The following is a 57,671-nucleotide window of genomic DNA, read 5'->3' on the forward strand; positions in this document are numbered from 1 at the left end:
TCGTTTTAATAAACATATTGTGAACGATCTGCGTGTTACTGACCATCATGGCTTATTGATTACCGATAGAATTCCATCGGCTCTGGATCCAAAGGAAAATGCAGTTTATAATTTAATCGCCTTTCGACTGCTCGAAGCCATTTCAGCGGACTGTATCAAAGAGCTGACCGATATCGAATTGCAGGTCCTGCATTATGATTTTACCATAAAGGGCTGTAAGATTAAAGAAGCCGGGTGGCGCTCTATTAAAGGCAGTTTCTCTGATGATGCAGAACCATTATTGGATGTGCCCGAACTTAAAAAAGGTGATGATCTTAAAATAAAACAAGCTTTGGTTTTGGAAAAGAAAACCAAACCGCCTGTTCTTTACACTGAAGCAGGCCTCTTATCGGCTATGGAAAGCGCGGGTAATGATATCGCAGATGAAGATCAGCGCAAAGTTTTACAAAATATAGGAATCGGCACTTCGGCTACAAGGGCAGCAATTATCGAAACATTGTTTACCCGCAATTATGTAATAAGGGAAAAAAAATCTCTGGTACCAACCCAAAAGGGATTATTGGTATATGAACTGGTCAAAGATCAAAAAATTGCAGATGCAGCGATGACCGCCCAGTGGGAACTTTCATTGCAGAAAATCGAACACAACCAGTCAGATGCCCGAACATTTCAAAGGGAAATAGAAAACTACGCAGCATCTATTACGAGTGAATTGCTGCAGACTCCCATTGCCAAAAACAACCTGCCCGAACTCATCTGTCCCAAATGTAAAAGCCGGCAGCTCATCATACGAGATAAAATAGTGAAGTGTCCTCACGAAGCTTGCAGCTGGGTACAGTTCCGCAATGTCTGCGGGGTACAAATTGCATTAGGTGATATTGAAAGCCTTTTGCGCAAGGGCAAGACTTCGCTCATCAAAGGAATGAAAAGCAGGTCAGGAAAGATTTTCGATGCATACATCGTACTTAACGATAATGCTGAAACTTCCTTTGAATTTGCCCAAAAAATCTTGAAAAGTAATGGAAAATAAACCTACCCATAGCAATATTGAAATCAGAAATCAGATTTATTCCATACGCGGAAAGCAGGTGATGCTGGACAGCAGCCTGGCTTCCTTGTATCAGGTGGAAACAAAGAATCTCAACAAAGCCGTAAAAAGAAATACGGAAAGATTTCCTTTATCATTTTGTTTTCAACTCAATGAAGAGGAAGCGGAAATCTTGAGGTTCCAAATTGGAACCTCAAAATTGAGTTACGGGGGAAGACGTTATCTCCCTTATGTTTTTACCGAACAGGGTATTGCTATGGCATCTGCTGTACTTCGCTCCGATATTGCAATTAAAATCAGTGTGGAAATTATGGAAGCCTTTGTAGAAATGCGCAGAGTGCTTATAAGCAATGCGTCGCTTTTTCATCGATTGGATAATATTGAACTGAAACAATTAAAAGCTGACCAAAAATTTGAAGAAATCTTCAAGGCTATGGAAACCGATAAGCTGTACAGCGAAAAAGGGATTTTCTATAACGGGCAGGTTTTTGATGCCTATGTCTTTGTTTCCGATATTATCCGAACTGCCAAAAGCTCCATTATACTTCTGGATAATTATGTAGATGACACTGTACTAACTTTATTGGGTAAACGAAGCAATGATGTTACTGCAACTATCTACACCAAAAATATCAGCAGTCAGCTACGGCTGGATTTACAGCGATACAACAGCCAGTATCCACACATTGAAATTGAAATATTCTCTGATGCTCACGACCGTTTTTTGATAATCGACGATGTGGAACTTTATCATATTGGAGCCTCGCTCAAAGACCTGGGCAAAAAATGGTTTGCCTTTTCACGAATGGATATTGAGGCTGGAAGGATGCTGCAAATTTTAAATAATCAATAAATATTTAAGTTAAGAAAGCAGTTTCAGGTTTTATAATCAGTCTACTTATCCAAATTTAATACCTGAAAGATATGTCCAAACAATAAATAGAATCTGTAATGGTAATCTAAACCATAGGTATGTTAAATCGTTTCCATCAAAAGTTCCTTTCTGGTAGTCAATATGCTTTACAGCTGCAAAAATATTTGCAGGAAATACAAGTATGAAAAATGCGATTAAAAGCAACGCTGAAATTAACCTTAAATTCGGAAGAAAAAGTCCGATAGCAAAAACAATTTCAATAATGCCTGTCAAATAAACGGCTTCTTTTTTAAATGGAATAAATTCCGGTAGCATCATCGTCATACCTTTTGTAAAAACAAAGTGTCCGACTGCCGTAAAAACTAGCATTCCAGACATTGCTACTCTTCCTGAGAAGGAAAAATCATAAATACCACGAAAAATTTTGGTGCCAAAAAGGGCAAACACAAATACCAAAAGCAACACTATTAAAGGTTTCATATATATTATTTTATTGCAAAAATCGACTTATTTACAAAATGAAACAATGAACCCAAGTTAAGAAATGCAAAACATTCACAAATACCAACGAAAAATTTATGAGTAAATACGTTTCCGTATTCTGCTCAGTGCTTGAGGGGTAATACCTATATATGAAGCAATATATTTTAGCGGAATTTCTTTCATTAATTGCGGCTGTTCGCTAAATAAATTCAGATAACGCTGTTCGGCAGTTTCGTTCAGAAGAGAAAGCTCTCTTTTGGATTTATCGAGAAATAAATTTTCACTTGCTTGTCGTCCAATGGCATTACCAATTTCAGTTTCTGCATAAATATTCTGCAGATCACTATATGTTAATCTCCAAAGTGTTGTTTTTGTCAGTGTTTCTATGTTGTAAATAGATGGTGTTTGGGTTAGAAACGAATTATACCCACTTACAAAGTTATGCCTAAAAACAAAAGCAAAGGTCAGGTCATTTTCTTCTTTTGGAATATAGAAACGCATAATCCCTGTTTCAATAAATGAAAGGTATTTTTCTGTTTGCCCTACTGTCAAAAGATGATGATTTTTAGGAAATTCCTGCTTTATGAGCTTTGAAGAGAAAAATTCCCAGTCTTTGTCTGTTAGTTTAACTGCCTTTTCAAAATATTGTCGTATTTGTTCCATTATTCATTATTCCAATTTTCGGTTAGCCTAAACATTAGATTCCTATTGATTAGAGCTTATTTTGTATTGGCACAAAATTACAAATTAATTCTTTCGACACTTAGGCTTTATGCCAAATTCTACCTCTCAAAGCCATAGCCAGACACTTATGCAAAGGGTTTTATGTACCGCTGTAATTTTAGCATTTAAGTAGAATTCTAAACAAAATATAGTATGGATTTACAGCAAAAAGAGATATCGTATTTCAAATTACGACTGCAAGAATTATTAAATGCCAGTTTCCCTGAAAAAGCTAACGACCAAAAGTTTATTGAACAGCGTTCCTCAAGGGCGGCCAACGCTTATGAAGCCGCATTCAATTCAGGAAACAGTATTGCACAATGCATTGAAATAGCAAATTACATCCTGTTTGAAAACCTATATTTCTCAAGGTTTGACACTATTTTTCAAGTTGTGTGCAATGAATTTGACACCATAATGGCAGACGAGGAATTACGTCCATTTGCTTTTAAAATGCTTCCAATCTGTGCGCCTGTGTTTTTCAGCTATGAGCTGACTGACGACTTCGCATACGGTTATGAGTTTACTCTGCTCTATACCGAACTAACGGGAACTATCGCTATATGGATACAAGAAAATGGGCTTCAGTAAAAAGCAGCATCTCCAGCAGAACATCGATGCCCTGCGAATTGCTTTTAAACTGGAGAACGAGAACAGACAAGCCTCCGAAGGAGAAAGACTGCTAATGATGCAATACAGCGGATTTGGCGGTCTTAAATTCGTATTGAATCCCATAGCGGACGAAAATGACATCAATAATTGGAAAAAAAGCGAACAAGAACTTTTTCCAATGACCCTGCAACTATACCAGCTGCTTAAAGAAAATTCCCAAGACCAAAAGCAATACCGCAGGTATGTGGATAGCATGAAAAGCTCAGTTCTGACTGCTTTTTATACACCGTCTGAGGTCATAAATGCGATTTCCGCCGTCTTACTTGAAAGCGGCCTGAACATAGATAAATTCCTAGAACCCTCCGCTGGTATCGGCTCATTTGTAAAGTCTTTTTCAGAAAATCAAAAAGCCTATATCACCGCTTACGAAAAGGATCTGCTCACCGGCAAGATTTTAAAGCAGCTTTATCCCAAAAACAATATCCGTATTGCCGGTTTTGAAGAAATCCCCGAAAGGGAACAAAGCAGCTACGATGTAGTAGCCAGTAATATTCCTTTTGGGGATACATCCGTTTTTGATCTTTCTTATTCCAGAAGCAGAGACAATTCAAAAGTACAGGCAGCCCGAAGCCTTCACAATTACTTTTTTCTGAAAGGTTCGGACATGCTCCGCGAAGGCGGTCTTCTGGCTTATATTACATCGCAGGGTGTTCTCAACAGCCCGAAAAATGAGCCTATACGCAGGAAGCTCGTGCAGGACAACAATCTTATTTCGGTTGTTCGCCTGCCTAATAACCTGTTTACTGATTACGCTGGAACAGCAGTAGGAAGTGATCTGATTATCCTGCAGAAGGACACCGCAAAGCAGGGTCTGACCCCAAGAGAAAGTCTGTTTTGCCAAAGCACTCAGACAGAATACAATACACCGGGCAATGCACTCTTTCAGAACAATACAAGGATTATTCATACCGAACATAAATTAGGTACTGACCCCTATGGGCAGCCTGCATTAATTTACATGCACAAAGACGGCCTTGAGGGGATTGCCAAAGACTTGAAAGAAATGCTTTCCGATGATTTTGGAAAGTATCTGGATGCAGATTTATATAAAGGACAGCGCAGCGAAAAACCTATGATACAAATTCCGACTGAAACAACTGCTGTGCCTGCTGTTTTCAAACCAATCAGCAGTATACAAAATTCTCTATCTACAGCCCCTGTAACCACTATCGAAAGGCAGCAGTATTCAAAACAGTTAAGCATTTTTGACCTTTTTGAAAATGTGGATAAACCTGTAAATTTAACTGACACACCCAAAGCAGCTCCCAAAACAAAAAGGCAAAACGTTAAAAAAAGCAGCAGTGCTATAGGCTGGCAAACCGACCTTTTCAGTGCGATGCCGCCACACTATACTCCTGTGGCTAATAATGCACACACAACAACCGATGATAAACAGAAAGCTATCGGCGGACTTTTTTCGAGCACTACTGGAAACAGCCTTTCCTCTACCCTGGTTATTCCAGAACCTGCCCCTTATAGCGGCGAACTGCAATCGTTCCATCGCAGCGACTGTCTTGTTGAAGATAATGGCTGGGTGGGTTATCTGAGAGATTTAGATGCATCGGGAGGCATGCCTCTTTTTTACCCTTTGCAGCTGCCGGCTTTGCAGAAATCAAGAGCTGAAGCTTATATCGCTTTACGTGATGTTTACCAAAAGCTATACAGCAAAGAGGCAGCGCTTCAGATTGAACAAAAAGAAGAAAGGGAAAACCTAAATCTTCTTTATGATGCTTTTGTCCACAAATACGGCAGCCTAAATAATGCAGATAATATAAAGCTTATCAAGACTGATAGCTCTGGCAGGGAAATCCCCTATCTGGAACGTGTAGTTGGAGGCGTTGTACACAAAGCCGATATATTCAGTCGTCCTGTAAGTTTCTCCACATTAACAATAGCTGCAGACAATCCTGAGGAAGCGCTGTCAGCATCGCTAAACAAATATGGAATTGTCGATTTAGGCTATATGTCTGAAATTAGCGGCATAGCTGATGATGTTTTGAAAGATGCATTACAAGGTCGTGTTTACTACAATCCCCTACAAAAGCAATACGAAATATCTGAGCGCTGGATTGCAGGCAACGTAGTGGAAAAAGCCCGAGAGCTCAAAGCTTATCTCCAAATTAATCCCGAAGATACCCAAGCCCAGACAAGCCTTGACGCTTTGGATAAAGCGCGACCGCGACAAATAGAATTTGAGGAACTCGATTTTAATTTGGGGGAGCGTTGGATACCCACAGACCTTTATGCACGTTTTGCTTCACATCTTTTCGATGCAGATGTAAATGTAAATTACTCGGAAAGCTCCGATGACTTTTCGGTAAAGTGTCATCAGGGGAATTTACATATACGGGAAAAATATGCTGTCAAAGCTGAAAGCCGGACATTTGATGGTATTGCCCTTCTCAAACATGCCCTTGTCAATACCACTCCCGACATTACAAAAAAAATAATGGTTGGCAATCACGAGGTCAAAGTACGGGACATGGATTCCATACAAATGGCCAATACCAAGATCGATGAAATCCGTACCGCTTTTACCGATTGGCTGCACTCCCAAAACGATGAGTTTAAAGACAGGCTGACGGGCCAGTACAATGACACTTTTAACTGTTTTGTCCGACCAGGTTATGACGGAAGCCATCAGGATTTTCCAGGATTGGACCGTAAAGCATTAGGGATTGAAGACCTTTATTCAAGTCAAAAGGACACAGTTTGGATGATAAAGCTCAATAACGGTGCTATCTGCGACCACGAAGTAGGTGCAGGAAAAACACTCGTAATGTGCACAGCTGCCCAAGAAATGAAGCGGTTGGGATTATCCAACAAGCCTATGATTATCGGACTTAAAAGCAATGTTCACGAAATTGCAGAAGCTTACCGTACTGGCTATCCGCATGCCAAAATTCTGTTTCCGGGAAAAGAAGACTTTACACCGCAAAAACGGATGCGGATTTTCGGGAATATTAAAAACAATGATTGGGATTGTGTTATCCTGACTCATGACCAATTCGGTATGATACCGCAGTCGCCCGAAATACAAAAGGAAATTCTACAAATAGAATTGGACAGCGTGGAGCGTAATCTCGACACGCTCCAAGCACAGGGCAAGGAAGTTACCAGAGGCATGCTTGCCGGAGTAATTAAACGGAAAGAAAATCTTGAAGTAAAACTAAAAACCCTGCAGCACGATATTGAAACCCGCAAAGATGATGTGGTGGACTTTAAGATGATGGGCATCGACCATTTATTCATTGATGAAAGCCACCAATTCAAAAACCTGATGTTTAATACAAGACACACAAGGGTTGCCGGATTGGGTAACGTGGACGGAAGCCAAAAGGCAGTAAACCTTTTGTTTGCTATCCGTACTATTCAGGAACGCATCAATGCTGATATGGGGGCAACCTTTCTTTCAGGCACAACTATCAGCAATTCATTAACTGAGCTGTACCTGCTGTTCAAATACCTGAGGCCTCGGGCGATGGAAAAACAAGGCATCCACTCTTTTGATGCGTGGGCGGCTATCTATGCAAGGAAAACGACCGATTATGAGCTTTCTGTGGCCAACAATATCGTAGCAAAAGAACGTTTCCGATACTTTATCAAAGTGCCGGAACTGGCTCAATTTTACTCGGAAATCACGGATTACAGGACAGCAAAAGATATAGGCATTGACCGTCCTGATAAGAATGAGGTCTTGTATAATATACCGCCAACTCCAGATCAGGAAGATTTTATCAAAAAACTGATGGAGTTTGCCAAAACAGGAAATGCCGAACTGTTGGGCAGAGCTCCGCTAAATCAAAGAGAAGAAAAAGCAAAAATGCTCATCGCTACAGACTATGCCCGCAAGATGTCGCTGGATATGCGTATGGTAAGCGGCAGGTATGAAGACCACCCTGACAGCAAGGCTTCACATTGCGCGGCAAACATTGCCAAGTATTATAACTTATACAACGCACAGAAAGGAACCCAGTTTGTATTCTCCGATCTGGGTACCTACAAGCCTGGCGAATGGAATGTATATTCCGAAATCAAACGCAAACTGGTGGAAGACCACGGCATGCGTCCAAACGAAGTGCGGTTTATACAGGAAGCCAAAACCGATAAACAGCGTAAGGATATTATCAAGGGGATGAACGAGGGAAAAATCCGGGTGCTTTTTGGTTCAACAAGCATGCTGGGAACGGGAGTCAACGCGCAGAAAAGAGCTGTTGCCGTTCATCATCTGGATACGCCTTGGCGGCCAAGCGACCTTGCCCAAAGGGACGGTCGTGCAGTGCGAAAAGGCAATGATATTGCTAAGTTCTTTGCCGATAACAAAGTAGATGTTATCATCTATGCAGTAGAGAAATCTCTGGACAGCTATAAATTTAACCTGTTATACAATAAACAGCTATTTATAGACCAGCTAAAAAACAATAAACTCGGCAAACGGACGATTGACGAAGGGAGTATGGATGAAAAATCAGGAATGAACTTTTCGGAATACGTGGCCATTCTTTCGGGAAATACAGACCTTCTGGATAAAGCTAAACTGGAAAAACAGATAGGAGGGCTAGAAAGCGAGAAACAGGCCTTCAGCCGTTCTAAGTTCACTGCTAAATACAAGCTGCAGGATTATACAGAATTACTTGAAAATGCTCAATCCCGTTTTAACCGAATGAATCTTGACTGGGAAAACTTGCAGCGGCGCATACAAAAATGTTCGGATGGCACTATGGAAAATCCTCTGCGATTGGAGGGGCTGAATTCCAATGCAGATAGCAGACAAATCGGTTTAAAGCTCAACGAGATTGCAGAGAAAGCCCGTACCGCAGGTCAGTATGAAGAAATTGGCAGCTTGTACGGATTTACGCTATTGGTCAAAACAGAAATATCCGAAAAAGAAGGTGTTGATATGCGTATAAACCGATTTTTAGTGCAAGGTGAAGGCAATATTAAATATACCTATAACAATGGTATAATAGCTAAAGATGAAAAGCTGGCTGCCGCGAACTTTCTTAATGCACTGGAAAAATTGCCAAGTTATATCGAACAGGAAAAAAAGAAGATTACTGAAATACAAAAAGACCTGCCTGTTCTTCAGCAAGTGATAAACGGCCACTGGTCTAAAGAAAACCGGTTAAGTGAACTCAAAACGGAGCTTGCTGCCATTGAACGAAAAATACAGTTGTCCATCACTCCGGAAACCAAACAAGAACCCGCAGAACAGACAGAAAATCAGCATGAGACACCACAGATTTCCCAGGATATTGTTCATACAAACGCTATCCATACCTCTAGAGGGTTATTGTAGTATTTAAAATTAGACATGCCTAATTTTAAATACTTTTTAATGCTGTTATTACGCTTTTAGAATTAGTCAAAAAAGAGCTGTGATATATTTGCAAACTTAACTTATACTGTCATTCACTCACTCTTCTTGCCACTGTCCTTTTGCAGCAGATGCTTTAAATTGGGATCATTCTTTATGCGCTCCAATTCGCTTTCGATAACCATTACAATATCTGTTTTTATCTGTCTGTAATTGCCGTCAATTGCCTTCTTCATATTATCTTTCCCGTTTTTATTAATAAAAGATAAGATTTCTGGTATTTTTTTATATGCTTTGGTTTCCGAAGCAACCTTTTTATTATCCACGACAATTTCAGCGTGAAATATTTTCTGTTCGATGCGTTCTTCAAAATTGTCCGATACAGCACCAACAAAAAAACCTTGTGTTAAGGTGGATATTTTGGAAGCAGGTATAAGGCTGTCCAATTGTGTAGATATCGAAGTTGATGTGTCGTTGCGGTTGATGCTCATACTCTGTCTTTTCTGCAACACTTTTCCGAACCGCTCGGAAAGGCTTTTGGCAGTTTCTCCTACCACCTGACCGCTAAAAATATTACCTACAGTATTCTGGATTACCTTACTCTCTTTATCGCCGTAATCCCTTGCCAGCTGAGAATAATCCTGAAACCCTAAACATACTGCCACCTTGTTGCTTCTTGCAGTTGCAATAAGGTTATCCAATCCTCGAAAATAGATGGTGGGAAGCTCATCAATGATGACCGAACTTTTCAACTGTCCCTTCTTATTAATCAGCTTTATTATGCGGGAATTGTACAATCCCAGTGCGGCTGAGTAAATATTTTGGCGGTCAGGATTATTACCTACGCATAAAATCTTAGGCGCTTTAGGATTATTGATGTCCAATGAAAAATCATTGCCTGTCATAACCCAATAAAGCTGCGGTGAAATCATTCTTGACAGAGGAATTTTTGCAGAAGCTATTTGTCCTTGTAATTGGTCTTGTGCCCCGCCCTGCCATGCATCCATAAATGGCGACAGATAGTTTTCCAAATCGGGATAGGAGGTTAAAATAGTAAATACGTCTGAATATTTTTTATTCAAGAGTTCAATAGCGTGAGGGAAAGTACAATACTTACCGCCGTCATAGATTTTTAGATACCAAATAATGGCAGCCAGAAGAATGATGGGACTTTCCACAAAAAAGTCTCCCTGCTTTTGTATCCATGACCTGTTCAGGTTCAGCATTATGGTATACGCAGCCTCATAGGCATCGGATATATCTGTCATAAAATCAGGATTAAGAGGATTACATCTGTGGCTCCTGCGCGGATCGTCAAAGTTGATAACGTAGAATTTAGGCTGCACTTCGTATTTATCCCGATGCTTCAATAAATGATTGTAGGCAATGGTAGAAAGGTCATCAAATTTAAAATCGTAAATGTACATACTAAAACCTTTCTCAATCTGCTGCTTGATGTAATTGTTTACGATTGCATACGACTTTCCCGAACCCGGAGTTCCTAACACAATTGAGGCTCGAAAGGGATTTACAATATTTATCCAGCCATTGTTCCATTTTCCCTTGTAATAAAACTTTGTGGGAAGATTGACAGAATATTCGTTTTCCATCAATGCAGTTTCCTGCATGAAACTTTCGTTCTCGTTGTTGAAAACATCCTCCATGAGATTGCTGCGAAGCAAGCGGCTCATCCATACACCGGCTACCATTAAAGCAATATAACCTAAACCGGTTGTAAGCATATAAAAAAGTGCCGCAGTAGTTATTGACAGCTTTAATAAAGGGGTGTTCAGAAAAAACAGAACAAAACCAATTGTCAAAGCAGTATAAATTTTAGACCATGTTATCTTTTGGTTCTTAACTCCCTTTGAACCCAAACAGCTTAAAGCCAATAAAATTAAGGCATATAGTTTGGTATTTAAAGTATGCGAAAACAATCCCGCCGTACGCTGAAAATTGTCTAATATTTTGTTGATTATCTCTATAGTCCAGCCGTGCTCTATAAAGTAACCGCAGCAATACCAATAAAGGTGCATCAGTACCAGAAGGATACTAACTGCCCGCATAAAAGCCATAATTTTAGCAAGTCCTCTTAAATCATCCTCTCCCTGCATTATTTTATTTTTTTAATGTTCGGGCTTGAATTTAAAGGGTATGCCGCTTGGCTTTAAGAATGTGGCAGTAAATCACTGTGAGTGGCAATATTTAGCGTTTTGTTTCCTGCTAAGACATCATATTGAACCAAGAACACTTTTTTGTATATTTACTTTTTAATATGTAAGATGAAATTTGACAAATATTTCCCGACTGAACAGCTAACTCCCTACATCAAATATTTTGTAGTGTCGGAGAATGAATTTGAAAATGAGTATAAAGTTTTTCCTTCATCAGGACTTGTTATTGGATTTCAATATAAAGGAGTGCTTGCCGCTATAAAAAACAACAGTGAAAGCAAGCTGGCAGCAGCAGGAATAACAGGACTTACTGACAGCTGCAAAATCTTCAAAAATTCGTCAAATACAGGGACTGTATTAGTTTACTTCACTGAAATCGGCTTTACTCATTTTGCTTCACATCCTGCCAACGAACTCTTTAACTTAAGCCTTTCACTTGATGATGTTTTTGATAAAAACAGCATAACTGAAGTAGAAGAGAAATTAGCAGCGGCCGATACGGACAAACTTCGAATAAAAATAGTTGAGCAGTTTTTAGCCTCTCAGCTCAAAGACGTTCAAACAGATAAATTAATTGTTGAAGCCGTGAAACTTATTTATCAAAGTAATGGAACTATACGCATAAAAGAGTTGAACGAAAAGTTATGTATCAGCCAAAGTCCATTTGAAAAACGGTTTAGAAAAGTGGTTGGAACAACAGCTAAAAAATTTGCTTCCATTGTTCGTTTTAATACTGTTCTTGACAATCTGAGCCAAACTAAAACATTAACTGAAATCTGCTACCAGAATAATTTTTTCGACCAAGCTCACTTTACAAAAGATTTCAAACAATTTACAGGCGACACTCCCGAAAATTTCAAACGCTTCTTATAAAAAAACGATTTTTTACAATTACAGGTTATTTGATCATCACATCTTTGCATTGCAATCGTAATGTAAGGACAATGATAAAATCAATTCTAAAACCGGCAGTCGTATTCTCCAGTTTAAGCATTATGGTCACATGTAATTCAGTAAATAGTTTAATAATTAAAAAGCAAGAAAAAATGTTTACAGCAGAACAAATCAAAACAGCCCACAGCAAAGTAAAATCAGGTGCAGACTTTCCTTCATACATCAAGGAAATTAAGTTATTCGGAGTTACTCACTATGAAGCTTATGTAAGCGATGGTCATATTGACTATCACAGCGGAAGCGATTATACAGAAACCGTTGCGGCAAAGTATGAAGCATTAAAAATTGCTGACACGCCAAAAACAGAAGAATTTAAAGCAGAATTACTTGCTCATCAGCAAGGCAGAACAGACTATCTGACTTTCATAAAAATGTGCGCAGACACAGGAATTGAAAAATGGGAAATCTGTATGGACAAAATGACCTGCACATATTTCGACAAGTGTGGAAACGAAATTCTGGTTGAAGAAATTCCGCAAAATTAGAACTGTGAAAGATTTACTTTCAAAAGAATGGAATGATGACTCTGTCATCGTTCCATCACATAAAAATGAGCAATTTCAAAGCCAGGGAAATAAACTTAAAGTAATTGTTCCAACCACTTTAACAAACAATCAATTTGGGTTATATGAAATAGAAATGGAAGCAAATGCAAGAGGCCCGAAATTGCATTATCATAAACATATAGACGAAACATTTATAATTCATCAAGGAATTTTGACTGTTCTGACAGCCAAAGGCGAAGTAACAGCGGAAGCAGGAACTGTAATACATATACCAAAATTTTCAGTTCACGGTTATAACAATAATTCTGATGGAATTGTGAAAATGACAATGATTTTTAATCCAGGATTTGACAGGGAAGATTTTTTCAGAAATATGTATCAAATGCTTGACAAAGCTCCACACGATCTATCGGCTTTTCAAAGATTGTATCTCCAAAATGACAGTTATTCTCTGAACTGCGATGATTTGATACCTTTATTAAAATAGATTTAAATAGGCTGACTTTCTTTATTAATACAAAAAGATTAAACGCAGATCTGAAACAAAACTGCTTCAGTTTAATTCTTTTTCCTGCGTTTATTCTTTTTTTTCATTTTATTGGCAAAATTCTGTTCTTCATAATCTTCTCCCTGCCCTTCGGGCAATAATCCGCCCAAAACTTCAATCAAACCATCTTCACATCTGTCCGCAGCTAAGAAGTCAAACAAATGATGTGGTTCTTCCACAGGAAAATCAGCATTATTTGATGTGGATATTTTAGATTGCACCTTAACGGTTCCTTTAATTTCAGCGGAGAAATTATTGTTCCAATAATCATTAAAATTATTGGCAGAAAGCTCTTTACCTAATCGTGAGCCGTTCCACACTGTTTTAGAATTTTGGTCTATAAAGGTGATTCCATAAAGACGTCCTGTGCCATTTCTGCGTATCACAACGTTAATGCCTTGTTCGCTTAACCGTTTTTTAAAAGCCTGCTCGTCACCTGCTGATTTTAGGGCAATGTTAATAGCAGATTTAACAGCCGGCTTTGCCGGGTGGTCTTTTAAAGATTCTCTGCATTTCGCATAATGTAATTCCAAAGCCGCCAGTCCAGCATTTTTTCCGAATAAAGAAGCCTTGATTGGATGTCCTGCTCTTTCGCCTTTTGCATTTAAAGGAATATATAATAAACCCTGTTGCATTTTTCCCTTCAGCTCGCCCTGCACTTTTTCGGTGGCAACATTAAAAAGAGAAAGCAGGGCATTATATTCTCCCAAAGTTTGGTACTGATAATAGTTCGGCAGATAACGCACTATTGAAGCTATCTGACTCTTGACATCACCTGCCCTATAATCTACCGGGCAGAAAACCTTGTGGTTTTGCTTGTGTTCTTTATCTGTTGCAGGTATTAATCCATATTTGCTTTCCAATTTACGGCACACATTCATGGAGCGTATTTTTTCAAACTTATCCGAAATTTTTTTGCCTTCTTCATCAATGCAGACAGAAACTATATGAATATGGCTGCGGTCAATATCAGTATGCTTGAACACCACATAAGGCTGCAGTCCGTAACCCATCTCCTGCATATATGCTTCTGCCATTTGCCTGTATCTGCTGTCGCTTACCTTATCTTTCGGATCGGGATTGAGTGAGATATGCAGGGTATGTTTCTGTGTATTTCGGTTGGCAATGAGATAAGGAGCAAAAGATTGGGCTAATAGCGCGGCGGAGAAGTGACCGTTTGCCGTTTCAATCATCTTATTGCAAAACAGAATCTGACCTTTTTCATTCTCTACTTTCAGCTGATTGTATGCCAGTACGCGGTATAAATTTGCGCTTCTTTCGATTTTTGCTATCATTTCTATGGCTTTTTTTTAAGGTATTTTGATTCAAATTCGTTGGTTATCTGAATGATTTTCTGACATAGCGCCGCCATTTCAGCGGTCTGTCTTTCTAATTTATAGAGAAAAGCGGCTGCCTTTTTCTCGGAAAAATGACGGTACAACAATTTTACGATTTGATTATAGTTCACCCCTACCGACCGGAACTGACTATGAAACGAAGTCAGCCGCATATAAAAATCAACTGTTCCTTTGTCAATTTTAACCGATTTCATCTCTTTATTGAACAGCAGCGAAATGATAAATTTTGCTTTATTGGGCATTCCCGACTCTTCATACAGCGATAACAGCTCAGCATTTTCCTTTTCATTCAGACGAAAAATATGCCTGTATATGCTCGGATCAATTTTGGGATTTCTACCCCCTCTGCCTCTTGTAATTTTATTTCTTTCTTTCATCTCAAATCTATTTAAATTCTGCAAAAAAAACTGACTTCGGAAGTTTTTTCCAGCCCCCGGCAGGGCAAGTTGTTTTGAGGCGCTATTCGAATTTCGAGTGCCTCAAAACACAACTTGCCGTGTTCTGGTGAACACAAAAATCCGCCCTACGGGACAGATTAAAGCCAACAGGGAAAACGGCATTATGCCGTTACAGTTATCAACCCTCTTTGCAAAAGTCCGTTCATAAAAATTCATCTTACAAAGTAAAGTCTTGTTTATAAAAGGGCTGTCATATAGTCAAGTGCCAAACACTTCATTTGAGCACCAAGCAGTGCCACATCCATAAATTGCAGTCAAATAGATTAGTTCTTTGTCTCTGAATGCCGGCAGGAAGACTGTCAGATGGCAATTCAAGAGAAATGTTTGGAGTCCATCTTAGAATTCATTTCATCCTGCTTTCCTGCTTTCCAGACTTCAGGAATGCAAGAATGCAAGAATGCATGAGCGCTGCAATGACGGAAAGCTGGATGGCTGCATGGCATGCTGTAAGAATGTATTGTCCTATTAGCGGCATGATTTGCTGGCAGCATGATCGGAAGAACGACGATAATTCTGATTTATTATAAACAAGACTGAATGCAGAAATGCTTTACTTAAAAAAAGCAGGCAGTCAGATATGCCTGAAAGACATCAAGCTCGAATGTAAACTTTAAATTAAAAAAATATGAGCACAAAGAAACCTCTGTTTATCGCCTTTTCATCTCAAAAAGGAGGTGTCGGCAAAAGTACATTTACAACACTTGTGGCAAGCGTGATGCACTACCGACTGGGCTACAACATAGCCGTATTTGATGCGGATTTTCCACAGCACAGCCTTGTAAAAATGAAGGCAAGGGATTTGGCAATGGTAATGGAGAACGAAGCTTTGAAAAAGCAGGCGTATAAACAGTTTACTGCCATCAACAAAAAAGCTTATCCCATTACGCCGTGTAAAGCAGACAACGTATTGGAAGCAGCCCACACGTTTGTAAATGATTCCCCTATTGCTGTTGATATGGTATTTTTTGACCTTCCGGGAACCGTAAACACACCAGGTATTCTGAAGGCGCTGGCGGGAATGCACCATATTTTTACCCCGATCACGGCGGATCGTGTGGTAATGGAAAGCACATTGATTTTCACACAGCTTCTGCAGGATGTGATTATGAAAAAAGGTGAAACTTCCATAAAAACTATTAACCTGTTCTGGAACCAGGTAGACGGCAGGGAAAGCACACCCTTATATCAGGTGTACAACCAGCTGATTAAAAAATTAGGGTTAAGTCTGATGCAAAGCCAAATTAAGAACGGCACACGTTTTCGAAAAGAAAGTGAAGCGGACAGCAAAACCGTTTTCCGTTCCACTGTAATGCCTGCAGATGAACGGTTGATGAAAGCCTGCCGGCTGGATCTGTTTATAAATGAATTTTTAAAAATTATCCAATTATAGTGGTATGAAAAAAGAAAGTATAAGAAAACCCACACCGGACATTAATGAAGAGATGATGATGGATCTCATGGTCGACGGCGTAAAAAAAGAAGGGATAAAGTTTCCGCCCAAACCAATCCAGGTGCAGGAAAAGCAAGATATGCAGCAGGAGAAACTACTGCCTGCTAAACCTTTGCAAAAGGAAAAGAACCGAACAAAAAAAAGTCTTGAGGGAAATTATGGCGACCATTTTTTGAAAACCCATTCAATGACCAAGCGCGGAGATAAGGGCATTTACATCCGTCAGGAATATCACGAGCGTTTATCACGCATTGTGCAGGTGATAGGCAGAGATCAGATACCGCTGTACGCCTATCTCGACAATATTCTAGAACATCATTTTGAAGTATTTGAAAAGGCAATTACTGAAGATTTTAATGAGAAATTTAAACCCATTTTTTAAAATGTATGATTATGAAAAATTTATTTAAGAAAACCAAGCAGCCTGTTCAAATCAGGCAATACAAAGACATTTTTTTACAGCCTACAGAATTTTTGGCTAGAAATGGCAAGTCGGTTTATATCAGTGAGGAGTTCCACAATAACATATTGCGTATTGTTTTTATTCTCGGTGATGGAAAAATCACAATTTCCGATTACCTGTACAATGTGCTTAAGCAGCATTTTCAGGAATTTGGAGAGGATATAAAAACACTGCATATTGAAAAACAAAAACCAATCCTGTGATTATGGAAACAGTAATTGTGGTATGCCTGGCAATAGTTATTCTACTTCTTATACATGAGAAGATTGTTATTAATAAAAGTTCAAGACAGCAGGAGCTTAAACAGAAAAAAGTTAACCAAAACCTGCCGGATATCATGGGGCAGCCAAAGCCTGTAAGAAGCCGTTCAGGTCCAAAGAATGCCAAGAAGCGACAAATCTTGAAAACAGGGATAAATCACGATAATTTAGACATTGAATACTACGAAAATGGAAACGCAGATATTCAAATTCCTCAGAACCGGTTCAAGGATGCTGTGATAAATGCACCTGATTTAGAGCAGGAAGAAGAAGAATGGAACAGTTATGGAATATACGGCACTGATGACGGTTTTGCCCAAGGGGTTACCTTCGAAGAATTAAGCTCCGTGGGGATGATGCTTCAAAAAGACAAATTGGAGCCGTCTCAGCAGGAAACAGCGATAGCTTTAGTTCAGAAAATACAAGGAACCGAATTATTCAGTCTGCTTGAAAATTCCATTGAAAGTGCCTCCCGTAAAATAGCAGAGCTGCTGGACGGGAGCCTTTCTTCTGAAAAACAATACGTCCCTTTCGATTTGCGGAAGGATGATTTAAATGATTTTAATATTGGGGATTTTGTCTAAGGATAACAATCCCCTTTATTATGTAATAAACAATGCATCATGGAAAAGATACTGCCCAAAATAAACATAGAAGGAACCGAATTTATCATTGACGTGCTGAAAGAAGAATTGATAGAAAAAGCGAATTCTCAAAATCGCATCAATATTAATGACATGCTTTATGTAGGATCAGGTTACAATTTTCAATATGATACGAACACTAAGAACTTGGCCGGTTTGGAATCATTTAACGATTTAACAAATAATGGACACATAAAAGACATCAGTATCCCTAACCTTACACAGCTTGATCCTATATCAATGGCTAAAAAATACAATACAGCAATAGAACATGTCAGGGGTAAAACGGATTTTGAGCTTACCATCAAACCGGGAAGCATGCTCGATTTGAGATGGAACAAAAAAACACTGCCTACATTAGAAATTGCTGGACATCCTTTTTCTGTTGACATGGAAATGAACTTACTGCGTCCAAAAGATGACTTCAAATCCAAGGGTATCAGACTTGAGCAGATCAGGGAGTATTACGACCGCTCTTCACAAGCCTATATTATTCCATACAATCCGAAAACACATGAATTCCAGGAAATAGACCATCTTACGATCAGCGCGCTGCCTAAAGAAATTATAGTGGTAAAGTTCCCGCATCTTCAAGAACTGGACAGGGTTGGATGGAACACAAAATATGGGTTTGGACCCGCCCACTGTATAAAAGAAAAGGATTTTAAACTTCATTTTAAAGCCCTTACCCTGCCTTGGGAGCAAACAAATATTCCAAACAGCATTAAGCTCAACCTGGAGCAGAAGAAGCTTAAGGAAAATAATAAACCAATAGTTCAGGAATTGCCTAATGCAGAATTAAAAGCAAAAAAGAGAAGAAAATTTTAGCATCTTCACTTCAAAACACGAACGCCGTAACCAAAAAGTTACGGCGTTTTTTATGTCTGGACTTCTTGTTGCAGTGCCGCTCAATGCCAAGTAATCCTCCTGGATTCCAACTTATTACAACATGCCTCTTTTCATAACACTTTTGCTGCTGAACCCCGCGTACTGCGGGAAAACAGTAACAGCTAAAGTGTTTAAATCATGGAAAAGCAAAGAAAAAAAATCCTGCCGGCAGCATTCATAGCGCTGTCATTTTTAAAGTTATCTGCCCAGGGAAACGGCACAGCCGGAATCACCGAAGCCACCCAGATGGTTACCTCTTATTTTGATCCCGCCACCCAGCTCATCTATGCCATAGGCGCAGTGGTCGGCCTGATAGGCGGAGTTAAAGTGTACAACAAATTCAGCAGCGGGGACCCAGACACGAGCAAGACCGCCGCCAGCTGGTTTGGCGCCTGTATCTTCCTTATTGTAGCAGCCACTATCCTGCGTTCTTTCTTCCTTTAATCCAATGTTTTATGATCAATTACAACATCAACAAAGGCATCGGAAGAACCGTTGAGTTCAGGGGACTCAAGTCGCAGTACCTGTTCATTTTTGCCGGAGGACTCCTTGGAAACCTTATTCTGGTTATGATACTCTACATGGCCGGGACCAGTTCTTACATCTGTCTTTTTCTTGCCGTGGGCGGTGCCTCATTGATAGTATGGCAGACCTTCTCAATGAACAGAAAGTATGGAGAGCACGGACTGATGAAAATCGGTGCAAAAAAAAGACATCCCCGCTATATTATCTCGCGCAGAACCGTAAGAAGACTCCTGAAGTTCAATGCTAAAACAGCCTCAGTATGAGAAATAAAGCAAAAACTGCAACACTGGAAAGCAGGTTTCCCCTGCTGGCGGTTGAGAATAACTGCATTCTTTCCAAGGATGCGGATATAACCGCCTGCTTTGAAGTGCGGCTTCCGGAACTCTTCACTGTGGCTTCCTCCGATTATGAAGCGATTCATTCCGCCTGGCATAAGGCCGTTAAGACCCTGCCCGATTTTACGGTCGTCCACAAGCAGGACTGGTACATAAGGGAAAATTACGATCCTGAAATGGATAAGGAGGAACAGAGTTTTCTCTCCAGGTCCTATCAGCGCCATTTCAATGAGCGTCCGTTCCTGAACCATTACTGCTACCTGTTTCTGACCAAGACCAGTAAAGAGCGCATGCGGATGCAGAGCAATTTCTCATCGCTCTGCAGAGCTTCACTGATACCAAAAGAAATAAGGGATAAAGAAACAGTCCATCGTTTTATGGAAGCCGCAGCTCAGTTTGAACGCATTATAAACGATTGCGGGTTTGTCAAAATAAGCCGCATGAATGAAGCTGATATTATTGGATCCGAAGATACACAGGGGCTTTTGGAACAGTACCTGACCCTGTCACGGGAAGCCGGAACACCGCTTGAGGATATTGCACTGGGAAGCGAAGAGGTGCGAATAGGAAGCAAAAGGCTCTGCCTGCACACGCTTTCCGATACCGACGACCTGCCTTCATCTGTGTCAGCCGATACGCGATACGAAAAACTGTCCACAGACAGAAGTGACTGCAGGCTGTCCTTTGCCGCGCCTGCAGGGCTGCTGCTGAACTGCAACCACATCTATAACCAGTATCTGTTTTTGGACAACAGCGAGCAGAACCTGCAGAAGTTTGAAAAATCCGCTAAAAACATGCACTCCCTGGCACGTTACAGCCGGGCCAACCAGATCAACAAAGAGTGGATAGAGCGCTATCTGAACGAAGCCCATTCCTTCGGGCTCTCGTCAATCCGCGCTCACTTCAATATCATGGCATGGTCTGAGGACCCGTCCGAACTCAAACAGCTCAAAAACGACTGCGGCAGTTCGCTTGCTCTTATGGAATGCAAGCCAAGGCACAATACTACAGATACCGCCGCACTGTATTGGTCTGGCATGCCTGGAAATGCGGGAGATTTTCCAAGTGAGGAAAGTTTTTACACATTCATTGAACCTGCTTTGTGTTTCTTCACAGAGGAAACCAACTACCGTAATTCACCCTCTCCGTTCGGAATCAAAATGGCGGACAGGCTGACCGGGAAACCGATCCATCTGGACATTTCGGATCTGCCGATGAAACGCGGTATTATTACCAACCGCAACAAGTTTATACTCGGTCCCTCGGGAAGCGGAAAGTCATTTTTTACCAACCATATGGTAAGGCAGTATTATGAGCAGGGTGCGCACGTGCTGCTGGTGGATACTGGTAACTCCTATCAGGGTCTGTGCGAACTTATCAAAGGAAAAACCAAAGGAGAAGACGGCGTATACTTTACTTATACAGAGGATAATCCCATAGCCTTTAACCCTTTCTATACCGATGACGGAGTATTTGACATTGAAAAAAGAGAAAGCGTAAAGACCCTTATACTTACCCTCTGGAAACGTGATGACGAGCCTCCCACCCGATCGGAGGAAGTAGCATTATCCAATGCCGTGAGCGGTTATATCGAAAAGATCAAGCACAATGAATCCTGTCCATCTTTTAACGGCTTTTATGACTATGTACAGGGTGATTACCGAAAGGTGCTGATCGAAAAACAGGTCAGGGAAAAAGACTTTGATATTGCTAATTTTCTGAACGTTCTGGAGCCCTATTACAAAGGAGGCGAGTACGATTACCTGCTGAATTCCGACAGGCAGCTTGACCTGCTTTCCAAACGTTTTATAGTCTTCGAAATTGATGCTATCAAGGACCATAAAATCCTGTTTCCAATTGTGACAATCATCATCATGGAAGTATTCATCAATAAGATGAGAAGGCTTAAAGGCATACGAAAAATGATCCTTATTGAAGAGGCCTGGAAGGCTATTGCCAAGGAAGGTATGGCAGATTATCTCAAGTATCTTTTCAAGACTGTCCGTAAGTTCTTCGGCGAGGCTATTGTGGTAACCCAGGAAGTTGATGACATCATCAGGTCCCCTATTGTCAAGGAAAGCATCATCAACAATTCGGACTGCAAGATCCTCCTGGATCAGCGAAAATACATGAACAAGTTTGATGACATCCAGGCCATGCTGGGACTTACCGATAAGGAAAAAGCGCAGGTACTCTCCATCAATATGAACAATGACCCCTCACGTCTTTACAAGGAGGTATGGATCGGACTTGGAGGGATGCACTCAGCTGTTTATGCAACCGAAGTAAGCCTCGAAGAGTATATGTGCTACACAACTGAAGAAACCGAAAAAATGGAAGTAATGCAGCTTGCCATGGAACTTGGCGGCAATGTAGAGCTTGCCATTAAGCAGAACGCCATAAGGCGGCGCGGACAGGAAAAGCAATAGCAATAATCATTAATAATTTAAAAACAAAAAGATGAAAAAAATAGTATTTATGGTATCGGCGGCAATTATGTTTGCCGTCTCTCCCGCAGCAAAAGCACAGTTTGTAGTGACCGACCCGGCCAATCTTGCCTCGGGAATTCTCAACAGTGCCAATGAAATCATACAGACTTCCTCCACAGTGAGCAATGTGGTTAAAAATTTCAAGGAAGTCGAAAAGGTTTACAAGCAGGGCAAAGAGTATTACGACAAACTGCAGGCCATCAACAATCTGGTTAAAGATGCCCGCAAGGTACAGCAGACCGTACTTCTGGTGGGAGATGTATCGGAAATTTATGTACAGAATTTCGGCAGGATGCTCAGCGACCCTAATTTCTCTGCCAGGGAACTCACTGCCATTGCCAAGGGATATTCTGCCCTTCTGGGAGAAAGCACCGAGCTTTTGAAAGAACTCAAGCAGATTGTAACATCATCTAGCCTCTCGCTGAGCGACAAGGAACGCATGGACATTATCGACCGCGTATACAAAGAGGTAAAAGAGTACCACAGCCTTGTGCGCTATTATACCAATAAGAATATTTCAGTCAGCATCCTCAGGGCTAAGAAGCAGAACAGCACTAAAAGGGTGATGGAGCTCTACGGCACCCCAAACCAAAAATACTGGTAGAGATGGAATTCAATAATCTTCACCAGGTGCTGCGCTCTCTGTATGATGAAATGCTGCCGCTCTCCGCTGATATGGCGGCAGTAGCCAAAGGGCTGGCGGGGCTTGGGGCGCTGTTTTTTGTGGCCTTGAAAGTCTGGCAGGCGCTCAGCCGAGCAGAGCCTATCGATGCCTACCCGCTTCTGAGACCTTTTGCGCTTGGTCTCTGCATTATGTTTTTCCCCACTATTGTACTGGGCACAATAAACGCTGTTTTAAGCCCCATAGTACAGGGAACGCACAGCATTCTGGAAGATCAGGTATTGGACCTGAACGATCTGCAGGCAAAAAAGGACCTGCTGGAACATGAAGCGATGATCCGAAATCCTGAGACGGCCTATATGATATCGGACGCGGAATTCGACAAGAAACTCGACGAACTGGGCTGGTCGCCCTCAGACATAGGGACTATGGCCACGATGTATATGGACAGACATACCTATCAGATAGAGAAATTAATAAAGGAATGGTTTCGAAACCTGCTCGAAATCCTGTTTCAGGCGGCGGCGCTGGTTATCGATACCATACGGACGTTCTTTCTGATTGTGCTCTCGATTCTCGGTCCGATTGCATTTGCCATATCGGTCTGGGACGGTTTCCAGCCCACACTCACCCAGTGGATCACAAGATATGTCAGCGTTTATCTATGGCTTCCGGTCGCTGACCTTTTCAGCTCGATGCTGGCCAAAATTCAGTCCCTGATCATTGAAAGAGACATCGAAATGCTTGCCGATCCTGCCTTCATTCCAGACACCTCAAACACCGTGTACATTATTTTTATGATCATCGGCATCGTGGGCTATTTTACCATTCCGACAGTGACGGGCTGGATCATACAGGCAGGCGGAGCGGGGAACTTTTCACGAAACATCCATCAGACAGCCATGAAGTCCGGAAATATAGCAGGCGCCGGAGCAGGTTCCGCCGCTGGCAACATTGCCGGCAGACTGATCAATAAGTAACCAGTAAACATTCAGAAAATGGAATTTAAAACACTCAGAAATATAGAGAACAGTTTTCAGCAGATCAGGCTTTACGCCATTGTATTTGCCCTGCTCTGCGTTACAGTGACCGGATATGCCCTATGGAAATCGTACGGTTTTGCAGAGCAGCAGCGCCAGAAAATCTACGTGCTGGATAATGGCAAATCACTCATGCTTGCACTTGCCCAGGACGCCTCCATCAACCGCCCCGTGGAAGCCCGCGAGCACGTAAGGCGTTTTCACGAGCTTTTCTTTACGCTCGCTCCAGATAAAAATGCGATTGAAAGCAACATGAAAAGGGCTTTTAACCTTGCCGATAAAAGCGCCTTTGACTACTACAAAGACCTTTTGGAGAAAGGCTATTACGGCAGGATCATATCGGGCAATGTCCAGCAGCGTATTGAGATGGACAGTGTTGTGTGCAGTTTCGAGACATATCCTTACGCGGTAAGGAGCTATGCCCGTCAGATCATCATACGATCAAGCAACGTTACCAGACGAAGCCTGATAACTACCTGCCTTTTAGTAAACTCGGTGCGTTCTGACAATAACCCTCAGGGTTTTAACATCGAAAAGTTTTCCGTGCTGGAAAATAAGGACATAGAAGTCATTGAACGCTAAAATTGAAATGACATGAAACTTTTACTTGATTTGGACGCATTTCTGCAAACCCTGAAAGATAAGGGATATGATGGTTATTTCCATACCGAGAGCTGCTGCGCAGGCGAATTACGGGAGAGTATCAGCGGATTTTTAAAACTTTGGAAAAATGGAAGTGATGCTCCACTATCTGCAGGCTATCTGCATTTATCTACCTACCTGCAATGGAACGGCCAAGAAAAACCAAGTGTCCAGTGCAACATGTGGGTAAAGTATGAGAACGGAAAATTCGATTTAGAGCAGACCCAATTGCATATAAAAAGAACCGACCGCTACGGGCAGTTATTGAAAGAATCTAAACTAAAAAACCTTACAGCTGATTCTATCCCGACACTAAAACAGGCTCTTGCCCTGGTGTCGGAAAAACCTAAAGAAAAGGTTAAGGCCCCAAAAAGAGGCTATAGAATGTGATGATCCATAAAACTTGAAGTATGAAAAAGTTAAGAGCAGATATAGACCAGTGGCTGGACCGGCTTGACAGGAACTGGGAGGCAATGCCGGTAAAGAGGCAGCGCCAGATAATAATGTACTTTTTTGCAGTCTACGCACTTTTGAGCGCAGCTGTCATTTTCAACGTCTGCCGCAGTGCGGCCCAGACAGGAGATAGTCTGGCTGTGGAATATATCCACACCCCTTCTCACGCTGAAAAAAAAAGTCACGCAGAGCCTCAGGATTCCCTTAAACCAATTTTAAAAAAATAAGTTATGAAAGAAAGTAAAAAAAAGACCGGCCTTCTCACCGATATGACCGAAAACAGGAGCGGATCCTATCTGTCGGATGAAAAAAAGACGGCTTTCGAGAGGCTTAAAAAACCGCTGATATTCACCCTGATGGGAATTGTCTGCGCCGGCTGCATGTATTTGATCTTTAAGCCGTCCTCAGAGGAAAAGCAGCTAGAAAACATCGGACTGAACAACAGCGTTCCCCAGGCAAGCGGATCGGTGCTGCAGTCAGACAAACAGAAAGCCTACGAGCAGGAAATCCTTGAACAGAAAGAGCAGCAGAAGCATAATGCCTTAACGGAGCTGTCCGATTACTGGAAGGAAGACAGCGGCCCAAATAAGCAAGAAGTGCCCAAAGATGCGGAAGAGCCTAAAAACCCGGCACTGGGCAGTTATCAAAGTGCACAGAATGCACTTGGGTCTTTTTATCAGCAGGAAAATGGAGAAACAAAAGAGCTGCGTCGAGAGCTAGAGCAGCTCAAGGAAGAACTAGCCCAGAAGGATATACCCTCTCCGGCCACCGTTGATGACCAGCTGGCGCTGATGGAGAAATCCTATCAGATGGCCGCCAAATACCTCCCATCAGGATCAAACACCAGCGAGCCTGCAGTCAAAAACACTTCTGATGCCGAGGTGGTGCAGAAAAAGACTTTTGCTGCATTTATTCCAGCAGAAAAAAACAGGGTTTCTTCCCTTTACCGCAGCGTGTCAGATAGCACTTTTATGGCAGACTGGAATCCGGATAATGGATTTTATAAAGCATCAGGAGCTTCACAGGCACATCAGCAAAAAAACAGCATCAGGGCCTGTGTGCACCAGACCCAGACCATTATTGGCCAGACGGTTGTTTCCCTTCGTCTTTTGGAACCTGCCCTGATTTCAGGCAGAACCATTCCCACCGGTACAATGATCACGGCAGATGCCAGGATCCAGACAGGAAGGCTCGAGTTAAAAGTTGTTTCTATCGAACTGGAAGGCATTATTATCCCGGTGGATATCATCATTTATGATCTGGACGGCCAGCAGGGACTTTCTTTACCCTATTCTGCCGAAAGCAATGCCCTGACTGAAATGGCAGGCAATATGAGCCAGCAGTCCGGCACCAGCCTTATGATGACCCAGTCTGCGGGACAGCAGATGGCAGCCGATCTGAGCCGCGGGGTGGTTCAGGGTGTCTCGGGCTATTTCTCCAAGAAAGTAAGGACACCCAAGGTTACCCTCAAAGCAGGACATCAGGTATTTATGGTTTCCAAAAAATAACAGCAATTCTAAATAAATTATTATGAAAAAATATTTAAAAAAATTTTGGGCAGCTGCACTTGTGCTAAACTTTTTACCATCCGCATCAGCTCAGCAAAAACAAGCAGGCCTCGAACTCGGAACAATACCTGCCTATGATATGCAGGTTACTTATGACAAAACTTCCCATATCATTTTCCCCTCTGCCATCCGCTATGTGGATCTTGGAAGCGGGTATCTTGTTGCCTCTAAAGCCGAGGATGCAGAAAATGTGCTTCGCGTGAAGGCAGCAGTTAGGGATTTTGAGCCGCAAACCAACTTTACGGTAATTACCGATGAGGGGCGTTTTTACAGTTTCAATGTGCTGTACAGCTCATTGCCCCAGATCCTCAGCTATGATCTGCACATGATGCAGCAGACCGCGGACAGAGCCAATGCGAGCGATGTTCTTTTCGAAGAACTGGGAAAAACACCGCCCTCCCTTGCAGCACTGATACTGGAGACGATTTATAAAAACAACAAGCGCAGCCTAAAGCATATCGCATCTGAGCGTTTCGGCATACAATCCAGTCTAAAGGGAATCTACATCCACAACGGACTGTACTATTTTCACATCCAGCTTGAAAATAGTACCAATGTGCCTTTCAGTATTGATTTTATGACTTTCAAGGTGGCAGATAAAAAAACAGCCAGACGTACAGCCTCACAGCAGATAACTCTTGTGCCGCTTAGAATGTACAAGGCACTTGGTGAGATTCCAGGGAATGCTGCAGACCAGAATGTTTTCCTATTGGATCAGTTTACCATCGCTGATGACAAGCTTCTGGTAATTGAGATTTTCGAGAAAAACGGAGGCAGGCACCAGAGAATGGAACTCAAAAATTCAGATCTGGTAAAAGCCAGGCTGATAAATGATCTGCACCTTAAATTTTAACGGCGATAAAAACAGAGCAATGAAAAAATACATCTATACAGCAGTGCTGGTAATGGGAAGCATCATAACAGCGTACGCACAGCGCATGATTCCCGCACAAAAGGGATTCGAGCTGACCGCCGGAACCTTATCACAGAACAGCCCCTGGCGAAACTATTACCTCGCTCTGGGCATGACCGTAAACGGAAAAAAAGGGAATTACCAGCTCTGGGCATTGGAGTACAGCTGCCAGCATGCCCAATACAGCAAAATGCGCCTGCCTATTGAAACTTATAGTGCTGAAGGCGGTTACAGTTTCTTCCTTCTTGGTGATCCCCCCAGGAATTTTGCCCTGAATGCTGCCTTTACAGCAGTACTCGGTTATCAGAGCATCAACAAAGGAGATGCCTTATTGCAGGACGGGGCGAAAATAATAAGCGAAGACGGCTTTCTTTACGGGGCCGGCGCAGGGCTCTCTTTTGAAACGTACCTTTCCGATCGTCTGGTACTGCTGCTTAAGGGACGCATCAAGTTTTTCTGGGGCACTGATATAGAGCAGTTCCGGCCGTCTGCAGGACTGGGATTACGGTATAATTTTTAAATCGAAACATTATGAAAGCAATTTTTAAAAGATTCAAAAAAGCGGCATCGGCATTGCTGCTCTCTCCCCTTATTCTCCTCTGCTGCGATACAAAAGAACTGCAAATACAGCAGGATTTTCCTTTTGAGGTGACCGTTATGCCAATACCAAAAGAAGTCGCCAAAGGCGGCACAGTGGAAATCAGGATAAGCATTAAGCGCGATAACAGGTATTCGGGAGCAGGTTACTTTATACGCTTCTTTCAGTTTGACGGCAAGGGAACACTCCAGTATCAGGATGAGCCTGCCTACATTGCCAATGATCTATACCCGCTGAAAACAGAAAAGTTCAGGCTGTATTATACCTCGCAGTCCTCAGTTTCCCAGTCCTTTGATGTCTGGATATCTGATAATTTCGGGAACGAAAAGAAATTGAGTTTCCAATTCAACAATATTGATTAGAAAAATTAAATCCTGCTGCTCTCAGCAGGATTTCTTTTTAAAATAAACCCCGCAGCATTTTTTTCGTAATTTTATGCATCGGTTTGTTAAATTTAAAATCATATCATCAATGGACTATAAAGATGCCGCCAATACAATTATCAATTTAAAAAACAGAGATTTAGAACTCAGGGACAGGCTCTTGCAAAGAGGCGAACTTTCGGAAGGGTACAATAAGGAAATGGAGGCCATGCATAATAAAAATGCGCTGATATTAGAAGGCATAATTGACAAAATCGGATACCCCGGCATTGACAAAGTCGGTAAAGAGGCAAGTGAAGCAGCATGGTTAATTATACAGCATGCCATTGGGCAGCCCAGATTTTTAAAAAGGTGTCTTAACTTATTGGAACATGCCGTTGATCAGAATAAGGCAGATCCAAAGAATTTAGCGCACCTGGCAGACAGAATAGCTGTTTTTGAAGACAATCCCCAGCTTTATGGGACACAATTTGATTGGGATGCGGCAGGAGAATTAAGTCCAAATACTTTTGACGACATCCAGAAAGTTAATCGGAGAAGGAAAAACATTGGCCTTAATTCCCTGGAAGAACAGACTGAAATTATTAGAAATAGGATAAAAAATGAAAACCAGGCCCCGCCTGCAGATTTTGAACAAAGAAAACACAAATTCAATGAATGGAGAAAAGCGGCAGGCTGGATTAAATAAAAATGAATATGCTTTAAAACAATCACAATTAATTAAGGCACCTGCTTAATTTCTGACTTCAGTAACCTCTGAGAGATTGCTGTTCATGGCAGCTTATAAATACTGATCCAAACAGCATCAAATATCTTAACCTCAATCACATGCAAAATATTATCGACCGCACCAATAAATTTTACCTGTTGATGTCCCGAAAAGTACTCTCTAAAAAAGAGTATGGAATACTTGAGAAACTCCTGATTGAAAAAATGCCCTTGGAGCAGGCGGCAGAACAATACGGGGCAACAGAACAATATCTAGAGGAGCTTTACCAGAGAACATGCGGCAAAGCAGAAGCGGTGGCCGAACTGTTTTCAGATATTGACCAGTACGAGAAAAAACTCCACAAGCTAAAGCTGCAGTTGAATCCAGCTGCAAGCCCTGCTGGAATCAGAAAAGAAAAAGCGCAGAAAGACCGGCAGAAACTCCTGCTAAACAGTGCTTTTCCTTTCAGCGCAAGGCTGCTAAGCGTACTGGAAGCCTTAGAGATCAAAACCATCGGGGAGCTTGCCGATATGCCATTAAAAGATTTTATGTGTATCAGGGGATTTAAACTCAAATGCAGGGAAGAACTCATCGCCTTTATTGAGTTTGAAAATATCGGGTATCTTTTCAAAGGGTTTGCGGTCTGGAAAAAACAGCCCATTGAAAAGCTGAAATAACCAACAGCCATTACAAAGCGGTCTTCTTTTGCTTCTTTTCTTTGACCGGGCTCGGAAAGAAAAGAAGCCCGCCCAAAACAAAGAAAGGGATACTGAATATCCCTTAAAAAAAACGCAGCGCTTCTGGTAAAATAGCGGGCACTGCATTTTGACAGGGGCGCTCCACCTTTTTAAACGCAAAAAGACTTTCCGACCGAAAGGAAGGAGTGTCTTTTTGCCGCCCGATTCAGGACTTATCCCACCGCAATGGGCTGAGAGCGGAAATCTTTCAGGTTCAGAAAAAATCCCCTGTTTTGGGTCATGCCCTCACGAAACAGATTCCACAAAAGCGAACACCCCATCTGCGCCAAAGAAGAATTAATATACAAATCCTGCTTTTCGAGCGCCTCGGCAAGCGAACAGCTCGGAGTGTCGTCCTCGGCTTCGGACTGATTCAGCAGTTCACCAAATTCGTCGGTCACAAAGGCGAGGCGCTCCACCGTTTCAAATTTTTCGGATTTGGGCTGTGGGATTTCCCCGATCGTAGAGAGTATAACCTGTCCTGTATGCTGGCTGTTTCCAAAATCCATCCAGTATTTCGGGTCGTCCCTGTAGTTTCTGCTGTGGATGCTTTTAAGTATATCGGCAATATCGAAACGCGAGCGTGCGCTGTCCGTGCAGGTTATATAAACGGATGCCTTAGCATTAGGAGGCAGTTTTCCAAGGCTGTCCTTTTCAAATTTTACCGTTTCCGCTTTCCAGTACGTGCCCATAAAACGGTTGGCACGGTTGATAAGGGCAACGGATTTGCAGAGCCCGAGCTCGCTGGGCGCAAAACGCTGTCTGCCCAGATTGGCAGTTGTCACGATATCGTCATCCCAAAGGCGTACAGTCAGCCCTGCGTGCCCCAATGCTGTGAGGCTGTGGTTCATTTCCATAAGGGCAGTCAGCACCTTTGAGCCTGTACCGCCTGCCCCTATGAGGTTTACCGTAATGGGATTGGTCGGGCTTATCAGGTACGGGTCTGCAAAATGCATTTTGATTTTCTCTGTTTTCATGGCAGTAGGTTTTTAAGCGTTTCGGCAGTTTTTTTTAGTATTTCCTTTGGAAAGGTTCTCCCTGAGCTGACAAGATCCATCCACAGGCTTACGCAACTGCCCTTTACAGGATTGTTTCCGCCCATCAGGTGGCTGAAGTAGCTGTTGAAAAAATAATCCTCCCACGACTTTGTAAACTCTTCAACGCAGGCTGAATTTTTAATATCGATATTCACTGACCCCATGCACACCCTGCCATCCTCGTAGATATTGAAAAACGGGGCAAAGTACAGCGGTGTTTTTTCTGTCGGTCTCCTGTCCCCTGCAAGGGCAAATACCCTAAGGCTATTTTTGTCCGCCTGCCACAGCATGGCAGGAACAAAAGCCTGACCGCTCGGAATACCCAGACCTTCTATAAAATGAAGCGGTCTTTTTTGGGATTTGGTATGCCATATAACAGCCCCTTTGTCGCTTTGCCGATTGATATGCAGCACTGCGGCGGGCAGAATCCCATTCGAATTTAAAAAGGCGGTCTGCTTCTGCTTCTCGGTTGTAAGCGCCTTGGCAAGCGCCTGCGCTTCACGCACCGTAAGCGGATGCGCATTGATAGGCATTCCGTTTCTATCCATATCAAAATGCTCTACATAAACTTCTTTACTTAAAGCTTTGCTTTCATAGAATACAAGTGCTGATTTCGGGTGGTAAAGCGTCCCGAACTCTTTGGCTGTATCAACTTCATTATTCATTTTCGTATTGTTTATAGTTATATAATAATTCGCAGAGGCTGTCCAAAAGGGCAAACAGACAGCTTTCAAAATCAAGGCAGTTTTGGTTCAGTTCATTTCCGTCAAAGCGTTTCAAAACTGTCGGCTCTTCCATCGAACCGTACTCGTTGAACTCGCTGTTGATGGTCTCTTCAATGCTTTCATACAGCCATCCTCTGGTGTCCGAAATAAAAGAAATGTACTTTTCCATCCCTATGCTCTCGTTTTCGGTCTCCTGCTCATCATTCCCTTCATTTAGAGGCGCATTTCTAAAAATGCTCTGCTCAGGGTAGCCAGTAAATAATGCAAGGGCTTTTTGCGCTATATCCTTACACTTACCATCAAAGGCATCACGGCTTTTAAAGCTGTTTAAGCGTTTTTCCAGCAATTCTAAATTCATGCGGTTAAAAATCTTCTTTTCCATACAGTCCCCAATCATTTCCGCCTTGTCAAACTCACCCAGATACCTTTCGTTTTCTTCCCTGTCCTCCTCCTGCTCTGTCCAGTCTCGGTGCATTTCATAGAGCCAGTACAGATAACTGTCCTGCTCCCTGTAATACGGCACGTCTGCGCTGTGATAGAGATAAGAGCACACCGATAAAAGAAGCTGTGCGTTTTTTTGTATTTAGGGTCTCTCAGCATCTGATAAACAGGTGCAACTGGGATATAATAGAGCGTTGTGCCCGTGCTGTATTTCTCTTCGCTGAGCAGGTACATTTTACCGCTTTGCTGCACGACTTGCAGTTCAGAAAAGTGTTGCACGCTTTTTCTCAGCTTTTCCTGTAAATCCAACACAGCCAGTGCCAGATTATAGGGATATTTAAAATGGCGGGTCGCCATAGGCGCAATCCCGTAATGATTGGCAAGACGGTCAAGAGAGGCATAAAAATCCTCCTGCATTTTTGCATTTTCCTGACAAGGCAGTACAGCTTTGCTTTGTTCTAATTTAGGCAGGAAAGCAGCTTTTAGAAAACCATTGGAAGCATCCCCGCAGGCACTGACAGGCGTTTGTCTTTCTGCACCTCGCCTGCATCTTTGGGTCTCTGCATCCAAGCCATGAACCCGCTGAGCTGTGCGTGAAGCTGTTTTTGTCTTTTTTGCTCGGGCAGTGGTACTGTTCCCGAAATAATTGTCTTTTGCATAATTCATGGCTTTAAAATTTAAGTCAGCCTTTTGTTCCCATTACCGTTTCAAATCGGTATTCGACCGCATCATCCCTTATTGCAGGGGCGGAGATTCTGGCAGTGGTCAGTATCGGATAGCTCGGGGCATAAAAATTCAGTACTGCCTCGGTGCTCCATTTAGGTTCGGGGTCAGAAAGCCTGATTTCCTGCCCCTTGTCTTTGAGTATAAAAACCCGCTGTAATTGTGTCGCTAATAACATAACTGCTTTATTTTAAATTACTTTTCTACGCTTGCTCTTCGGGGTCTTCTTCCCAGTATTCCATTTCTTCAGCCTCCACTTCTTGCTCGTAAATATCTTCCTCCTGCATTTCGGGGTCTTGCGTCCCGTCATGGGCATGCTCGGGAAAGAGCGCCTCCCTCGGCGGTTCGGGTTCTGCGGTCTGGGCAGTACTGCCGAACAGGTCAGGCGAGAATTTCGCCGATAATTCGGATTTTCTCTTACGTATCTGCTCTGCCTTCAAGGGAAATTCGTGTATTTCGGGCACTTTAATCCATGCCTCACGGAACCTGCCTTCTCTCTCCAGCTGGTCGGCTCTGTTCATGGCATCGCTGAACTTTTTGTCTTTGGCCTGCTGTTCTTTTTTATGTTTATCTTCTTTCTCCTTTTCCATTGCCGACTGCTTTTTGGTGTGCTCGAGCTGTTTCATATAGCCGTCCATATCGACCATAAGACCCGAGGCGGACTCAATGGGCGCTGTAATGTTCGAAAAAAAACCTTCGTCGAGTTCTTCGGCTGTGCCTCTGAGGTTCAAAGGCGGTATGCTGTGCTTTGCACCATCCCCGCAGGATTCGTTTTGGAGCATGACAAGGACAATGAGCCTGTCTTCCGCCCCTTTGGCAATGGTGATGTGCAGATCGCCTATAATCTGCATCTGCGCTATCTGATTGAAAAAATTAGTGTTCATTGCTGTAAATTTTAATTATTTCTATTGCTTTTATTGCTTTCTAAAGCGTTTATCGGCTTTTTATACCGATACTGCTGAAACTTTTATAAGGCTGTTCCCGTTTCAGAAAACAGCCTTTGGGCTGTATGCCTGCCTAATTAAGGTTAAGGATTTCCGCACCATCCGACTTAAAAGCCGAGCACAGTTCAAAAGCCTTTTGGGCTTTTCCCTGCGCTGTGCCTCCCATTACGATGGACTGAAGTTTAGCTTGTCCATCTTTATATTTGCGCACATTCTGATAGTAGCCCGTCACGCCATTGTATGCCCCGAAAAGAGTGCCTTTAGCCGTTTCCATCTGCTGTGATTCGCTTGCCATGGCATAAGCAAAAGCATCCTCTACGGTATTTTTAAATATGGCGGACACTTCATCCTCTGCCCCTTTTTTGATTAAAGCCAGAGTTTCGGTATTGGGACATAGCGCCAACTGAATCAACTTTTTAACCTCCCTGTCGGTTATCTTCACTTTAGCCCACTCATTAAAGATTCCTTCAAGCTGGGTGCTGAGTCTGTCTGCCAGTCCCATGACCTTGTGCGCATCCTCGAGGCGCTGTTTAGCCCCCGAGGTATGGCGGATGCGCACCACGTTGCTCATCGAGCGTAGCGAAGCGTTAAGGGTGTTTTGACATACGATGCGGATGGGTGTAAAAGCCGCTGTGATGCTTCCGCTCCCATCATGGGAGGTAGTCAGGAAAATGTACTTTTCTGTCACATCATCCCCTTTGCCCACACGGATATAATCAGGGAGTTTAGCTGTAATAAAAATGCGCTCCCCATCACCCAAAGCACCTGCTGTCTCGTATAGGATGCCCTCACCGCCTCCTACTATGGCATCAAAAAAACTGAACGCCTCACGGTTCTGCACGATATGGTAGTCTTTTCCAACCACCCCGAGTACTGTATTGCTGTCTGTGCGGATGGTGGCAAAGCAGTCAGGGACTGCCAGTTCGGTGCTTCCCACTTCAATACCCTCACGGGTCACTATAAATTCCGAACCCTTAGTGAAAAGCGGGCTTTTTGCCACCTGATAATCAAGCCCTGCATATTTGATAGCCTCGGAGCTTGTCGGATACTGCCCGACTACCTGCCCGAGCCCGTGCCACGGCTTTTCTTTAACGCTGAAAAAAGAGTAATTGCCTGTCTGGCTGTTGTAGCTGATATTATGTGCCATGATAATTGATTTTATAAGTTTAAAAAATTAAAACTGCTTGTGAATCCTCTGCCTTAAAACGGCACATCATCATCAGGTTCTTTTAAGGCGGTTTTTATGCTTTCTCCCGTTGCTGCGCTCTGCTCTGTTTTCACTTCCTGCGCTCCTTGGGATTTACTGCCCCCGCCATGGAGTTTGATATTCGAGGTGTTGAAATTCAGCCCTGCCCTTGGCTCGCCGTCACTGCCCGTCCACGCCCTTGCGCTTACCATTCCTGTGAGTTCCACCACTGTGCCTTTGGTCAGCCACTCGGCAACCCTCGGGCTTATCCAGTAGGCGCATTCAAAAAAGGTGGTCTGCTCCACCCTGTCGCCCTTTTTGTTTTTGTAGCTCTCGTTTATGGCTACTGAAAAATTTACCACCTATCTGCTGTCTGACAATGTGCTTACTTTCGCATCTTTTGTCAATCTTCCTGTAATGTTCATGATTCTGATTTTTAAATATTTATAATCCTTTAATTATTGTATTACTTGATTTGTTGTATTACTTGATTCATTTATTTATTTATTCATTTTTATACTGCAGTACAGTTCTGCTGGGGATTTTATCTTCCTGTCCGATCCTTAACAAATGCCAAAGCCCTGCTTAAAATTTCCGCGCCCAAAAAGCCCTAAACAAAAAACACCCCTTACATCCTCTAACCTCCGCATCCCCTTAAAGCCTTTTAAACTTCCCAAGCCGCCTAAAATCCTTCTAATTACTGCACGCCAATACCACCAACCGCATCACTTTAATGCCTTTTAACCTTCCGACTGCACCGCTTTTTTTATACCGCACCGCATTACCCTCTACAGCCCCGCTCCGCACGCAGCTTTTTTCCCGCACCCATCTCTCCGCACAGGCATATTCACGCCCCGTTTTCACTTATCACTTTTGCTTTTTATTTTTTTTGAAATTTATTCGGCAATGAGAGCCGGCGCTTGTTTTGTTTCATTAAGTCTGTTTTCAATATTTCAAGGGTCATTTCTGACATTTTTTTTTATTCGTCTAAAGAGCCGCCGTATGCTGTGTTTTGTTTCATGAGCATAAAAAGGTTAGTGTTTAGCTCTGGCAAGGCTTTGATAAAAAATACAACCCGAATGGGTGGAGATTTTTTATCAAACCTGAAAGGCACGGCCTTGCCTGCGCGTAAAGAACACGGAGTTACCTTTGCTCCTGAAATAAAAAACAGAAGCATACGGGGTCTTTGATAAAAATTAAAAGGGAAGCAATTGGGATAGTATGGATAAACAGGGCTCGGGAAGAATTCAGAAAGCACTGGGATGAATTCTAAAATTTATTCCTGCAAGTCCACAGACACCTGCATGTAAGTTTTGTAGATAATAACTTGAGAAAAAACTATTGTCAACTCTAGTAAAAACAGCTGGAAGACAACTTAAATAGATATTCATTACTATTAATATACAACTTACATATTTAGCATATTATTCTTATATTCGCTAAAAATCTTACTAATTTCACAAATCCAATTAAAAAATATTGTATTGATGCCATTTTAGGACTGGTATAAATTAATTAGCTGTAATCTAAAATTCTATTATGAATAAAATTTATTTAATATGTGACGAATCTGGGTCTAAAGGCTTCTCGGATAACAAAGAAAAAACCGTGGGCGAATTCGGAATATTTGCAGGTTACTTTCTTAATGAAAGTAATATTGAAAGCTTAAAGTCTGAATTTAAAGCTATTTATGATAAATATTCAACTGAGGATGGAAAACTTCATATTACAGATTTAAAAAGTTCACTTCAGGAAACATTAAGAAACGAAGTTTTTGAATGTCTAAAAAAAAATGAAGTCTCGTGTGTATTTGAAGCTATTTCTGTACAAGGATTTAATATTAACTTTGAAAATACAAATGAAATACGGCAAGAGCAGATCAATCATTTGATTGATAAATTTTCTTTTTCAAAAAACTCAAATGCAATAAGGCTGCATTCGGAATTATTTCAAGGCCTGTTTGGTAAAGCCATTGCTTATTACATTGATAAATATGGTGATGAGAATATTAACCTAAAGGTAATTACCGATAATATTGATAATCCATTGAAAATAGAATTTGAACAAAAGGCAAATGAATTAATAAAACCATTTCCAGAAATCGCCAAAATAAAAGCTTACGATAAAACAAAGAAAGAACCTATTGTCAAAGACTTAGAATTTAAATCAAAAGAATTACAGGCTGATAATATCTCTAAAACCAAATTTGAATTAATTGTCGATGATAATGAGTTTACGCTAATTGCTGACATATTAGCAAATAGTCTTTTATATTATATCAGACAAGAAGTAGAAAAAAATCATAACATAAATCTGAACTCACTTGATGCTATAAAAAATCATCCACTTTCAAATTCGTTTTATGGTCTATCAGATGAAAGTAATATAAATATTGTATCTGATATAATTTACGGGAGAAAGGAAGAATAGACTACAACTAACAGCCCTTTGGTGGGATTGTGATATTTTGGGCATAATGAAAAGTTGGTTTTGTATTTGGGAGATTTGGCAAATCCGAAGAAAGTGTTTGATTTAGTCTTAAACCCGTTGAAGAAACAAAACGTTAGTACAAATTGGTCAATACCAATTCAAAAAAAATATTTATGGAAAATAATCAAAATGACGAATACTTTGACGAGCAGTTCAAACGTGTTAAAAATATAAACATTGCACTTGATGAAGAAACGGACCGCGGATGCTGTCTTCTTGCTGTGTCGTTTTTAGATAATGAAATTCAAAATTTATTAAAATCAAAATTAGTAGGATCAAAAAAATTCATTGAAAAGTTGTTTGAATTCAATGGTCCTATCGGAACTTTGTCTTCAAAAATAAAATTGGCTTTTTCAATTGGTCTGATATGTAAAGAATTAATGGACGATTTAGAATTGCTGCGAAAAATCAGAAATCAATTCGGACATAGCTACGAACCGATAAACTTTAAAACGCAATCTATACATGATAACATACAAAAACTCAAAGGTCATTTCTATCAGCCAAGTGAAAATGCGGAACCTAGAATGATTTTTACTAACTGTGTTTTGACAATAATTGGACAGATGAATAATGCTGAAATCAATCTTGCAAAAATTTCTGAAATGCCAACTACAGATTCCCACAATGTAGAATTTCAAAAAGAAATGAGAATCAAAATAAAAGAAATTACCGGTAAATAATATCAACTTCTGCTAACAGCTACTAAAAAGTCAAAAGAAATTTTACCTCAGAGAAAAAATCTTAAAAATTAAAACTTTTCTAAAAATTAAACTACAACATAGTAGAAACAAAGCAATTTAAGAAAAATGGAAAAAATAGAATTTTATCAAAATCACAAAATAACTGTAAAGTTAATTTTTAATGCAACTGAACATTCAGTCAAAGACAAAATTGACAGAGAAAAAATATTAACTACTGTAACTTATGATTATTCTCAAAAAATTTCAATTAATGAAATCCCCGTTTTAAATAATAATGGACAAACATTTTATGATGAATATACGCAAAATATAGAAATTGAAACTTATAAGCAAATGCTTTTAAATGGCGGTATTACTATAGGAAAATCAATAATTGACGGAAAATAATATGAGAACCAGAAAAATTTACAACTTTGATGAATTTTTAAAGTTAGATGAAAAGAAAAAGGCTATAAAAATAAAAATGAATGAAACGAAAAAAGAAAGAGAAAAAAAGCAAAAAGAATCTAAGGAATTAACCGCCGAAATCCGAACACTAAAAAGACAATTAAAAAGTCTTGAGAAAAAGACAGGTAAATAAAATATAACTAACACACTCCACAAGGAATTTCGGTTTTAAGCTTAATTTGAAGTTGATCTTGTGTCAGATAGTTTTTTATCTGAAGATTATACTTCCTTAATCCTAAACTCCATATAACACGAGAAGGTTAGGCGATATTTTACGCAGAAATATAGTTTTGCCGGCTTTTTGGAAAAAGAAGAGCTTCTTGTGTTCAATGGCCAATTAGCCTGGAATGGAAAAGAACCAAAAAGCAGCGATATAACTGCCTTTTTTAATGATAAGAAAAATGTCTTGATGACTAAATTTATTGACTCTACACTGGGATATCATGATCCTGAGATTTTGGAACTATTCCATTTAAGCTATAGCCATACTATAAATCACTTTAAGAAAGGAATTATAGATGAGCAGTACCCATTTACGTTTGAGAATTGCAAAATAAAAAAGAATGATGCAAAGAATTTTGGCATAACGCAATGGATTGCCAGCAATACTGACCTAGCTTATTTTTTGGCCGCATATTCCAGAATGGAGTTAGGAGACTGGCACCAACAAACTAGATAGGCAACATTTAAAAACTTATGGATAAAAAACTTATTATTGAAGAATTTGATAAACGAATTTCTTTTAATCAGGAGGACCTGAAGCTTTTGAAAGGATTATTAGAATTGATAGAATACTTAAACGCTAATAATGAATCAGAATTAATTATTGAAAAAAAAGAACTTCTCAAAAAATTTAGTGAAGAATCATTAAATGGGCATTTTGATAAGATTATTTCAATATGTTCTTTAACAAAGATCTCGAAAATTGAGCTTTATATAATATCAAAGCACTTTTTCTTATCTAAATACAGCTGGGAGAAATTGTATTTCTTAAGAGTCGCTATCCTGAACATTTACGAAACGATTAATACCTATAACAAATACAGCAAAAAGTTAAAAGAAATATCTGAAAATAAACCCCATTTACCTTTAACTTTTGCAGAATTAGGCACAAAATTAAGACAGTTTAAAAAACAAAATAATTTTGATACTAAAATGGGTAATGTTAGAAATACAACTATTGGACATATCAGCATGGATTACAATAAATATTATACAGATGTAAAATCAATCGATTCAAAAGAGATTTTAGAAATGATTTATAAATTCATTTCCATTTTAGATGAAATATATGATTATTCAATTCTGTGTCTGCTAAACAAACCTATGGATGACAAGATAGAAATAAATGAAGTTTACTATAAAATAAGGCAATTAATTGAAGAAAGCATCTGCTGACAGCCAAGGTAATTTTGCTTGGCATTCCTTTATATTGGGGGGCAAAGGCTGGAAGAATAAACTAAAAACAAAATGAGAAACCACGGCCTTATCATCAGAAACATGAAATCGAGCAGTGACTCCACTGCGCGCAACCATTACTTTAAACAAAAGAACCGTTGATTAAAAAAGAATAGTCAGCCACTTCTTTCGCTATGGCTTATATCTTTCACAGCTTTTACGTGCATTTCATACTTTAAATTATTTAAAAACCGCTGATAAAATGATCTGTTTTTTGTCTTTACGGTTTTCCGCAAAGCGTACATCCCAAAAAATAATATTTTTGCCTATTAGATAAACTTCCAAAAATACATAAAGCTTCTGTAGATGTTAGACTTCGTACAAACTCAAATTGATAAAAGAACCAATCTTTTAAGAGATTCCGATCAGCTGTTAAAAGAATATAATGAAGAGAATGAAATTATCAATGGTTATAACGGCAGGCAGATACTGGAGCTGCTGCAAAACTGCGACGATCAGGGAAGCACGGAAGTGCTTATAAAATTGGAACAAGAGTCTAATAGCATTACGATCTTCAATAATGGGATTCCTTTCAGTGAACGCGGTTATAAATCACTGTTCATGCCTTTCCGCTCCTCCAAAATATCTAAAAAAGATTATATTGGAAATAAAGGACTTGGTTTCAGATCGATAATAAATTGGAGCGAGCAGGTAGAGATTATAAGTAACGGCATGTCACTTGTATACAGCCAGGAAAACAGAAAGGAATTCTTCTATTCCAATTTCGACCAACAGACCCGAAAGGAGATTTTAGATGAAGAGGGCCTTAGTGAAAATGCCGTTCCCGTTCCTTTTTTAGGAATTCCAGAGATAAAAACTGCTGCCAGCGACCCGAATTACGTCACAAGTATTTCTATAAAGTATCATGCAAGATTTATAAAGAATATCTTATTCCAAATCAAACAGATCACACCGGAAACCCTGTTTTTCTTAAAGTCACTTCAGGTTATAAAATTTGAAGGTTTTGATAATCAGATTAAGTCTATCACAACGCACAAAACTGTTATTAACAATGAGACAAGCCAATTTGGACCTGTCGAGAAAATTACATACAACCAAAAAACATGGTACATCTTCAAAGAAGAAGAATCTCTGGGCACTTTAATAAAAAATGATAAAAAAGAGCAGGAATTTTATCAGATCAAAATTGCCATGGAAGAAAACATGGAAGACACCAGCAGCAGATTATATTCATTTTTCCCAACAAATATATACCTTCATCAGCCGTATATTCTTCATGCGACTTTTGATCTGGATGCGACCCGAAACCAGCTTGTAGAATCCGATAAGAATAAGATAATCCTGCAAAAGGCAGTACAGTTCACAATCAAGGTAGCAAAATATTTTGCCAGCGGAAGAGCCAGCTACAAGCCATTACAGATATTGACCCACAAGCACAAAGCAGACACATTGAATAATCTGGGTTACTATGACTGGATTGAAGACGCCTTTAAAAAAGAAGCCTTGTTTCCTTGCGTTGATAATCGATTTAGAAAACTTAAAGAAGTGGTTTATTACGGCGACGGCTTTGCCAATATGCTTTTGGACTCAAAAGCGACCGAGATTCTGGGCTTTCATCTGCTTCCCGCTAAAAATCTTAATCTGCAAAACATTCCTTTTTTTGATGAGGTATATAAAAGTTTTGAAAATATAAAAGATGTAATCGGTGTATTTAACAGGATCTCAGATCTTCCTCTAACAATGGAGCAGCGCGCTACATACATTTTTGAAATAACTAAAAAAGGCAGCGAACTAAAAAAGAAATACACTAACAGGCTTAATCTGCTGCTTGATAAGGATGGCAACAAAATACTGGGTACTGAATATATCTATACCCCTGAAACAAAAGACAGTTCGCTTCAAACACCTTCTTACAGCAGAATAAAATTTATAAATCGAAATCTATACCTGCTGCTTAGCAACATTCTAGGCTTTAACGCAGACAGGGACAGAAACAGAAGCCGTTTCATAAGCGATAAACTCCAAGGATTATGCAATATCCATAGTTTTGAGCCCGCAAACCTAGCCCGAAAAATTATTAACGAAACGAATGCTGAAATTAAAAAATCGGAGGACGACCAGCTAGGAATCATTCAGCAGATGAACAGATGCCTGTTTCATAATTTCCAGTTTATCAATACTGAAAACATAAACACTGCCCTTCCTTTCGAGATTCCAACAATCACATTGGAGGGAGGCATTTCCCTTACATCCAATACGGTGCTATGCTCAATTTATCCCCGCGGAAGGATCAATCAAACTATATTTGAAGGTATTTACACCGACGCAGATTTTATTGCCGCACCACAACAATTAGGCATAGAAATTCCGGAAGGAGAAGAAGGCATTCTCAAAATACAGGAATACCTCAAATGGCTGAAAGTTAACGATCATTCTCGTTATGCTGTCAAGGATTTTGATAACAGCGGCGCCTTGGATTATTTTCAAAGCATCCACAAAGAAAACTATACCAGATATAAACTTTCCCTAACCACTATTCATAATTTTGAGAACATTTTAAAACAGCTGAGCTTTGAAAAATTTATTCTTTGGATTCACACGGATCCTGTTCTAAAAACACAGCTCTATCAAGACAAGAACACGGATAAAGTCGAATACCTGTATAGAAACAATTATGTATATAATATAAAAAAATCATACATAAAATACCTTATTGGAAAGCATTATCAGGTCAAGTTTCACAATTTACTCATAGATGATAAATACAGCTGGGTTAATGATTTTGAAATTGATTACCGTCATGCACTGTTTATGGGACAGAATATTTCCAAGACCGTGATTCAGGAAATTTTGGTTGCATTGGGAGCAAAGGACGAGTTTAATAATCTGCCGATAGATAAAGTTGCCGAAATCATCAATATGCTCTGCATTAAGTATCCTGACGGTACAAAATCATCTGGCTTTTACAAAAAAGCCTTAAGCCACTTTAGAGAAAATAAAATCATAATAAAAACTCCTTTGCAGCTGTTTGCAGATGACGGAGAATCGTTAAAGATTTATAAACAGGAGCAGGTTTATTTCAGTGAAAAAATCAAAATACCAAACAGACTCAAGAAAGATTTTCCCGTATTCAACTTCCCTCCCAGATCCGGTGGTGTTGAAGCTCTAAAGTTCTTCGCTATAAACGATTTGAATGATCTGAAGCTGGAATTGGAGTCTTATCAGGTTCATGATGCTTTATCAGCCGCTCTTAACACACACCTTAAAGAACTAAAGCCTTATATTCTTGCCCAGAGAATTCATGATTTTGACGAATTGAAATCCCAGCAGACCCAGGCTTCAATATGCAGCAAAATAAAAATTTATGTGTGCGAAAAATTAGAATATACAGTTAATGGCAAGCATTACTCCACTTCAGATTGTGAATTTTTGCACCATAGTGAACAGACTTATTATATCAAGGTGAATTACATCGAGGAGATTTCACATCTGCTGAAAAAACCTGCATTCACTGACAGCATTGCAGAAATTATTGCCCTATCGTTTGATGTCAAAAACGATAAAGCAGAATTTAGAAATTTGATCAGAAATGATATCGAGATCGCTAAAAATGATATTATTAGGGATTACGGAAAGGATGTATTGAAAGAGGCCAAAGAACTTCTCGGACTGGCCGATTATAAAGAGGCATTTTGGAAAACCATTTTTGATCTAAAAGGAATTAAATATGAAATGGCTATGGACGATTTGTCGCTAAACCAAAGGATAGCAGATAAATTAAATCTCAATTTTGAAGCAGGCCAGCTGGACTACGAGTCAATTTCCAGTATTTCCCAAATTAATAAAATAAAGGATTTATTTGCTGACTTAAAAATCCAGCTATCGGATTTCGTACAGTTCTATCCATACCAACTATCGTATGACACCTATCATTTCAAAAATTTAAGAGACCTTATTCTGAGCAAAAAAATTGAAGCGAAATATGCTATTTGGAAAAATTTCAATATTCTGGATACCCAGGCAAAAAAGGATTTTGTGGATACAATCAATAGGTTAGAAAATTATGAAGAATTTGCAAACAGGGTTTCCCAAGAAAAGAAATACGAGTTTTCTGTCGATTATCCTTATTATTTAGATCTATACATACAACAGATATATGGAAATATTGAATTAAAGGATAGCATCAATTTTCAGGAAATGCTTGCATCAAACCGTCTGCATTTTACTGCTCAGCAAATACTGCAGATTAATCAGAATTCAGGACTAAAAAGCCTGTTATATTTTGAAAACAGTATAGAGGAATTAAAAGCTATACTGCAGGAGCAGAACAAAATAAATGATACACCTTTGCAGAGCACCTTTGGAACTCCGGCTTCCTCTAATGACGCTGGAATCAAATCTCCTGCTAATGTCCCGGCAATGGTTAGCAGTGAAAAATTAAAATACAAACCTGCCAGTTCAAACACAGCTTCAAAAAGAAAACCTTACTTTAACAGCGGTGAGAATAATGATAAATTAAAACATATAGGCAACTCCTCTGAAGATTTAGTAATCAAGTTTTTAGAAGAGAACAATTACTCAAATATTTATAAAGTTAGTGAAGATAATGAGGGGCTGCATTATGATATCAGGTTTACTGACAGTGAAGGGAATATTAAATTTATTGAAGTAAAAACCTTTAATAATGGTATGTTTTATTTGTCAAAGGATGAATACGATTTTGGAAGTTTGAATCAGCACGATTATGAAATCTGGCTGGTAAATAACGGCAGCATTATTTTTCCAATTAAGGATTTTTTCACTAACCCAAAATACCAGCTGATTCCAAATCAATATACTGTTTACTTAGATATAGAAAAGTAACATTCCTAATAATTTTAATGATATTCAGAGATTTAACTAATTATCATTAATCAAAAAAAGCGAGCCATCTCCCTAGCCCCGATAGCTGTGGAAATCCTTCTGCGCCGGGGTTCTGCGCAGAAGATTGAAACGAATAGCGGGAAAAAGCTCCAAAAAAAAATATCAAACCTAAAAAACAATATCCAATACAACCCGCCGCCAGCCAAAACTTCCTGCATCATACCATAACAATATCTCCCCCATCACCAAAACCAGCCGATCTACAGCCCGGCATCTGAAAAATTTAATATATTATTCTTATATTCGTATAAGCCTGCTTATTCCCAATGGCCGGCTGCAAAAATTTGCATGGGCGACTTTTACATCCGCCATAAGCCGGTGAGCGGCACTGCAGCTGATCTGCCCTGTACCCCGCAAGGGGCAGCAAGCAGTGAAACGCCGGCTGAAAGCCTGCCAGCTCCGGCATACAGCACTGCGGTCTGCTAAAGCGAAAAGGATAATCTTTATATAATTGCTAACCTTTGTTAAAACCAGAGCATATGAAAAAAATCTTAGCTTTAGCCGCCATTCTGGCTTTTGCCGCCTGCAGGAGAGAAACTGCCGTGCCTGCCGATGCCATTTACTTTAACGGCGATATCCTCACTATGGCGGGCGATGCTCCAGCTTACATCCAGGCAGTTGCCGTTAAGGACGGAAAAATTCTATTTGCAGGCCCAAAGCCGGAAGCCGAAAAATTTCATGGAGAGAAAACGGTGATGAATGACCTGAAAGGAAAAACGATACTTCCCGGTTTTATAGACGCGCACGGACATGTCTGGAATGCCGGCTTTCAGGCCGTATCGGCCAATCTGCTTCCAGCGCCGGACGGGCAAGGCAATGATGTTGCGGCTGTCATTTCGCTGCTGAATGAATGGAAAGCAAAAAATGAAAAAGCCATCGGAAAATACGGCTGGATAGTCGGCTTTGGCTATGACGATGCGCAATTAAAAGAAAAACTCCCCCCTACAGCCGATGATCTGGATAAGGTATCCATAACGGTTCCCGTAATTATTATCCACCAGTCAGGTCATCTGGCCGTCATGAACCATAAAGCACTGCAGATGGCAGGTTATAACAAGGATTCTAAAGATCCTGCCGGCGGCGTTATCAGAAGAAAAGAAGGTTCCTCGGAACCTAACGGGGTTCTTGAAGAAATGGCAATGTTTACGCCCCTTTTTAAAATGATGGGCTCCCTTGATCATCAGGCCAATGAAAAAATTGCCCAGGCTGGCCTTGAATCCTACATGCGCTTTGGATTTACCACAGCCCAGGAAGGCAGGGCCACCAGTGACGCCTGTGATACCTGGCAGAAACTTGCCAAAGAAAATAAGCTGGCAATAGACGTTGCCGCCTATCCCGATATCCAGACCCAGATGAGCTATATGAAAGAAAACGGCGTTCAAAAAAAATATACTGATCATTTCAGGATTGCAGGGGTTAAACTCTCCCTTGACGGCTCCCCGCAGGGAAAAACGGCATGGCTTACAAAGCCTTACATTGTTCCGCCCCCGGGACAGCCGAAAACCTATACTGGTTATCCCGCATTTCCAAAACAAAGCGATGCCGCTGCACTGGTTGATTCCGCGTACGCCAACAACTGGCAGATACTGGCCCACTGCAATGGCGATGCGGCCATTGACGAGTATATTTCCGCTGTAAGACACGCAGCTGAATTGTATGGAAAAAAAGACAGGCGCTCTGTTGCCATACACGCGCAGACTGCGCGGCCCGACCAGCTCGATGCAATGAAATCTTTAGGCATCATGCCATCTTTCTTTGGAATGCACACCTACTACTGGGGCGACTGGCACCGGGATGAAACATTGGGAAAAGAAAGGGCTTACCGCATCTCGCCGGCAGCAACGGCGCTGAAAAAAGGGATGATTTTCACCCAGCACCACGATGCCCCTGTTGCCCTTCCCAACAGCATCATGATTTTATATGCTGCCGTGAACAGAACCAGCAGGTCCGGACAGGTGATCGGAGCCGATGAAAGGATCAGTGCTTATGACGCGCTGCGCTCCATTACAATCTGGGCGGCCTACCAATATTTTGAACAGGACACAAAAGGCTCAATAGAGAAAAATAAATTAGCCGATTTTGTCATTTTAGATCAAAATCCTGTAAAAGCGGCTCCAGAAACAATTAAAGACATAATTGTTTTAGAAACCATAAAAGAAGGAAAATCTGTTTATAAGAAATGAAAAAAACTTTTACAGCATTATTTTTTCTGCAAATTATAGAAATAGACCAATTTTTAATCTCAATTGAACAATAATCGTGCAGATATATCATGTGATTAGTAAACAACCGCAGCAGGTAAATCTTGTTGTATACATTTATTGAATGATCTGTTATTGATATACAGATTTTTCCCGGCATTGTCCTGCTGGGAAAAGCATTAGCCCCGATAGAAGCGGAAATCCTTCTGTGCCGGGGTTCGGCGCAGAAGATTGCAGCGCATAGCGGGAACAGCTCCCAAAAAATAATATCATATACAATCTAAAGAGCACAACAACAACAACAACAACAACAACAACAACAACAACAAAAGCAAAAGCAGTGAAAAGAACAATAAAAAACCTTACAGGTTATCTGGCAGAAAACCCAAAAAGACTTTTCCTTATTGACTCCGCAGGGGCTTTCATGACGGCACTTCTGCTGTTTATAATACTGCGGCACTTCAGCGAATATTTTGGAATGCCCAAAACTGTATTGATTTGCCTTTCGGCAGCAGCAGTCAGTTTCAGTATTTATTCGGTCGCGTGCTTTCTGCTTTTAAAAAGGACACGTACACTGTTTATAAAAATTATTGGTATTGCAAACCTGCTCTACTGCGTTGCGGTAATCGGACTTGTGATTCAATACCGGGGTCTGCTGACCATAATGGGGACAGGATATTTTCTGGCTGAAACAGCAGTTATCTGCGCACTTGGCTTTATCGAACTCAGTGCGGCAGAAGAAATAAAAAAGAGCGGCCGGCAGCTAAACTATTGACAAGAAAAAACTGTTTTAAGAACAATGCCCGTTAAAATAGCCGCAGCATTGTAATTATACAACATTAAAACATCGGAAAATAACAGATCCAAACATAATTCTGCGTCCTTTACCAAATAAACTATACAGAAAAAATTAGACATGATATTGGAAGATTATGTTTATGGACAGCCCGTCTTATGCAAAGTTGTAATTAAACTTTCTATAGGGCGGGTTTTCATTATACAGGATTTTTAATTTGTAACAGCGTAAAATTATTGCGTCTAAACCTTTTTATTCTGCCGGCTGGAAGCAATAATAGCTTTTTAAAAGAATTGAATTGCATAGTTTAAAAAAAATGATTATTGAATAAAAGTGTAGCAATTAGGTTTGAATGTAAATTTGTCTGAAACAAAGCAGAGCTTTCCGCCCCTAGCCCCGATGGAAGCGAAAATCCTTCTGCGCCGGTGTTCTGCGCAGAAGATTGCAGCGTATAGCGGGAAAAGCTCCTAAAAAACAAAAAAATTAAACTTCAAAAATTATACAATCGGACACCTGCAATAATGTTCTATTTTTGCAGTTTAAAATCCAAGCATAAACAGCATAAACAGCAGTCTTCTCTGAGTGAATGCATCTGCCCGGGAGATTAGAATACATGAAGAAATTTAAAATTAAAAAACAAGAAAGCGACAGCTGGCTGGTATCCCACAACGAGTTCCCGAAATTTACCTGCCTTTTTGAAAATAAAAAATTCAATTACCAGAGGAGCATCACAGGACTCTTAGACCCTTCAGGGGATCAAAAGGAAATCCAATTACTGAAGAAAATGGAAAAATGGCTAAAGCAGTATCATAAAGAAAAAATAAGCGGATAAACCATATAAGCAGTAAAGCAGCTTTTATTTAATTACTTTTTTTTTTGATGCCCCCAATTGATCCTCCTTTTGGATTAAAACAGTAATTTAGAGCCGCAGAAAACCCAGATATGAAAGAAGATTACATCAAGAGAATTAACAGCATACTGATTTTTATTGATCAGAATTTAGATCAGGAACTGTCTTTGGAAACTATAGCTAAAATCGGCAATTACTCCCCGTTTCATCTGCACCGGATTTTCAAGGTCGTTACAAGCGAGACCCTCAATCAATACATCACCCGCAAAAGAATTGAAAAAGCCGCATCGGTGCTGCTGCGCCAAAGAGAGGTCACAATTTCGGAACTTTCCCTGCAGTACGGGTTTGGCAGCAACTCGTCCTTTACCAGGACTTTCAAGAAATTTTACGCATTAAACCCAAAAGAGTTCAGAAAGACCTATCCGGACAAATTTAGCAAGATCGGTATAGTGCAAAGCAAGAATGGACAAGAAAACGGAATCTTTGACCAATATATTTGCAGCATTAATAATCATAAAAACTGGATTAAAATGAAAGCAGAAATTGAGATTAAAGAAATGCCGCAGCTGGATCTTGCCTATATCACGCAGATCGGGCACAAGGGAATGCAGGATGCGTACTCAAAACTAATGAAATGGGCCATTCCAAAAGGGCTTTTGGAAAATCAAAATGTGAAAATTGTCACTATCTACCACGACAGCTATAAAATTACGGATACTGATAAAGTGAGAATGAGCGCCTGCATTTCCGTGAATGAAAAAATCAAAGCTGAGGGAGAAATTGGACTCGCAACCCTGGAGAAAGGCAGATGTATTGTCGGCCGTTTTAAAATCCAGATAACCGAATTTGAACAGTCATGGAGCGGCCTTTTTATCTGGATGAGCGAAAACGGATATAAAAAAGCGGACCGGATTCCTTATGAAATCTATTATAATGATTTCAAGGAGCATCCCCAGAGAATCAGCATCGTAGATTTCTGCATCCCCATTGCGTAATCCAAACGTCCCCAATATGGAACATAAAGAAATAAAAACAGCGATAATTTTGAGCCTGATACTTGCAATGCTTTTTAAAGGTTTTGAATTAAAGGTCACAAAAAAGCATTATGCTGATAAGAAGCTTAAAATCAAAGCAAAGGAAGTAACAACTTATACTTTACAAATCCAATGACTAAAATGAATGCAAAACTGGACACCATAATCCTGTATGTGAAAAACATACAGCTTCTGAAAAATTTCTATGTGGAGAACTTCAATCTGGAAGTGCTGCAGGAAGATGAAATCTGGGCACTGCTAAGCGCGGGGAACGCCAATATCGGGTTTCATAAAATCGGGGAGAAATACCTGGATCAGATTAATCCCGATCACCAATTTGATGCTAACACTAAAATCGTTTTTGAGATCGACGAAGATATAGAACTGATTCGAAAAGGGTTTATTGAAAAAAACATTCCCATGCGGGAACCCAAAACTTTTGAGAATTACAGCTTCTGGCTCTGTGACGGGACCGACCCCGAAGGAAATGTATTTCAGCTCAAGAAAAGCAAAAAACAATAAGAACCAATAAAATCAATTAAAACGGATATTGGCCGGTTATAAAATTCTAAATCACAATCCCGGTGAAATAAAAAAATCTGCCTTTAAAGAGGCAGATTTTATATCATTTAAGGAAATCAATCTTTAGTTATTGCTCATCGAGAGCTTCACTTCCATATTGGATCTTGTCGCATTGGAATAAGGACAGATCTGATGCGCTTTCTGGGTCAATTCCTGAGCCTGCTCGATAGTGACTCCCGGAATATTCACATCGAGCTCTGCTGCAAGACCATAGCCGCCGTCCTGATGCTGCCCGATGCTTACTTTTGCAGCTACCGAGGTCTCACCGGTCTGGATTTTAGATGTGCTGATAACCAGATTCAGCGCGCTGTCAAAGCAGGCCGCGTATCCTGCCGCGAAAAGCATTTCAGGATTGGTAAAATCATCATTGGTGCCGCCCAGAGCTTTGGGCATTCTTACCTCAAGGTCCAAAATTCCGTTTTCGCTTTTCACCTGTCCGTTTCTTCCTCCTTTTGCGGTAACGCTTGTTGCATATAATGTTTTCATTTTATTTTTGAATTTTATTTTTGAATTTTATTTAAAATTTTCTGAACCGTTTCTTTTAGCTCCAATAAATCTTCTGTTGTTAAATTTAGTTTTTTCTGCATTTTTGCCGGAATCCCGCACGCTTTCTGCTGCAGGTTTCTTCCCTTATCGGCTAAAAAAACTTCCACGACCCTTTCATCTTCTTTTTTTCTCTGCCTGATGATAAACCCTTTCACCTCAAGTCTTTTCAAAAGCGGTGTTAGAGTACCGCTGTCCAGAAACAGTTTTTCGCCGACCTGATTGACAGTCAATCCATCCTTCTCCCAAAGCACCATCATGACAAGATACTGCGGGTAGGTAATATCAAGCTCGTCCAGAAACGGACGGTATAAACCTATAATTTCTTTTGAAATAACGTAAAGCGGAAAACAAAGCTGGTTTTCCAATTGGGGTCGGTTGTGATCTTCCATAATCTAATGACAAAAAAATAAGGTAAAACTATTTTCTGATGATAAATTCCTCCATAGGAATTCTTACTTTCTTCATATGAGAGAGCCAGTCATTTTCGGTATCTCTGTAACCCAGATATAAAAGGGTAACGCTTTTTAATCCTAATTCCTTTAGATTCAAAATCTCATCTACTACTTCATTGCTAAAACCTTCAGCCGGAGTGGAATCAATCTTGAGTTCCGCCGCCTGAGCCATTGCAAGGCCCAGTGCGATATAGGTTTGTCTTGCTGTGTGCGCAAAATGCTGCTCAGGAGTCTGGGCTCCGTAGATCTGTTTGATCTGATCGGTGTAACTGCTGAAACGGCCTCTTGGCAGCTCTCTTACATCAGTGTGATGATCATACACCTTATCGATTTTCTCATTGGAGTAACTCTCCCATGCTGCAAAAACAAGTACATGAGAACAATCTCTCATAACTTCTGGATTCAATGCACCTTTAACCATCTTCTCTTTCAATTCCTGATTTTCAACCACAATTACACGAAAAGGCTGCAGACCAGATGAAGTCGGAGCTAATCTGGCAGCTTCCAAAATTTTACCTAAATCTTCTTCTGATACTTTTTTTGATGGGTCATACGCTTTAACGGCATGTCTCCAGTTTAAATCTTCTATTAACGGCATTATTTCTTATTTTATAAATTAAAAATTCTAATCTTAAATTTTTGACAATACAAATATACGCATAATTAAATTGCACACAATTTAATTATGCGAAATATTTTTTAGAAGAAAAAATTGCGTTTCTCCAGAATGTAAGCCCGGCTGATATTTGGAATTCCCTTTAACAGCAAACCATCAGCAGCACTAAAATCATAAATTTCATAATGTTTTAATTTGAAAAAAAAACTTTCTGAAATGATCATATCAGCGTTTCTGTCCTTACCTGTTTTCTGAAGCCGGGAACAAATATTCAAGGTATCACCAAAATAAGCAGCCTCCCTTTTTACATCCCCTACCAAAGCAATAGACACCATTCCGCTATTGATTGCCGCCCTGAATTTTGGCTGTACATTATAAAGCAACATATAATGTTCACTACGGTCAGCCAGCAGCTGCATATAGGTAAAATACAAGTCAATACAATCTGATGGTGCAAAACCTTTTTTTACTTTCCAGGTAATAACAGCCTCATCACCAATAAATTGATAAATTGACCCATCGTACTGCAAAACGACATCGGAAAGATCTGCAAAACAATCCTGCATGAGCCTGCTGAAACGGTAAGAGCCTAATTGCTGCACCAAAGGGGTTGAATCTATCATGTCCAAAAATAAAAATACCCGTTCTTCCTCCCTCGGTGTCATATAGGTCCCTTTAAAAAAATCAGTAAAATATTTTTTTCCTACACTGCGTTTAAGCAAAACCGCCACAGTGATAAAACTTTCAACTACAATTGCATATACAGCAATGGTCAGCAATAAACTAAAATTAAAAGAATGCAGACTGCCTTCATAGAAAAATGAGTAGAACACTGTCGACAAAAACAGTATAACCAGCATTACGCTGATAAGCCGCAGAGCAAGAGTATGTTCAAATTTGCTTTTTCTCATTCCCGGATAAACATACAAATGCGTCAAGCCCATTGGAATGCTAATTAATCCCGATAAAAGAAAAACGATTAAATATAGCCGCTCACTGCTTACCCAGGACTGCAGACTGTAACTCTGATGAATAAAATGCTGCGGAATATCATTAATTTTTATAAACACAAAAAGCAGCGCTGCAGCAATCCATAAGACCGTTATTAGCAACAGCTCTTTGATTTCAAAATCCCTTTTATTTTTTTTTCTTCTCTCGTGCGAAACATTTTTTTTCATATTTGATCTTCTAAAAAACACGACAAATTCTCTCTTATATCAGCCTCTTTTGCATAACCGCAAAAGATGCTGTCTTTACTTGAGCTATTGCTTAAGAATCATGACACAGAACCGCAATTATTCTCATTTTATAAAGTCTGGCTGTCTCTTTTGATCTTCCAAATCATAATAACGGACATACTCCAAATTATAATAATCGAGTATAGCAGTTATTTCACAGGTATAAACCATACAGTGCGAAATTCTTATTATTTTTAAATCCTCGATAAATTCATATTTCAGGCTCGAACTAATGCCTTCAATATCTTCCCCGAGCCAGAACTCATCATATCTGTCTTTAAATTTTACCCTGAAAAAATAGGCATAATCCCTTGTTTTCATGATTCTATTGAGCTGTTACCTGCAGATATTTTGTCAATGCAATTTTATACTGGCTTTTAGCTTCAATTAGCTTATCGCTGGTTTCTATCTTTAAAACCTGCGCTTCCAGCAGATCAGACAGCTGAATCATACCATTGTTATAGCTTTTCTGACTTACAGCTAAATTTTCCTCAGTCTGCACAAGCGTTGCCTGAATCAAATGTATTTTTTCATTTAATTCCATTACATCTGTCCATGCCTTTTCCATTTGCAGCAGCAATAGTCCTTTACTGTCCTCGAGTGAGTTTTTAGCAATCGATTCGCGTAATTTAAGTTCATTTAATTTATGCTTTGCGACCCACCAGTCAGAAATGGGAACGTTTAGTGAAGCATAAGCCATTCCATTGCCGGCCCCGCTTAGACTGCTTTCAAACTGATCCATATAATAAGCAGTAACCCCGACTCCCAGGCTGGGCATATAATCAGCTCTTTTAAGCTTTGTTTCCAGCTTTGAAGCCTCAACCGCTTTCACAAAAAGCTGGTATTCTGCCCGGTTACCGAGTACTGTGTTATGCGCAGCAAAATAATTTCCAGGTTCAGATAGATCGGCCAGACTGCTGCTGAGAATAATTTCAGGACTGTACTCTGCTCCTATTGTCTGGCAAAGACGCATCAGGGCCAGTTTCCTTTCATTGGCTAGCTGTATTTTACTTACCTGAAGCTCCTGCTGTTTGATCGTTACCTTAAGAAGATCATTTTTAATTATCATACCGCTTTTAAAAGCGGCGTTGACCTGTCTGTAAAGTGTATCCAAAAATTGAATATAACCTTCCAGAGTTTTTTGTTTTTCCTGCACAATTACAACCTGCCAGTACTGCTGCTCGGCTGTAAGAATAATTTCATCTGACGTCAAGTGCTGCTGCCTTTCTTTTACCTCAACATTGAGACTTGTAAGATTGTTGGCTGTTTTAATCTTTCCCCCAGCGTAAACAGGCTGTAGGACATTTACATAACCTAATCCAACCTGATTAAATAGTCCCATATCAACATCGGGCATATAAGCAAATTGAGTTGCGGCGGCTAAATTGGATGCATTACCATCGTATACAGGCAGGTTCCCGCCTTTCATTTTGATCTCCAAAAGAGGATTCAAAGCCTTCATTCCAATAGCCGATGCAGTAACTTTTGGAAAATAATTGGTAAACATCTCCTGCTTGGATTCCTTTGCGGCTTCAAGCTCAAGGGTACTGTTTTTTACCTTACTGTTATTTTTTACAGCCATGCTTTTAATCTGCTCCACTGTAAGCTGTGTCTGGCCATATCCAGAATACATCATTGCCAGTAACAGTAACAGTACTAGTATTTGTAAGTTTTTCATTTTTCCTATTTATTTTTAAGCCGTTACGTTTATATCTTCATTTTTATAAGTCATCCAATACAGCAGCGGGAGCATGGTAAGGATAAATACCATCGATATTAAGGTCCCAAAAAATATTACCGTTCCCATAGGTCCCCAGAGCGGGCTCTTACTGATAATCATAGGTATAACACCCATTGACGCTGCAAGTGATGTCAGCAGTATAGGCCTCATCCTTCTCTTTCCTGCTTCCATGCAGGCTTCAAGCACCGTCATCTTAGCGTGACTGCGCAGCTCTTCAATATAATCGTACATGATAATTCCGTTTCTGACAATGATTCCTATCAGACTCACCAACCCCAGAACTGCTGTCATGCTGAATTCCATATCCATAAGCCAGAGACCGAATGCCGCTCCGAAGAAACTAAAAGATGTCGAGGCAAATACCAGCGAAGCAAGGCTTACTTTTCTAAAATGAAAAACCAGTATAAAGAAAATAATGGTTATCGAGATCAGAAGTCCAGCCGCAATTTTTGGAAGCTGGTCATTGGTATCCTCTTTTATGCCGCCATAGGAAACAGCGATATTGCTGCTGTCAATTTCTTTTGACATTTTCTGCACAATCTCTTCCACTTCAGATTGTGTAACATTCGCTTTATTTCCCCTCTTAAGATCGATGTAGACTGACAGGGTGCGTACTCCGTTTCTGCGCACAATCTGTCCTTCATTCCAGCCGTTTGTCACCTTGGCCACCTGCCTAAGGGGAACAGCCGGTGTAAAAAGGCCTGAAACATATTCGTTTTCAACATCTGAACCCTCTGGGTCTTTGCCCTGCCATTTTGATTTAAGCACTACGGGAACTTTATAATCCCCTTCCCAGACTGTTGTTATGGGAAGGCCTCCAAATCTTGAGGTAAGACCAATTCCCAAAAGTCCTTCATTGATGCCTAATCGGTTTGACTCTACAGGATCCACACTTATGGAAATATCAGGCAGTATCTCTTCATAATTAGTATAAATTCTTTGGGGCGCTTTTAGCTTTTTGATCTCAGCCTGCAGTTTTGCTGCCACGGCTTTTAAATCTGAAATGCTGTCACCGCTCAGGCGTACTTCTATATCGGCATCCACACCAGCCTGATAATCCAGCTGTTTGAATTTTATATAAGCATTTGGATAACGTCTGGCATATTTTTCAGAGTATTCGTCCAATAGCTCAATTGTTGCTTCACTTGATACGGTGTTTACAATAAACTGCGCAAAATTAGGTCCCCCGATCTTAGGAGCGTAAGTGGTATGGAACCTTGGGGATCCTGTGCCCATAAAAGTGGTTATAGACCCGATACGCTTGTCTTTTGAGAGTACTTGAGCCAGATCTTTTGCTACGGTTTCTGTCTGGGCCAGCGCACTTGCCTGAGGCAGGAATATTTCTACTGCAAATTGATTCCGGTCTGCTGTTGGAAGTATCTTTAAAGGAAGATTAACAAACATTGCTCCCCCTAATACAACGAAAATAACACCTATGCAGAAAGTGATTTTTGGAAAAAGAAATACTTTTTTAAGTACTGCATCATAAAATGACTGAACATAATCCATAAAGGATTTATGGCGCTTTTTGCCTGCCGGTGCTGAATGAATACCTTTTTTGATAAAAAAGTACTGCAGAAAAGGAACAAACAAAACCGCAATAGCAAGAGAAATGGATAAGGTAATTAATATAGTCCACGGAAAAGCACTCAGGAAATCATACATCATCCCGGTAAAAGTGATCAGAAAAGGAAAAAATGTAATCCCAATAGCAAGTGTAGCTGAGAATATTGCTTTGAAATATTCTTTGGCACTGTCAATGGCCGCCTTTTTTCTATCAATCCCTTCGTCAAGCTTTTCCAGATAGCTGTCCACAATAACTATCGAATTGTCTACAATCATTCCCAGCACTACAATAAGTGCCGCAAGAGTAACCGTATTGAGCTCAATGCCTACTGCAAACATGATTCCCAAAGAGATAAATATCGTAATTGGAATCGTGGAAGCCGCTACCCCTGCAACACGAATGGGAAGAAAAACAACTGTAACGAGTATAACCGCGATAATTGCAATAAGCAGTTCCTCTAAAAAAGAACTAATAGAAGCATCAACAACTTGCGGCTGATCTGCTATTCGGTAAATCTTAACATCAGAAGGAAGTTTTTTCTCAAACCCCTTCAATACCTGATCTACATCCTTTCCGTATTGGACAATGTTATAGCCCGGACGCATTTCAGTTGAAAGGACAAGGCAGTTTTTGCCATTACTTATGGTATAACTGGAAGCTTTAGGATATTCCCGCACTACTTCTGCTACATCTTTTAACCGTATATGATTCCCCTGCGGATCAGAATAGATAATCTGCTCTTCCAAATCACGCTCTGAAGAAAACGGACGGGCAATATGAATAGGCACTACCATTTGATCATTGTCAATCACACCCGACGGCCCAATCATTCCCTTTGTTAAAAGTGTCTGGTAAAGGCTGTAGAGATTGATGCTGTAACTGGCCACTTTTTCCTTGTCAACATAAATACTCAACTGCTCGTTCTGAACCCCATAGCGTCTTAGATTCGATACAGACTCGACCGATCTTAATTTATTTTCCAGTTCTTCAAGATATTCTTTAAGCTGGCGGTAAGTTTTGGTATCGGATTCCAAAGCAATTAAAAGCGCCGAGGTGTCACCAAAATCATCATTGGCAACCACGGCAAGAACCCCGGAGGGAAGCTGCATTTTAAAGTTGGAAAGACCATGTTTTATTTTAGACCATACTTCATCCTTATTGGCTACCTCGTCGTTT

Annotated in this window: 59 protein-coding genes (2 of these 59 running past the window's edge); 39 read left to right on the forward strand and 20 right to left on the reverse strand. The window is 40.4% G+C overall.

Annotated elements, in window-relative coordinates; all coding sequences use genetic code 11:
* Together ACFFLS_RS12045 and ACFFLS_RS12050 are read left to right on the forward strand one after the other, a co-directional pair.
* Positions 1-1,030, forward strand: the final stretch of a protein-coding gene (locus ACFFLS_RS12045) for a type IA DNA topoisomerase (RefSeq protein WP_379686613.1). It extends 1,058 nt beyond the left edge of the window; the window shows 1,030 of its 2,088 coding nt (coding positions 1,059-2,088); the start codon falls outside the window, past its left edge; it ends in the stop codon at positions 1,028-1,030.
* Positions 1,020-1,901, forward strand: a complete 882-nt coding sequence (locus ACFFLS_RS12050; protein WP_379686612.1) for an ORF6N domain-containing protein — start codon at positions 1,020-1,022, stop codon at positions 1,899-1,901. The genes ACFFLS_RS12045 and ACFFLS_RS12050 overlap by 11 nt, the downstream gene beginning before the upstream one ends.
* Before the next feature lie 45 nt (positions 1,902-1,946).
* On the opposite strand, the gene ACFFLS_RS12055 is transcribed toward ACFFLS_RS12050, so the two are convergent.
* Together ACFFLS_RS12055 and ACFFLS_RS12060 are read right to left on the reverse strand one after the other, a co-directional pair.
* Positions 1,947-2,402 (reverse strand): DoxX family protein, encoded by a 456-nt coding sequence (locus tag ACFFLS_RS12055; protein ID WP_379686610.1) that lies wholly within the window; start codon positions 2,400-2,402, stop codon positions 1,947-1,949.
* 96 nt (positions 2,403-2,498) lie between these two features.
* Complete coding sequence (locus tag ACFFLS_RS12060) at positions 2,499-3,068, reverse strand: Crp/Fnr family transcriptional regulator (protein ID WP_379686609.1); 570 nt, start codon at positions 3,066-3,068, stop codon at positions 2,499-2,501.
* A 213-nt stretch (positions 3,069-3,281) separates the two neighbouring features.
* Between ACFFLS_RS12060 and ACFFLS_RS12065 the strand changes: the two genes are divergently transcribed.
* Positions 3,282-3,719, forward strand: a complete 438-nt coding sequence (locus tag ACFFLS_RS12065; protein ID WP_379686608.1) for a DUF1896 domain-containing protein — start codon at positions 3,282-3,284, stop codon at positions 3,717-3,719.
* Complete coding sequence (locus tag ACFFLS_RS12070) at positions 3,706-9,099, forward strand: helicase-like domain-containing protein (RefSeq protein ID WP_379686606.1); 5,394 nt, start codon at positions 3,706-3,708, stop codon at positions 9,097-9,099. Before ACFFLS_RS12065 ends, ACFFLS_RS12070 begins: the two co-directional genes overlap by 14 nt.
* 113 nt (positions 9,100-9,212) lie before the next feature.
* Here the strand turns inward: ACFFLS_RS12070 and mobC are convergent, their stop codons facing one another.
* Positions 9,213-11,231, reverse strand: a complete 2,019-nt coding sequence (gene mobC, locus ACFFLS_RS12075) for a conjugal transfer protein MobC (RefSeq protein WP_379686605.1) — start codon at positions 11,229-11,231, stop codon at positions 9,213-9,215.
* A 168-nt stretch (positions 11,232-11,399) separates the two neighbouring features.
* Between mobC and ACFFLS_RS12080 the strand changes: the two genes are divergently transcribed.
* The 3 genes from ACFFLS_RS12080 (at position 11,400) to ACFFLS_RS12090 (ending at position 13,238) form a co-directional block, all read left to right on the forward strand.
* A complete protein-coding gene (locus ACFFLS_RS12080; protein ID WP_379686604.1) occupies positions 11,400-12,164 on the forward strand; it encodes a helix-turn-helix domain-containing protein in 765 nt (254 codons plus the stop codon).
* A 173-nt stretch (positions 12,165-12,337) separates the two neighbouring features.
* The gene (locus ACFFLS_RS12085; RefSeq protein WP_379686603.1) at positions 12,338-12,730 is read left to right on the forward strand and encodes a DUF1398 domain-containing protein; all 393 of its coding nucleotides are present in this window, start codon (positions 12,338-12,340) and stop codon (positions 12,728-12,730) included.
* A gap of 4 nt (positions 12,731-12,734) precedes the next feature.
* Positions 12,735-13,238: a cupin domain-containing protein gene (locus tag ACFFLS_RS12090; protein ID WP_379686602.1), complete on the forward strand. Its 504-nt coding sequence runs from the start codon at positions 12,735-12,737 to the stop codon at positions 13,236-13,238.
* 71 nt (positions 13,239-13,309) lie between these two features.
* Here the strand turns inward: ACFFLS_RS12090 and mobB are convergent, their stop codons facing one another.
* Both mobB and mobA read right to left on the reverse strand, forming a co-directional pair.
* A complete protein-coding gene (mobB, locus tag ACFFLS_RS12095) occupies positions 13,310-14,593 on the reverse strand; it encodes a conjugal transfer protein MobB (protein WP_379689400.1) in 1,284 nt (427 codons plus the stop codon).
* A 2-nt stretch (positions 14,594-14,595) separates the two neighbouring features.
* The gene (gene mobA / locus ACFFLS_RS12100; RefSeq protein ID WP_379686600.1) at positions 14,596-15,033 is read right to left on the reverse strand and encodes a conjugal transfer protein MobA; all 438 of its coding nucleotides are present in this window, start codon (positions 15,031-15,033) and stop codon (positions 14,596-14,598) included.
* Between the two features lie 706 nt (positions 15,034-15,739).
* Here mobA and ACFFLS_RS12105 point away from each other — a divergent pair.
* The 19 genes from ACFFLS_RS12105 (at position 15,740) to ACFFLS_RS12195 (ending at position 29,773) form a co-directional block, all read left to right on the forward strand.
* Positions 15,740-16,504 carry a ParA family protein gene (locus ACFFLS_RS12105; protein ID WP_379686598.1) on the forward strand — a complete coding sequence of 255 codons (765 nt, stop codon included), beginning with the start codon at positions 15,740-15,742 and terminating at the stop codon, positions 16,502-16,504.
* A gap of 4 nt (positions 16,505-16,508) precedes the next feature.
* Positions 16,509-16,946: a DUF3408 domain-containing protein gene (locus tag ACFFLS_RS12110; protein WP_379686597.1), complete on the forward strand. Its 438-nt coding sequence runs from the start codon at positions 16,509-16,511 to the stop codon at positions 16,944-16,946.
* Between the two features lie 11 nt (positions 16,947-16,957).
* Positions 16,958-17,230, forward strand: a complete 273-nt coding sequence (locus tag ACFFLS_RS12115) for a DUF3408 domain-containing protein (RefSeq protein ID WP_379686596.1) — start codon at positions 16,958-16,960, stop codon at positions 17,228-17,230.
* Between the two features lie 2 nt (positions 17,231-17,232).
* Positions 17,233-17,871, forward strand: a complete 639-nt coding sequence (locus ACFFLS_RS12120; protein ID WP_379686595.1) for a conjugal transfer protein TraD — start codon at positions 17,233-17,235, stop codon at positions 17,869-17,871.
* A 39-nt stretch (positions 17,872-17,910) separates the two neighbouring features.
* The gene (locus tag ACFFLS_RS12125; RefSeq protein ID WP_379686593.1) at positions 17,911-18,759 is read left to right on the forward strand and encodes a hypothetical protein; all 849 of its coding nucleotides are present in this window, start codon (positions 17,911-17,913) and stop codon (positions 18,757-18,759) included.
* A gap of 198 nt (positions 18,760-18,957) precedes the next feature.
* Positions 18,958-19,263 carry a DUF4134 domain-containing protein gene (locus ACFFLS_RS12130; RefSeq protein WP_379686591.1) on the forward strand — a complete coding sequence of 102 codons (306 nt, stop codon included), beginning with the start codon at positions 18,958-18,960 and terminating at the stop codon, positions 19,261-19,263.
* 11 nt (positions 19,264-19,274) lie between these two features.
* On the forward strand, positions 19,275-19,607 hold the full coding sequence (locus ACFFLS_RS12135) for a DUF4133 domain-containing protein (RefSeq protein WP_379686590.1): 333 nt from the start codon (positions 19,275-19,277) through the stop codon (positions 19,605-19,607).
* The gene (locus ACFFLS_RS12140; RefSeq protein WP_379689403.1) at positions 19,604-22,108 is read left to right on the forward strand and encodes a TraG family conjugative transposon ATPase; all 2,505 of its coding nucleotides are present in this window, start codon (positions 19,604-19,606) and stop codon (positions 22,106-22,108) included. The genes ACFFLS_RS12135 and ACFFLS_RS12140 overlap by 4 nt, the downstream gene beginning before the upstream one ends.
* A 31-nt stretch (positions 22,109-22,139) precedes the next feature.
* Complete coding sequence (locus ACFFLS_RS12145) at positions 22,140-22,772, forward strand: DUF4141 domain-containing protein (protein ID WP_379686588.1); 633 nt, start codon at positions 22,140-22,142, stop codon at positions 22,770-22,772.
* A gap of 2 nt (positions 22,773-22,774) precedes the next feature.
* Complete coding sequence (gene traJ, locus ACFFLS_RS12150; RefSeq protein WP_379686586.1) at positions 22,775-23,770, forward strand: conjugative transposon protein TraJ; 996 nt, start codon at positions 22,775-22,777, stop codon at positions 23,768-23,770.
* A gap of 18 nt (positions 23,771-23,788) precedes the next feature.
* Entirely contained in the window at positions 23,789-24,412 is a 624-nt protein-coding gene (gene traK / locus ACFFLS_RS12155; protein ID WP_379686584.1) for a conjugative transposon protein TraK, read from the forward strand.
* Between the two features lie 12 nt (positions 24,413-24,424).
* A complete protein-coding gene (locus ACFFLS_RS12160) occupies positions 24,425-24,862 on the forward strand; it encodes a hypothetical protein (RefSeq protein WP_379686582.1) in 438 nt (145 codons plus the stop codon).
* Positions 24,863-24,882: 20 nt separating this feature from the next.
* On the forward strand, positions 24,883-25,152 hold the full coding sequence (locus tag ACFFLS_RS12165; RefSeq protein ID WP_379689406.1) for a nitrogen regulatory IIA protein: 270 nt from the start codon (positions 24,883-24,885) through the stop codon (positions 25,150-25,152).
* A 3-nt stretch (positions 25,153-25,155) separates the two neighbouring features.
* Positions 25,156-26,433 carry a conjugative transposon protein TraM gene (gene traM / locus ACFFLS_RS12170; RefSeq protein ID WP_379689409.1) on the forward strand — a complete coding sequence of 426 codons (1,278 nt, stop codon included), beginning with the start codon at positions 25,156-25,158 and terminating at the stop codon, positions 26,431-26,433.
* 22 nt (positions 26,434-26,455) lie between these two features.
* Positions 26,456-27,346 carry a conjugative transposon protein TraN gene (traN, locus tag ACFFLS_RS12175; protein ID WP_379686574.1) on the forward strand — a complete coding sequence of 297 codons (891 nt, stop codon included), beginning with the start codon at positions 26,456-26,458 and terminating at the stop codon, positions 27,344-27,346.
* Positions 27,347-27,365: 19 nt separating this feature from the next.
* Positions 27,366-27,926, forward strand: a complete 561-nt coding sequence (locus tag ACFFLS_RS12180) for a conjugal transfer protein TraO (RefSeq protein WP_379686573.1) — start codon at positions 27,366-27,368, stop codon at positions 27,924-27,926.
* Positions 27,927-27,937: 11 nt separating this feature from the next.
* A complete protein-coding gene (locus tag ACFFLS_RS12185) occupies positions 27,938-28,366 on the forward strand; it encodes a DUF3872 domain-containing protein (RefSeq protein WP_379689411.1) in 429 nt (142 codons plus the stop codon).
* 109 nt (positions 28,367-28,475) lie between these two features.
* Entirely contained in the window at positions 28,476-29,075 is a 600-nt protein-coding gene (locus tag ACFFLS_RS12190) for a DUF6624 domain-containing protein (RefSeq protein ID WP_379686570.1), read from the forward strand.
* Positions 29,076-29,215: 140 nt separating this feature from the next.
* On the forward strand, positions 29,216-29,773 hold the full coding sequence (locus tag ACFFLS_RS12195; protein ID WP_379686569.1) for a DNA-directed RNA polymerase subunit alpha C-terminal domain-containing protein: 558 nt from the start codon (positions 29,216-29,218) through the stop codon (positions 29,771-29,773).
* A 233-nt stretch (positions 29,774-30,006) separates the two neighbouring features.
* Here the strand turns inward: ACFFLS_RS12195 and ACFFLS_RS12200 are convergent, their stop codons facing one another.
* From ACFFLS_RS12200 to ACFFLS_RS12235, 8 genes are all read right to left on the reverse strand, one after another.
* Complete coding sequence (locus ACFFLS_RS12200) at positions 30,007-30,810, reverse strand: PRTRC system ThiF family protein (protein ID WP_379686568.1); 804 nt, start codon at positions 30,808-30,810, stop codon at positions 30,007-30,009.
* Entirely contained in the window at positions 30,807-31,535 is a 729-nt protein-coding gene (locus tag ACFFLS_RS12205) for a PRTRC system protein B (protein WP_379686567.1), read from the reverse strand. The genes ACFFLS_RS12200 and ACFFLS_RS12205 overlap by 4 nt, the downstream gene beginning before the upstream one ends.
* Positions 31,528-31,977, reverse strand: a complete 450-nt coding sequence (locus tag ACFFLS_RS12210) for a hypothetical protein (RefSeq protein WP_379686565.1) — start codon at positions 31,975-31,977, stop codon at positions 31,528-31,530. Before ACFFLS_RS12210 ends, ACFFLS_RS12205 begins: the two co-directional genes overlap by 8 nt.
* An 11-nt stretch (positions 31,978-31,988) precedes the next feature.
* Positions 31,989-32,702 (reverse strand): hypothetical protein, encoded by a 714-nt coding sequence (locus ACFFLS_RS12215; protein WP_379686564.1) that lies wholly within the window; start codon positions 32,700-32,702, stop codon positions 31,989-31,991.
* A gap of 16 nt (positions 32,703-32,718) precedes the next feature.
* A complete protein-coding gene (locus tag ACFFLS_RS12220) occupies positions 32,719-32,937 on the reverse strand; it encodes a PRTRC system protein C (protein ID WP_379686562.1) in 219 nt (72 codons plus the stop codon).
* Positions 32,938-32,962: 25 nt separating this feature from the next.
* Positions 32,963-33,643 (reverse strand): PRTRC system protein E, encoded by a 681-nt coding sequence (locus tag ACFFLS_RS12225; RefSeq protein WP_379686561.1) that lies wholly within the window; start codon positions 33,641-33,643, stop codon positions 32,963-32,965.
* A gap of 133 nt (positions 33,644-33,776) precedes the next feature.
* Positions 33,777-34,850 carry a DUF932 domain-containing protein gene (locus ACFFLS_RS12230; RefSeq protein ID WP_379686559.1) on the reverse strand — a complete coding sequence of 358 codons (1,074 nt, stop codon included), beginning with the start codon at positions 34,848-34,850 and terminating at the stop codon, positions 33,777-33,779.
* Between the two features lie 53 nt (positions 34,851-34,903).
* The gene (locus ACFFLS_RS12235) at positions 34,904-35,251 is read right to left on the reverse strand and encodes a single-stranded DNA-binding protein (RefSeq protein ID WP_446685099.1); all 348 of its coding nucleotides are present in this window, start codon (positions 35,249-35,251) and stop codon (positions 34,904-34,906) included.
* Between the two features lie 1,177 nt (positions 35,252-36,428).
* Between ACFFLS_RS12235 and ACFFLS_RS12240 the strand changes: the two genes are divergently transcribed.
* The 13 genes from ACFFLS_RS12240 to ACFFLS_RS12300 all read left to right on the forward strand — a co-directional run bounded on the left by ACFFLS_RS12240 (position 36,429) and on the right by ACFFLS_RS12300 (position 50,275).
* Complete coding sequence (locus tag ACFFLS_RS12240; protein ID WP_379686558.1) at positions 36,429-37,319, forward strand: hypothetical protein; 891 nt, start codon at positions 36,429-36,431, stop codon at positions 37,317-37,319.
* 173 nt (positions 37,320-37,492) lie between these two features.
* Positions 37,493-38,062: an MltR family transcriptional regulator gene (locus tag ACFFLS_RS12245; RefSeq protein ID WP_379686556.1), complete on the forward strand. Its 570-nt coding sequence runs from the start codon at positions 37,493-37,495 to the stop codon at positions 38,060-38,062.
* A gap of 126 nt (positions 38,063-38,188) precedes the next feature.
* On the forward strand, positions 38,189-38,470 hold the full coding sequence (locus tag ACFFLS_RS12250) for a hypothetical protein (RefSeq protein WP_379686555.1): 282 nt from the start codon (positions 38,189-38,191) through the stop codon (positions 38,468-38,470).
* 1 nt (position 38,471) lies between these two features.
* Positions 38,472-38,663 carry a hypothetical protein gene (locus ACFFLS_RS12255; protein WP_379686554.1) on the forward strand — a complete coding sequence of 64 codons (192 nt, stop codon included), beginning with the start codon at positions 38,472-38,474 and terminating at the stop codon, positions 38,661-38,663.
* Positions 38,664-38,831: 168 nt separating this feature from the next.
* Positions 38,832-39,209: a hypothetical protein gene (locus ACFFLS_RS12260; RefSeq protein WP_379686553.1), complete on the forward strand. Its 378-nt coding sequence runs from the start codon at positions 38,832-38,834 to the stop codon at positions 39,207-39,209.
* Between the two features lie 17 nt (positions 39,210-39,226).
* On the forward strand, positions 39,227-39,928 hold the full coding sequence (locus ACFFLS_RS12265; RefSeq protein ID WP_379686552.1) for a hypothetical protein: 702 nt from the start codon (positions 39,227-39,229) through the stop codon (positions 39,926-39,928).
* A 366-nt stretch (positions 39,929-40,294) separates the two neighbouring features.
* Positions 40,295-44,812 (forward strand): sacsin N-terminal ATP-binding-like domain-containing protein, encoded by a 4,518-nt coding sequence (locus ACFFLS_RS12270; protein ID WP_379686550.1) that lies wholly within the window; start codon positions 40,295-40,297, stop codon positions 44,810-44,812.
* A gap of 539 nt (positions 44,813-45,351) precedes the next feature.
* Positions 45,352-47,055, forward strand: a complete 1,704-nt coding sequence (locus ACFFLS_RS12275) for an amidohydrolase (protein WP_379689413.1) — start codon at positions 45,352-45,354, stop codon at positions 47,053-47,055.
* A gap of 358 nt (positions 47,056-47,413) precedes the next feature.
* Positions 47,414-47,848: a hypothetical protein gene (locus ACFFLS_RS12280; RefSeq protein ID WP_379686547.1), complete on the forward strand. Its 435-nt coding sequence runs from the start codon at positions 47,414-47,416 to the stop codon at positions 47,846-47,848.
* Positions 47,849-48,482: 634 nt separating this feature from the next.
* Complete coding sequence (locus ACFFLS_RS12285) at positions 48,483-48,701, forward strand: hypothetical protein (protein WP_379686546.1); 219 nt, start codon at positions 48,483-48,485, stop codon at positions 48,699-48,701.
* A gap of 110 nt (positions 48,702-48,811) precedes the next feature.
* Complete coding sequence (locus ACFFLS_RS12290; protein ID WP_379686545.1) at positions 48,812-49,714, forward strand: AraC family transcriptional regulator; 903 nt, start codon at positions 48,812-48,814, stop codon at positions 49,712-49,714.
* 16 nt (positions 49,715-49,730) lie between these two features.
* Entirely contained in the window at positions 49,731-49,889 is a 159-nt protein-coding gene (locus ACFFLS_RS12295; protein ID WP_379686543.1) for a hypothetical protein, read from the forward strand.
* Between the two features lie 5 nt (positions 49,890-49,894).
* Complete coding sequence (locus ACFFLS_RS12300; RefSeq protein ID WP_379686541.1) at positions 49,895-50,275, forward strand: VOC family protein; 381 nt, start codon at positions 49,895-49,897, stop codon at positions 50,273-50,275.
* A gap of 123 nt (positions 50,276-50,398) precedes the next feature.
* On the opposite strand, the gene ACFFLS_RS12305 is transcribed toward ACFFLS_RS12300, so the two are convergent.
* From ACFFLS_RS12305 to ACFFLS_RS12335, 7 genes are all read right to left on the reverse strand, one after another.
* Entirely contained in the window at positions 50,399-50,821 is a 423-nt protein-coding gene (locus ACFFLS_RS12305; protein WP_379686540.1) for an organic hydroperoxide resistance protein, read from the reverse strand.
* Between the two features lie 14 nt (positions 50,822-50,835).
* Positions 50,836-51,270 carry a MarR family winged helix-turn-helix transcriptional regulator gene (locus ACFFLS_RS12310; RefSeq protein WP_379686538.1) on the reverse strand — a complete coding sequence of 145 codons (435 nt, stop codon included), beginning with the start codon at positions 51,268-51,270 and terminating at the stop codon, positions 50,836-50,838.
* A gap of 28 nt (positions 51,271-51,298) precedes the next feature.
* On the reverse strand, positions 51,299-51,931 hold the full coding sequence (locus ACFFLS_RS12315; RefSeq protein WP_379686536.1) for an NAD(P)H-dependent oxidoreductase: 633 nt from the start codon (positions 51,929-51,931) through the stop codon (positions 51,299-51,301).
* A 101-nt stretch (positions 51,932-52,032) separates the two neighbouring features.
* On the reverse strand, positions 52,033-53,127 hold the full coding sequence (locus ACFFLS_RS12320) for an adenylate/guanylate cyclase domain-containing protein (protein WP_379686534.1): 1,095 nt from the start codon (positions 53,125-53,127) through the stop codon (positions 52,033-52,035).
* 123 nt (positions 53,128-53,250) lie between these two features.
* Positions 53,251-53,508, reverse strand: coding sequence for a hypothetical protein (locus ACFFLS_RS12325; RefSeq protein WP_379686532.1), 258 nt, complete (start codon positions 53,506-53,508; stop codon positions 53,251-53,253).
* Positions 53,509-53,512: 4 nt separating this feature from the next.
* Positions 53,513-54,823, reverse strand: coding sequence for a TolC family protein (locus tag ACFFLS_RS12330; RefSeq protein WP_379686530.1), 1,311 nt, complete (start codon positions 54,821-54,823; stop codon positions 53,513-53,515).
* A 57-nt stretch (positions 54,824-54,880) separates the two neighbouring features.
* A protein-coding gene (locus ACFFLS_RS12335; RefSeq protein ID WP_379686528.1) for an efflux RND transporter permease subunit crosses the window boundary here: on the reverse strand, positions 54,881-57,671 show its 3' portion. It continues 302 nt past the right edge of the window; only the last 2,791 of its 3,093 coding nucleotides appear in the window; its start codon lies off the right edge, out of view — the gene reads right to left on this strand; the stop codon is at positions 54,881-54,883.

Origin of the sequence: Flavobacterium procerum (genome assembly GCF_042431625.1) — a bacterium.
Lineage (GTDB): Bacteria > Bacteroidota > Bacteroidia > Flavobacteriales > Flavobacteriaceae > Flavobacterium > Flavobacterium procerum.

What these genes read in the sequence shown, in the direction of transcription:
- ACFFLS_RS12310 (WP_379686538.1), bottom strand. Translation starts at nt 51,270, where the DNA reads ATGGAAGATCACAACCGACCCCAATTGGAAAACCAGCTTTGTTTTCCG.
- ACFFLS_RS12230 (WP_379686559.1), bottom strand. Translation starts at nt 34,850, where the DNA reads ATGGCACATAATATCAGCTACAACAGCCAGACAGGCAATTACTCTTTT.
- ACFFLS_RS12085 (WP_379686603.1), top strand. Translation starts at nt 12,338, where the DNA reads ATGTTTACAGCAGAACAAATCAAAACAGCCCACAGCAAAGTAAAATCA.
- ACFFLS_RS12245 (WP_379686556.1), top strand. Translation starts at nt 37,493, where the DNA reads ATGGAAAATAATCAAAATGACGAATACTTTGACGAGCAGTTCAAACGT.
- ACFFLS_RS12130 (WP_379686591.1), top strand. Translation starts at nt 18,958, where the DNA reads ATGGAAAAGCAAAGAAAAAAAATCCTGCCGGCAGCATTCATAGCGCTG.
- mobA (WP_379686600.1), bottom strand. Translation starts at nt 15,033, where the DNA reads ATGAAAGAAAGAAATAAAATTACAAGAGGCAGAGGGGGTAGAAATCCC.
- ACFFLS_RS12115 (WP_379686596.1), top strand. Translation starts at nt 16,958, where the DNA reads ATGAAAAATTTATTTAAGAAAACCAAGCAGCCTGTTCAAATCAGGCAA.
- ACFFLS_RS12325 (WP_379686532.1), bottom strand. Translation starts at nt 53,508, where the DNA reads ATGAAAACAAGGGATTATGCCTATTTTTTCAGGGTAAAATTTAAAGAC.
- ACFFLS_RS12215 (WP_379686564.1), bottom strand. Translation starts at nt 32,702, where the DNA reads ATGAATTATGCAAAAGACAATTATTTCGGGAACAGTACCACTGCCCGA.
- ACFFLS_RS12285 (WP_379686546.1), top strand. Translation starts at nt 48,483, where the DNA reads ATGAAGAAATTTAAAATTAAAAAACAAGAAAGCGACAGCTGGCTGGTA.
- ACFFLS_RS12135 (WP_379686590.1), top strand. Translation starts at nt 19,275, where the DNA reads ATGATCAATTACAACATCAACAAAGGCATCGGAAGAACCGTTGAGTTC.
- ACFFLS_RS12225 (WP_379686561.1), bottom strand. Translation starts at nt 33,643, where the DNA reads ATGAACACTAATTTTTTCAATCAGATAGCGCAGATGCAGATTATAGGC.
- traM (WP_379689409.1), top strand. Translation starts at nt 25,156, where the DNA reads ATGAAAGAAAGTAAAAAAAAGACCGGCCTTCTCACCGATATGACCGAA.
- ACFFLS_RS12295 (WP_379686543.1), top strand. Translation starts at nt 49,731, where the DNA reads ATGGAACATAAAGAAATAAAAACAGCGATAATTTTGAGCCTGATACTT.
- ACFFLS_RS12160 (WP_379686582.1), top strand. Translation starts at nt 24,425, where the DNA reads ATGAAACTTTTACTTGATTTGGACGCATTTCTGCAAACCCTGAAAGAT.
- mobC (WP_379686605.1), bottom strand. Translation starts at nt 11,231, where the DNA reads ATGCAGGGAGAGGATGATTTAAGAGGACTTGCTAAAATTATGGCTTTT.
- ACFFLS_RS12240 (WP_379686558.1), top strand. Translation starts at nt 36,429, where the DNA reads ATGAATAAAATTTATTTAATATGTGACGAATCTGGGTCTAAAGGCTTC.
- ACFFLS_RS12070 (WP_379686606.1), top strand. Translation starts at nt 3,706, where the DNA reads ATGGGCTTCAGTAAAAAGCAGCATCTCCAGCAGAACATCGATGCCCTG.
- ACFFLS_RS12205 (WP_379686567.1), bottom strand. Translation starts at nt 31,535, where the DNA reads ATGAATAATGAAGTTGATACAGCCAAAGAGTTCGGGACGCTTTACCAC.
- ACFFLS_RS12185 (WP_379689411.1), top strand. Translation starts at nt 27,938, where the DNA reads ATGAAAGCAATTTTTAAAAGATTCAAAAAAGCGGCATCGGCATTGCTG.
- ACFFLS_RS12140 (WP_379689403.1), top strand. Translation starts at nt 19,604, where the DNA reads ATGAGAAATAAAGCAAAAACTGCAACACTGGAAAGCAGGTTTCCCCTG.
- ACFFLS_RS12055 (WP_379686610.1), bottom strand. Translation starts at nt 2,402, where the DNA reads ATGAAACCTTTAATAGTGTTGCTTTTGGTATTTGTGTTTGCCCTTTTT.
- traN (WP_379686574.1), top strand. Translation starts at nt 26,456, where the DNA reads ATGAAAAAATATTTAAAAAAATTTTGGGCAGCTGCACTTGTGCTAAAC.
- ACFFLS_RS12265 (WP_379686552.1), top strand. Translation starts at nt 39,227, where the DNA reads ATGGATAAAAAACTTATTATTGAAGAATTTGATAAACGAATTTCTTTT.
- ACFFLS_RS12190 (WP_379686570.1), top strand. Translation starts at nt 28,476, where the DNA reads ATGGACTATAAAGATGCCGCCAATACAATTATCAATTTAAAAAACAGA.
- ACFFLS_RS12305 (WP_379686540.1), bottom strand. Translation starts at nt 50,821, where the DNA reads ATGAAAACATTATATGCAACAAGCGTTACCGCAAAAGGAGGAAGAAAC.
- ACFFLS_RS12315 (WP_379686536.1), bottom strand. Translation starts at nt 51,931, where the DNA reads ATGCCGTTAATAGAAGATTTAAACTGGAGACATGCCGTTAAAGCGTAT.
- ACFFLS_RS12210 (WP_379686565.1), bottom strand. Translation starts at nt 31,977, where the DNA reads ATGGAAAAGAAGATTTTTAACCGCATGAATTTAGAATTGCTGGAAAAA.
- traJ (WP_379686586.1), top strand. Translation starts at nt 22,775, where the DNA reads ATGGAATTCAATAATCTTCACCAGGTGCTGCGCTCTCTGTATGATGAA.
- ACFFLS_RS12200 (WP_379686568.1), bottom strand. Translation starts at nt 30,810, where the DNA reads ATGAAAACAGAGAAAATCAAAATGCATTTTGCAGACCCGTACCTGATA.
- ACFFLS_RS12330 (WP_379686530.1), bottom strand. Translation starts at nt 54,823, where the DNA reads ATGATGTATTCTGGATATGGCCAGACACAGCTTACAGTGGAGCAGATT.
- ACFFLS_RS12290 (WP_379686545.1), top strand. Translation starts at nt 48,812, where the DNA reads ATGAAAGAAGATTACATCAAGAGAATTAACAGCATACTGATTTTTATT.
- ACFFLS_RS12220 (WP_379686562.1), bottom strand. Translation starts at nt 32,937, where the DNA reads ATGTTATTAGCGACACAATTACAGCGGGTTTTTATACTCAAAGACAAG.
- traK (WP_379686584.1), top strand. Translation starts at nt 23,789, where the DNA reads ATGGAATTTAAAACACTCAGAAATATAGAGAACAGTTTTCAGCAGATC.
- ACFFLS_RS12320 (WP_379686534.1), bottom strand. Translation starts at nt 53,127, where the DNA reads ATGAAAAAAAATGTTTCGCACGAGAGAAGAAAAAAAAATAAAAGGGAT.
- ACFFLS_RS12120 (WP_379686595.1), top strand. Translation starts at nt 17,233, where the DNA reads ATGGAAACAGTAATTGTGGTATGCCTGGCAATAGTTATTCTACTTCTT.
- ACFFLS_RS12250 (WP_379686555.1), top strand. Translation starts at nt 38,189, where the DNA reads ATGGAAAAAATAGAATTTTATCAAAATCACAAAATAACTGTAAAGTTA.
- ACFFLS_RS12195 (WP_379686569.1), top strand. Translation starts at nt 29,216, where the DNA reads ATGCAAAATATTATCGACCGCACCAATAAATTTTACCTGTTGATGTCC.
- ACFFLS_RS12060 (WP_379686609.1), bottom strand. Translation starts at nt 3,068, where the DNA reads ATGGAACAAATACGACAATATTTTGAAAAGGCAGTTAAACTAACAGAC.
- ACFFLS_RS12145 (WP_379686588.1), top strand. Translation starts at nt 22,140, where the DNA reads ATGAAAAAAATAGTATTTATGGTATCGGCGGCAATTATGTTTGCCGTC.
- ACFFLS_RS12065 (WP_379686608.1), top strand. Translation starts at nt 3,282, where the DNA reads ATGGATTTACAGCAAAAAGAGATATCGTATTTCAAATTACGACTGCAA.
- ACFFLS_RS12110 (WP_379686597.1), top strand. Translation starts at nt 16,509, where the DNA reads ATGAAAAAAGAAAGTATAAGAAAACCCACACCGGACATTAATGAAGAG.
- ACFFLS_RS12180 (WP_379686573.1), top strand. Translation starts at nt 27,366, where the DNA reads ATGAAAAAATACATCTATACAGCAGTGCTGGTAATGGGAAGCATCATA.
- ACFFLS_RS12165 (WP_379689406.1), top strand. Translation starts at nt 24,883, where the DNA reads ATGAAAAAGTTAAGAGCAGATATAGACCAGTGGCTGGACCGGCTTGAC.
- ACFFLS_RS12050 (WP_379686612.1), top strand. Translation starts at nt 1,020, where the DNA reads ATGGAAAATAAACCTACCCATAGCAATATTGAAATCAGAAATCAGATT.
- ACFFLS_RS12255 (WP_379686554.1), top strand. Translation starts at nt 38,472, where the DNA reads ATGAGAACCAGAAAAATTTACAACTTTGATGAATTTTTAAAGTTAGAT.
- ACFFLS_RS12080 (WP_379686604.1), top strand. Translation starts at nt 11,400, where the DNA reads ATGAAATTTGACAAATATTTCCCGACTGAACAGCTAACTCCCTACATC.
- ACFFLS_RS12275 (WP_379689413.1), top strand. Translation starts at nt 45,352, where the DNA reads ATGAAAAAAATCTTAGCTTTAGCCGCCATTCTGGCTTTTGCCGCCTGC.
- ACFFLS_RS12270 (WP_379686550.1), top strand. Translation starts at nt 40,295, where the DNA reads ATGTTAGACTTCGTACAAACTCAAATTGATAAAAGAACCAATCTTTTA.
- ACFFLS_RS12105 (WP_379686598.1), top strand. Translation starts at nt 15,740, where the DNA reads ATGAGCACAAAGAAACCTCTGTTTATCGCCTTTTCATCTCAAAAAGGA.
- mobB (WP_379689400.1), bottom strand. Translation starts at nt 14,593, where the DNA reads ATGATAGCAAAAATCGAAAGAAGCGCAAATTTATACCGCGTACTGGCA.
- ACFFLS_RS12125 (WP_379686593.1), top strand. Translation starts at nt 17,911, where the DNA reads ATGGAAAAGATACTGCCCAAAATAAACATAGAAGGAACCGAATTTATC.
- ACFFLS_RS12300 (WP_379686541.1), top strand. Translation starts at nt 49,895, where the DNA reads ATGAATGCAAAACTGGACACCATAATCCTGTATGTGAAAAACATACAG.